This is a genomic window from Paenibacillus sp. GM1FR, assembly GCF_002803315.1.
GTDB lineage: Bacteria > Bacillota > Bacilli > Paenibacillales > Paenibacillaceae > Paenibacillus > Paenibacillus amylolyticus.
The window spans coordinates 346,030-403,700 of record NZ_MKZL01000011.1 but is presented as its reverse complement, the minus strand read 5'-3'; the positions used below and the strand labels follow the sequence as shown (position 1 = coordinate 403,700).

At 47.3% G+C, this 57,671-nt stretch carries 45 protein-coding genes (2 of these 45 only partly in view); 6 read left to right on the top strand and 39 right to left on the bottom strand.

The window, feature by feature from the left end:
* The 10 genes from PAEAM_RS07720 to PAEAM_RS07680 form a co-directional block, all read right to left on the bottom strand.
* Positions 1-2,352, bottom strand: partial view of an RHS repeat domain-containing protein gene (locus PAEAM_RS07720; RefSeq protein WP_100527140.1) — the 5' portion only. Its footprint begins 945 nt before the window's first position; only the first 2,352 of its 3,297 coding nucleotides appear in the window; its start codon is at positions 2,350-2,352; the stop codon falls past the left edge of the window.
* A gap of 314 nt (positions 2,353-2,666) precedes the next feature.
* Positions 2,667-3,419 (bottom strand): peroxide stress protein YaaA, encoded by a 753-nt coding sequence (gene yaaA, locus PAEAM_RS07715; protein ID WP_100527139.1) that lies wholly within the window; start codon positions 3,417-3,419, stop codon positions 2,667-2,669.
* Positions 3,420-3,634: 215 nt separating this feature from the next.
* The gene (locus PAEAM_RS07710) at positions 3,635-4,513 is read right to left on the bottom strand and encodes a prohibitin family protein (RefSeq protein ID WP_100527138.1); all 879 of its coding nucleotides are present in this window, start codon (positions 4,511-4,513) and stop codon (positions 3,635-3,637) included.
* Positions 4,491-4,649 carry a hypothetical protein gene (locus PAEAM_RS31735; RefSeq protein ID WP_165789856.1) on the bottom strand — a complete coding sequence of 53 codons (159 nt, stop codon included), beginning with the start codon at positions 4,647-4,649 and terminating at the stop codon, positions 4,491-4,493. Before PAEAM_RS31735 ends, PAEAM_RS07710 begins: the two co-directional genes overlap by 23 nt.
* A gap of 374 nt (positions 4,650-5,023) precedes the next feature.
* Complete coding sequence (locus PAEAM_RS07705) at positions 5,024-5,911, bottom strand: cell wall hydrolase (RefSeq protein WP_243391282.1); 888 nt, start codon at positions 5,909-5,911, stop codon at positions 5,024-5,026.
* Between the two features lie 278 nt (positions 5,912-6,189).
* Positions 6,190-7,407: an MFS transporter gene (locus PAEAM_RS07700; protein WP_036614537.1), complete on the bottom strand. Its 1,218-nt coding sequence runs from the start codon at positions 7,405-7,407 to the stop codon at positions 6,190-6,192.
* Positions 7,408-7,520: 113 nt separating this feature from the next.
* Positions 7,521-8,336, bottom strand: coding sequence for a carbohydrate ABC transporter permease (locus tag PAEAM_RS07695; RefSeq protein ID WP_036674932.1), 816 nt, complete (start codon positions 8,334-8,336; stop codon positions 7,521-7,523).
* A gap of 49 nt (positions 8,337-8,385) precedes the next feature.
* Positions 8,386-9,258 (bottom strand): carbohydrate ABC transporter permease, encoded by an 873-nt coding sequence (locus tag PAEAM_RS07690; RefSeq protein WP_017687487.1) that lies wholly within the window; start codon positions 9,256-9,258, stop codon positions 8,386-8,388.
* A 3-nt stretch (positions 9,259-9,261) separates the two neighbouring features.
* Positions 9,262-10,536: an ABC transporter substrate-binding protein gene (locus PAEAM_RS07685; protein WP_100527137.1), complete on the bottom strand. Its 1,275-nt coding sequence runs from the start codon at positions 10,534-10,536 to the stop codon at positions 9,262-9,264.
* 214 nt (positions 10,537-10,750) lie between these two features.
* Positions 10,751-11,935, bottom strand: coding sequence for an LLM class flavin-dependent oxidoreductase (locus tag PAEAM_RS07680; protein ID WP_100527640.1), 1,185 nt, complete (start codon positions 11,933-11,935; stop codon positions 10,751-10,753).
* Positions 11,936-12,666: 731 nt separating this feature from the next.
* Between PAEAM_RS07680 and PAEAM_RS07675 the strand changes: the two genes are divergently transcribed.
* Positions 12,667-13,539 (top strand): helix-turn-helix transcriptional regulator, encoded by an 873-nt coding sequence (locus PAEAM_RS07675; protein WP_100527136.1) that lies wholly within the window; start codon positions 12,667-12,669, stop codon positions 13,537-13,539.
* A gap of 258 nt (positions 13,540-13,797) precedes the next feature.
* On the opposite strand, the gene PAEAM_RS07670 is transcribed toward PAEAM_RS07675, so the two are convergent.
* The 6 genes from PAEAM_RS07670 to PAEAM_RS07645 all read right to left on the bottom strand — a co-directional run bounded on the left by PAEAM_RS07670 (position 13,798) and on the right by PAEAM_RS07645 (position 22,211).
* A complete protein-coding gene (locus PAEAM_RS07670; protein ID WP_100527135.1) occupies positions 13,798-14,718 on the bottom strand; it encodes a hypothetical protein in 921 nt (306 codons plus the stop codon).
* 8 nt (positions 14,719-14,726) lie between these two features.
* Positions 14,727-16,094, bottom strand: coding sequence for a nucleotide sugar dehydrogenase (locus PAEAM_RS07665; RefSeq protein ID WP_076318928.1), 1,368 nt, complete (start codon positions 16,092-16,094; stop codon positions 14,727-14,729).
* Between the two features lie 154 nt (positions 16,095-16,248).
* Entirely contained in the window at positions 16,249-17,052 is an 804-nt protein-coding gene (locus tag PAEAM_RS07660; RefSeq protein ID WP_036674925.1) for a response regulator transcription factor, read from the bottom strand.
* A 275-nt stretch (positions 17,053-17,327) separates the two neighbouring features.
* Positions 17,328-18,728: a glycosyltransferase family 2 protein gene (locus PAEAM_RS07655; RefSeq protein ID WP_179088526.1), complete on the bottom strand. Its 1,401-nt coding sequence runs from the start codon at positions 18,726-18,728 to the stop codon at positions 17,328-17,330.
* Positions 18,729-18,750: 22 nt separating this feature from the next.
* The gene (locus PAEAM_RS07650) at positions 18,751-19,959 is read right to left on the bottom strand and encodes a HEAT repeat domain-containing protein (protein ID WP_100527134.1); all 1,209 of its coding nucleotides are present in this window, start codon (positions 19,957-19,959) and stop codon (positions 18,751-18,753) included.
* Between the two features lie 26 nt (positions 19,960-19,985).
* Positions 19,986-22,211 carry a hypothetical protein gene (locus PAEAM_RS07645; protein ID WP_100527133.1) on the bottom strand — a complete coding sequence of 742 codons (2,226 nt, stop codon included), beginning with the start codon at positions 22,209-22,211 and terminating at the stop codon, positions 19,986-19,988.
* An 857-nt stretch (positions 22,212-23,068) separates the two neighbouring features.
* On the opposite strand from PAEAM_RS07645, the gene PAEAM_RS07640 reads away from it, so the two are divergent.
* Together PAEAM_RS07640 and PAEAM_RS07635 are read left to right on the top strand one after the other, a co-directional pair.
* Positions 23,069-24,313, top strand: a complete 1,245-nt coding sequence (locus tag PAEAM_RS07640) for a DNA polymerase IV (RefSeq protein WP_100527132.1) — start codon at positions 23,069-23,071, stop codon at positions 24,311-24,313.
* Entirely contained in the window at positions 24,310-24,651 is a 342-nt protein-coding gene (locus PAEAM_RS07635) for a YolD-like family protein (RefSeq protein ID WP_036614562.1), read from the top strand. Before PAEAM_RS07640 ends, PAEAM_RS07635 begins: the two co-directional genes overlap by 4 nt.
* Positions 24,652-24,866: 215 nt before the next feature.
* On the opposite strand, the gene glsA is transcribed toward PAEAM_RS07635, so the two are convergent.
* From glsA to PAEAM_RS07585, 9 genes are all read right to left on the bottom strand, one after another.
* Positions 24,867-25,808 carry a glutaminase A gene (glsA, locus tag PAEAM_RS07630; RefSeq protein WP_076250906.1) on the bottom strand — a complete coding sequence of 314 codons (942 nt, stop codon included), beginning with the start codon at positions 25,806-25,808 and terminating at the stop codon, positions 24,867-24,869.
* A 141-nt stretch (positions 25,809-25,949) separates the two neighbouring features.
* A complete protein-coding gene (locus PAEAM_RS07625) occupies positions 25,950-26,432 on the bottom strand; it encodes a GNAT family N-acetyltransferase (protein ID WP_100527131.1) in 483 nt (160 codons plus the stop codon).
* A 259-nt stretch (positions 26,433-26,691) separates the two neighbouring features.
* Positions 26,692-27,927 (bottom strand): L-lactate MFS transporter, encoded by a 1,236-nt coding sequence (locus PAEAM_RS07620; protein ID WP_036675050.1) that lies wholly within the window; start codon positions 27,925-27,927, stop codon positions 26,692-26,694.
* Positions 27,928-28,107: 180 nt separating this feature from the next.
* Entirely contained in the window at positions 28,108-28,908 is an 801-nt protein-coding gene (locus PAEAM_RS07615; RefSeq protein ID WP_100527130.1) for a LytR/AlgR family response regulator transcription factor, read from the bottom strand.
* A 10-nt stretch (positions 28,909-28,918) separates the two neighbouring features.
* Positions 28,919-30,571 (bottom strand): sensor histidine kinase, encoded by a 1,653-nt coding sequence (locus PAEAM_RS07610; protein WP_100527639.1) that lies wholly within the window; start codon positions 30,569-30,571, stop codon positions 28,919-28,921.
* Between the two features lie 757 nt (positions 30,572-31,328).
* On the bottom strand, positions 31,329-32,882 hold the full coding sequence (locus tag PAEAM_RS07600) for an alpha-L-rhamnosidase-related protein (RefSeq protein ID WP_100527129.1): 1,554 nt from the start codon (positions 32,880-32,882) through the stop codon (positions 31,329-31,331).
* 13 nt (positions 32,883-32,895) lie between these two features.
* A complete protein-coding gene (locus PAEAM_RS07595; protein WP_100527128.1) occupies positions 32,896-33,732 on the bottom strand; it encodes a carbohydrate ABC transporter permease in 837 nt (278 codons plus the stop codon).
* Positions 33,729-34,607, bottom strand: coding sequence for a carbohydrate ABC transporter permease (locus PAEAM_RS07590; protein ID WP_036614579.1), 879 nt, complete (start codon positions 34,605-34,607; stop codon positions 33,729-33,731). The genes PAEAM_RS07595 and PAEAM_RS07590 overlap by 4 nt, the downstream gene beginning before the upstream one ends.
* Before the next feature lie 84 nt (positions 34,608-34,691).
* A complete protein-coding gene (locus PAEAM_RS07585; protein WP_100527127.1) occupies positions 34,692-36,023 on the bottom strand; it encodes an ABC transporter substrate-binding protein in 1,332 nt (443 codons plus the stop codon).
* Positions 36,024-36,154: 131 nt separating this feature from the next.
* Here PAEAM_RS07585 and PAEAM_RS07580 point away from each other — a divergent pair, with 131 nt between their 5' ends.
* Positions 36,155-37,963: a sensor histidine kinase gene (locus tag PAEAM_RS07580; protein WP_100527126.1), complete on the top strand. Its 1,809-nt coding sequence runs from the start codon at positions 36,155-36,157 to the stop codon at positions 37,961-37,963.
* Positions 37,948-39,552, top strand: a complete 1,605-nt coding sequence (locus tag PAEAM_RS07575; protein WP_165789855.1) for a response regulator transcription factor — start codon at positions 37,948-37,950, stop codon at positions 39,550-39,552. Before PAEAM_RS07580 ends, PAEAM_RS07575 begins: the two co-directional genes overlap by 16 nt.
* Positions 39,553-39,585: 33 nt before the next feature.
* On the opposite strand, the gene PAEAM_RS07570 is transcribed toward PAEAM_RS07575, so the two are convergent.
* The 6 genes from PAEAM_RS07570 to PAEAM_RS31730 form a co-directional block, all read right to left on the bottom strand.
* On the bottom strand, positions 39,586-44,043 hold the full coding sequence (locus PAEAM_RS07570) for a glycoside hydrolase family 3 C-terminal domain-containing protein (protein WP_100527124.1): 4,458 nt from the start codon (positions 44,041-44,043) through the stop codon (positions 39,586-39,588).
* Between the two features lie 617 nt (positions 44,044-44,660).
* Positions 44,661-44,948 carry a stage VI sporulation protein F gene (locus PAEAM_RS07565; protein ID WP_036614589.1) on the bottom strand — a complete coding sequence of 96 codons (288 nt, stop codon included), beginning with the start codon at positions 44,946-44,948 and terminating at the stop codon, positions 44,661-44,663.
* Between the two features lie 115 nt (positions 44,949-45,063).
* Positions 45,064-47,109: an ATP-dependent DNA helicase RecG gene (gene recG, locus PAEAM_RS07560; protein WP_100527123.1), complete on the bottom strand. Its 2,046-nt coding sequence runs from the start codon at positions 47,107-47,109 to the stop codon at positions 45,064-45,066.
* Positions 47,110-47,119: 10 nt separating this feature from the next.
* Positions 47,120-47,983 (bottom strand): DegV family protein, encoded by an 864-nt coding sequence (locus PAEAM_RS07555; protein WP_100527122.1) that lies wholly within the window; start codon positions 47,981-47,983, stop codon positions 47,120-47,122.
* Between the two features lie 76 nt (positions 47,984-48,059).
* Positions 48,060-49,871 carry a DAK2 domain-containing protein gene (locus PAEAM_RS07550; protein WP_100527121.1) on the bottom strand — a complete coding sequence of 604 codons (1,812 nt, stop codon included), beginning with the start codon at positions 49,869-49,871 and terminating at the stop codon, positions 48,060-48,062.
* 62 nt (positions 49,872-49,933) lie between these two features.
* Positions 49,934-50,107, bottom strand: coding sequence for a hypothetical protein (locus tag PAEAM_RS31730; protein ID WP_155985128.1), 174 nt, complete (start codon positions 50,105-50,107; stop codon positions 49,934-49,936).
* A 401-nt stretch (positions 50,108-50,508) separates the two neighbouring features.
* Here PAEAM_RS31730 and rpmB point away from each other — a divergent pair, with 401 nt between their 5' ends.
* Positions 50,509-50,697: a 50S ribosomal protein L28 gene (rpmB, locus tag PAEAM_RS07545; protein WP_017687459.1), complete on the top strand. Its 189-nt coding sequence runs from the start codon at positions 50,509-50,511 to the stop codon at positions 50,695-50,697.
* A 194-nt stretch (positions 50,698-50,891) separates the two neighbouring features.
* On the opposite strand, the gene spoVM is transcribed toward rpmB, so the two are convergent.
* From spoVM to rsmB, 8 genes are all read right to left on the bottom strand, one after another.
* Positions 50,892-50,972 carry a stage V sporulation protein SpoVM gene (gene spoVM / locus PAEAM_RS07540; RefSeq protein WP_017687458.1) on the bottom strand — a complete coding sequence of 27 codons (81 nt, stop codon included), beginning with the start codon at positions 50,970-50,972 and terminating at the stop codon, positions 50,892-50,894.
* Between the two features lie 167 nt (positions 50,973-51,139).
* Positions 51,140-51,391, bottom strand: a complete 252-nt coding sequence (locus PAEAM_RS07535; RefSeq protein ID WP_047843680.1) for a hypothetical protein — start codon at positions 51,389-51,391, stop codon at positions 51,140-51,142.
* A gap of 3 nt (positions 51,392-51,394) precedes the next feature.
* Positions 51,395-52,054 carry a ribulose-phosphate 3-epimerase gene (gene rpe, locus PAEAM_RS07530; RefSeq protein WP_017687456.1) on the bottom strand — a complete coding sequence of 220 codons (660 nt, stop codon included), beginning with the start codon at positions 52,052-52,054 and terminating at the stop codon, positions 51,395-51,397.
* A gap of 1 nt (position 52,055) precedes the next feature.
* On the bottom strand, positions 52,056-52,964 hold the full coding sequence (gene rsgA / locus PAEAM_RS07525; protein ID WP_076328024.1) for a ribosome small subunit-dependent GTPase A: 909 nt from the start codon (positions 52,962-52,964) through the stop codon (positions 52,056-52,058).
* A gap of 61 nt (positions 52,965-53,025) precedes the next feature.
* A complete protein-coding gene (gene pknB, locus PAEAM_RS07520) occupies positions 53,026-55,236 on the bottom strand; it encodes a Stk1 family PASTA domain-containing Ser/Thr kinase (protein ID WP_100527120.1) in 2,211 nt (736 codons plus the stop codon).
* A complete protein-coding gene (locus PAEAM_RS07515; protein ID WP_017687453.1) occupies positions 55,233-56,009 on the bottom strand; it encodes a Stp1/IreP family PP2C-type Ser/Thr phosphatase in 777 nt (258 codons plus the stop codon). Before PAEAM_RS07515 ends, pknB begins: the two co-directional genes overlap by 4 nt.
* A gap of 7 nt (positions 56,010-56,016) precedes the next feature.
* Entirely contained in the window at positions 56,017-57,057 is a 1,041-nt protein-coding gene (rlmN, locus tag PAEAM_RS07510; protein ID WP_036614609.1) for a dual-specificity RNA methyltransferase RlmN, read from the bottom strand.
* 252 nt (positions 57,058-57,309) lie between these two features.
* A protein-coding gene (rsmB, locus tag PAEAM_RS07505) for a 16S rRNA (cytosine(967)-C(5))-methyltransferase RsmB (RefSeq protein ID WP_100527119.1) crosses the window boundary here: on the bottom strand, positions 57,310-57,671 show its final stretch. 1,117 nt of this gene lie beyond the right edge of the window; only the last 362 of its 1,479 coding nucleotides appear in the window; its start codon lies off the right edge, out of view — the gene reads right to left on this strand; the stop codon is at positions 57,310-57,312.

The window sequence follows — 57,671 nt, the reverse complement described above, 5'->3', positions numbered from 1 at the left end:
TTCAATTTGAGCGGGTTTTGAATCCGGATTCGTAAATACTGCACTCTGTCCTTGATTGACAGTGATTTCTGTTTCTGGTGAAGGGACTTGATCATCTTGTCCACGGAAAACGCGGTAAATCCCACCATACGTTATGGGTTGATCCGAGATGTTGGTAACAACAACTTTTTTACCACCCAAGACATACGCCTCGATCGCTGTTGCTGTTCTACTGCTTGACACTGTCCCATCTACGTTGTAAATCGTGTAATCATACACCCGCCCCTCACTGCTGGAAGCATCATTTCGGACCCTTTTCGCATCTGAGCTTATGTTGGTAAAGGCATAGCTCTCGCCTTTGTTCAACGTTACGCGCAGATAAGCTGGTTCCTGGCTATCCACTACAGAGAAATCATCCGTGTATTCAAATGTTACAGGTGTACTTCCCCCTACGGTAACGATGGCTTCACCACCAGAAGGAATGGTAGCGAGACTTACATTGCTATTGAATTTGTCACTATGTGCTCTGCCGTCTGCCTTATACACCACAATATCAAACAGTGCACCTAATTTTTTGGCGTTACTCCGTATTGGGTTGCTGAGTGAGCCTCCATTATGGAATTTGACCGATTGCCCCGGTGATACCGTAATCTTAGTTAGTGCTTCATTTGGTCGATCCTCTACATCAAAAATGGTGTAAATCGCACCTATGGTTACAGGCTCCGCAGATACACCTGTAATTACTGCTTTATTTCCATAGTAAACAACTGGTTCAACCGCTGTTGCTTTTCTTGTACTTCGTTCTGTACCATCTGGATAATAGGTGACGTAATCAAAGATCCGCCCTTGGGTGGTGGACGCATCACTGTCGAGATATTCCCGATCAGTAGTGTTATTCCAAAATGTCACGCTTTCTCCCTGTTTGAGTGTTACGCGATGGTACGCAGGTTCCATGCTTTCTTCAACCGAGAAATCATCCGTATAACTAAACTCAATTGGGACTTGCCCAACTACGGTCACGACTGCGTACCCCTGTGAACGAATGATCGGATTAGTATTTTTGTTGAATCCATCCGAATGAACGACGTTTTCTGCTGTATAAAGAACATAGTCAAAAAGGGCTCCATTGGTACTGCTGGCATTGTTTTTTATCGGATTGGCCAACGAACCATTATTACTGAAAATCATAGATTCTCCAGGATATACAGTGATTCGAGTAATTGCATCGCCACCGGCTTTTTGGACATCAAATGTCCGATAGGGCACACCATATGTTACAGGCGTTGCTGTAACCAAAGTTACAACGGCGGTTCTTCCTGCTGCTACAGTAGGTTTAGTGGTCGTATTCGTCCCTGTAGAACTTTCCGTTCCATCCGGAAGATAAACAACGTAATCATGCTTATCTTTGGTCGTTCCATCCGTTTGGAGTGCATCGGATTTGGAACTGATATTAGTGAACTGGTAGCTATCTCCCTGATATAGCGTTGTACGCGTATAGGCTGGCTCATCGCTCCATTCACCGGTATAGACTTCATAGGGAAAACCAACACTAACAGGCTGTGAGCCCGCTCCAGTAATAATGATTTCGTTCCCTCCCGCAAGTGAAGGTTTCCCAGTCGTTTCGAAATTGGAAGCTACAAGACTACCATCTTCTTTGTATGAAGCGTAATCTATCTTCCTGTCCTGAGCTGTGGAAGTATCGGCACTTAGAACTCTTGACTGTGTCCCTTCATTAAAGTATCGATAGCTCTCTCCTTTGGATAACGTAACCCTAAGCATGGCTGGGTTAGCTGATACACTGTAAGAAAATTCTGAACGGATTGTCACTGTAAACGGATTCTGACCCGTAGAGGTGATTACAGCTGTATAGCCTGAGCCTACTGATAAACTGCTAATAGAGTTCATGTTTTCGCTCATGATGCTGCCATCTGGTCTATAAATAACGTAATCGTATGCACTGCTTCTTGAAGTCGCGGCATTGGTACTTAACGATCTTGCGGCACTTCCGTTATTCGTGAACGTATAGGAATCTCCGGGACTCATGGTCAAAGTTCCATCTGCCATGGCCATAGCTTGAGGAGAGAAAGAGTTTTCCCCGTATGTATCATCAGTTACCGTCGCTTCATCTTCTGCTTCTTCGATAACTTCATCTACACCTTCTGGTTCTTCGTAGACATCCGGATCAATAACATCTAGATTCTCGCCGTCTGTTAAAGCTGATTCCTCCATAGAAACATCAACATTCTCCGCGCTACTTTCACTTGTTATTATGGCATCCGATTGATCCGAAAGCGCATAACCGCTAGTCGGATACATGGTTCCAATCAACAACAAAGCCATCAGAAAAACAATAAAACCTTTTCTTAAACTCATGGAATTCATATTCCTCCTTTATGTTTTTTCTCCATTTCCTCCCTCAACAGATGTATAAATGGAGCCTAATAAATCATTATCGTCATTTTCCTTATTTTAGGACATAGTAAATTAGTCCCTAAATCCAGGGACTTTTTTCCTTTTATATTTCAGATAACAATTTAAAATATAACCTGTCATTATCCTGATACAAAATAGATTCCTATTTTGATTAGGACTTAGATTTAATATCTGAAAAATAAAAAAGCCGCCAGTTGGCGACTTTTAATTGAATCAAATAGTTATCATTCTAGTACATGGTCAGCGCACAGCAGCTACTGTAGCTCTGCTTGTATGAAAACAAACGTGCTCTCGTCAGATCGTTCTTCTGAAAAAGCGAAATTCAACCGATCAAAGTTTCTTACGTCCTTCACATCTGTAATCTTATGCTCTGCCATATAACGTACCATTTCACCTCTGGTCATCTTGGCCCAGGTTGCCTTTTCAACAAGCTTCCCATTGACCATTTGTCCGAATACACATGTAATGAACCGGGTTTCCTCGCTCAGAAAAGGCAAAATATTTTTGCTATACTCTTTGGAAGCCAGATTTAGGATGTAGTTGCTTTCTGATTGAAGCTGATCTGCGAGTTTGCTACCCCAGAATTGATAGAGCGATTTGAAGCCTGGACCTTGCAACTTGCCCTGCATCTCCAACCGATAAGGGGTAACCCCATCCAAAGGCCGTAACATGCCATAAAAACCGGATAATATGCGTAAATGCTGCTGAAGATACGCCAGTTCCTCATTTTGAAAAACACATGGAGCCATATACTGATACTGAATGCCCTCATAGGCATAGATTGCTGGTGTCAGATTTGCTTTAATATTCATATTCCGAATCCGCTCCACGTTCTGTTCGGCGATTGCATCGTTACACTTCCACATCGCTTTGAGTTCGTCATAGGATAACTTTTGAAGCAGACTCAATAACTGTTCCGACTCGTTTATAAACTGTGGCATCTGCGCGATAGCCATAAGATCGGTATCAATCTTCATCTTTTTAGCTGGTGATATGATAATTCTCATCGTGCTGATCCATCCTTAATCTACCGTTGTTTTTGTCGTTATCCATTGTACAGGATTGGACAGGCGAATCCAATGCCATGGCTTAACTAAATCCCTCATAGTACCTCTGAAATGCATCAAAAATAAACAAGCCAGCCCACGATTGGACCGGCTTGTTCATTAGAATTCAACACATTCAATTGGTGAGAAAGCACGGTGTGCATTTCAAACCGCGATTAGGGAGTTACGCTCCCCGCGCCGCTATTTTGCTCTGTTTTTGTAGTCGGCAATTGAATCATTGGCGTATTTGACCCACTTACATATGGAAGGGCTCCATCCCATTTCTTGATGGTTTCATATTCAACGAGTTGACTCGATAAAGATTGTTGAAGCTCTTTGTTTGCTTTAGCTTGACCTTCTGCTTCGATCAATAGTTTGTCTGCATTCCCCTGCGCTTCCACGCGCTTACGATCTGCTTCTTTCTTGGCGATCTCAAGTTCAGTCGTTTTACGTTCCAGTTCTTGAGAAGCTTCGACACGCTTATCGATTGCTTCCTGAGTCTTGGCGTCAGGTTGAGGAACACCTACAGTAACGTTGGATACAATAAAGCCTAATTCTTTAACGTCATCAGAAAAACGTTGTTGCACGTCTACTCCTGCTTCGGATGACTTTTCACCATACACATCAATGACTGTAAACTTGGAAATCCCCTTACGAGCTGCGTCACGGAAACGTGTTTTGAGATATGTATCCTCAATTTCTTGAATGCTAATTGGCCCAAATGTATTAAAGATAGAAGATACTTTACTTGGTTCTACTTGGTAGTTGTAAGCAAAATCGATTGTGATGTTTTTCCCGTCAGAAGTAGCAATCTGAATATCTCTGTATTCCACCGTTTGAATTCGGATAGGATATTTCGTCACTTTATCAAACGCTCCAACGAGTTTCCACCCTTGACTCAGTGTGCTATCTTTTACGCCTCCATTTGGTGAATAAACGACCCCAACATATCCATTAGGAATTCGTGTTAAAAAGAAGGTCACCATTAGCACGCCCACAATAATAACTAATGCAACCGCAATTGCCCCTACCCTAAACGTCTTTGAATTTTTCATCACCATTCTCCTCTTGTTTGAATTTATTGTATTTCTTCAAAATTCTACTACCTATTTTATTGAATAGCGGGAACATTAATGACCATAGAATAAATGCTAGGATAAAAATTAAAATGATTCCCCCAATAAATGGCATATCCGTCCTCCCCTCTATGGATGTAACTAGCAAAACCTCAGTGGGCATGATCTACATCAGTTTAATATTAATTCTCATTCATCCAAATATGTAATTAATATTTTATATCTTCTATATATATACTTTAATATATTCGATTTGGTTTCAAAGATATCCGGTGCCGCTTCTTGTAACGCCTTTTCCCATTAATGCACCGTAAGTATGATTATATGCTGACCATTCCCATTGATGTAGATTATATTGAGATTCTCGTACACCTCGCCTATACGAGCTAACTACAAAAACAAACCCCGGTACACGTCTGCATTCAGCAGCGTACAGCCGAGGTTCATCATTATCATTTCAAATATTACACTACCTATCTCTACTTAAACTCATCTCGTAAAATCATGCTGCCCAATGGTCAGAAGCGTTGGCCTGCTCTTACTCCACACTGAAGTGGCAATCTTCGGATTGTAATAATACAGCGCTCCGTTCGTCGGATCAGCGCCATTCAATGCCTTACGAGCAGCCCTGTAAGAAGTCTGGGTTGGCTTGGTATTAAACTGCCCATCGTCTATAGCCGTGAATTGTCCTTTCTGGAAAATAACCTTCGAAATAGACGACGGGAATTCACTCGAATGTACCCGATTCAACACAACCGCTCCTACAGCGACTTGCCCTTCAAAAGACTCCCCGCGCGCTTCACCGTGGATCAGCTTCGCCAACTGGCGCAGCGTCTCGCCCTCGGCTTTGGCCTTTTTGTTCAGCCTATTCAGCGTCGCTGGACCTGCAACGCCGTCTGCACTCAGTCCCTGCGCCTGCTGGAACTTGCGGACAGCACCTTTGGTGATGGTACCATAATATCCAGTCATTCCGGCGTCAAAGTACCCCAGATCGCTTAATTGCTCCTGCAATTGCAACACATGCTCGCTACGAACGCCCTGTTCCAGCTTCTGTGCTCCCGCAGAAGGAGCTGCCACGGTCAATCCTAGCGTCATCGCGCAGGCACCGAGAAGCATACTGACCCGCCCTGCTCTTTTGCCAGCCATGTTCCCCTTCCCATGAGTGACTTTCCGACTGACAGTGATAGGTTCCATGTTGTCAGCAAACGTTAATGGATTCAGCCCCTCATTCGTGCTATCAACTGTAGTCCGTTCATTACTGTTCATATGGCTTCCCACCTTCATCTCTTTCATCTCACTTACGCTATCTAATTCACTTATCATATTCTTTTCATTGATTTCATTCGGTTGATCCATTCCAATATTATTCTTCATCATTCCATTAACCTCCACTTTTCTGAATCCAGATCCCACATCTTCCTCCTGAATCCTCACGGTTGGACATCCCGAGTGTCATTATAGGATATAGAAAAAATGAAGTCTATCGGACCGATGACGCAGTGAAAAAACGACGCTGAACATAACAAAAAGAGGCATGAGCCCATGGTCACACCATGGTCATACCCCTTCTTCTATCAACCCTACACCGCTTGTCCAACCCGGCATTTTCGTAGGCTGGCAGACCCGTACAAAAGTTGCGTTGTATTTATTGACAATTACTCGGCCAGTTCCTGACCCTTCGTTTCCCGGCCCCAGAACAGTACAGCTGCTGCGCCAATGAGGATTGTCACGAAGAAAATCGTGAAAATCAGGCTGATTGCTACTTCGCGTTGAACCAGCATACCGACCATTAATGGAGCCAGTACGCCACCGATTCGGCCAACCGATGTGGCAAGGCCAACACCTGTCGAACGAACGGAAGTTGGATACAATTCCGGGCTGTAGGCGTACAGACCACCCCAAGCTCCCAGATTGAAGAAGGAAAGACAGATTCCTGCGGTCAGGATCGTGGCTTCCGTTGTAGCCAATCCAAACGCAATCGCACTGAATGCAGTCAAGGTAAGGTACACAACCAGTACGAACTTGCGCCCGTAACGTTCAATGAAGTACGCCGCGGTGAAGTAACCTGGCAACTGTGCGATCGTCATGATCAGCACGTATTGGAAGCTTTTGACCAACGTAAATCCTTTTGCCATTACAACCGAAGGCAGCCACAGGAACATCCCATAATAAGAGAAAATGACGGTAAACCACAAAATCCAGAGCATCAACGTTGTACGGCGATGTGGTGCTGACCAGACGGTAGCCACTTTTTCGCGGAACGTAATTTTATGAAGCTTGGTATGATTCTTGTACCGCGGCGGGTCCTGAATGGCACGACGCAGATACAGTGCATAGAACGCCGGAAGCGCACCAATGGCAAAAGCAATTCTCCATCCGTACTCCGGGATAACAAAGTTCGCAATCAGTGCTGATACAATCCAGCCCCCTGCCCAGAAACTTTCCAATAATACAACGGCACGTCCCCGTTCCGCTGTAGGCATCGACTCCGATACCAGGGTAGATGCCACGGGCAGCTCGCCGCCAAGTCCAATACCCGCAACCAGACGCAGTGCACACAATACCGCAAATCCAGTCGCCAATGCAGACAGACCGCTTGCAATCGTAAAGATTAACAAGGTCCACATCAGTATGGCCTTCCGTCCAAAACGGTCCGCAAGTGCACCTGCAAGCAAAGCACCTAATGCCATACCGATGGAGTTAATACTCGTAAGCACACCGACTTGTCCGGGACTGAGACTCCATTCCTTGGCAAGTGCAGCCACGATAAAGGAGATCATACCAACTTCCATCGCATCAAACAGCCAGCTCATGCCGGCACTAAACAGCAGCTTGCGCTGCTTGGGATTCCGCAATACTTCCAGTTTGCTCATCACTTATAGCTCCCTTGATCTCTATGTAGTCATTCTGACACTAAATCATTATTATGCAAAATGCTCCAGAAATCAATGCAAAATAAGCTTTTCCTTCCGATTTCTGCGATACCTTACCCCTTGAGTGAACCCGCTGTCAGACCTGCTACAAAGTAACGCTGGAGTAGAAGGAACAACGCAATCATCGGAATGGCCGTTACCAGCACACCTGTAAGCATCATCGGGTAGTTCGTCACGTATTCCCCGCGGAACTGCATAAGTGCGAGCGGTAAAGTGAGCTTGGACTTACTGCTGAGCATCAGCATCGGAATAAGCAAGTCATTCCAGACCATGACGAGCAGGAACGTAGCCGTTGCCGCCAGCGAAGGTGCAGCCAGTGGCAGTGCAATCCGCGTATAGAGTCTCCATTCGCTGGCCCCATCCATACTGCCCGCTTCCAGAATCTCCGAATTGAGCATGCGCATGAAACCTGTCAGCATAAATACTGAGACAGGCATCAGCATAGCCGCGGATACGACAATCAATCCCGTGAGACTGTCCGACCACCCAAGTGTACGCGTGAGAGAATAGATCGGCAGCATACTCACCTGGGAAGGAACGATCAGACCGGCTACGAACAGAGCAAACACGATTTTACCTACACTACCGCCCCAGCGGACAATGGCGTAAGCAATCATGCTACTCAGCAATAACTCAATGGCAACCGTACCAAGCGTCACGACCAGACTGTTTCCGAAATATTGCCACATCGGCTGATTGCGGAACATGCCAGTGATGTTATCCCACGTAAACGGGTCCGGCCAGCTGAATGGACTGGTGAAGAAATTGCTGCTTGTTTTGAACGAGGATACAAACACAAAGTACAGCGGCACCAGAATCAGCAGCGCGTACACCAATAAGATCAGGCGATTGAACCATTTTAAAAACATGTGAACTCCCTTCTGCCTCGATTGCAGGATGAATGCTCCAACATCAACCTCAATAACTTACCCGGTCGGCACGCAGTGCCTTGAACTGCAACAGCGTCAAGAGCGCGAGCAACACCAGGAAGATCATGGAACCGGCAGAAGCCAGACCAAATGAATAGCTGCCAAAGGCGGTATGATAGATATATGTTGTCAAAATTTCAGTTGCGTAGTTCGGGCCTCCGTCCGTCATTGTGAAAATGAGGTCAAATGCCTTGAACGACTGAATGGTCGTATAGGCCACAACAATCGTTGCCGAAGGTGCCAGCAGCGGCCAAGTCACGGTACGGAATACCTGCCATTTGCTGCCGCCGTCCATACGAGCCGCTTCATACAGTTCTGCCGGAATGCCTTGCAGACCTGCGATGAATACAATCATCATCTGGCCGGCATGGGCCCATACCTGTACCGCAGCGATGGAATAGATGGCGATTTTCGGATCACCAATCCAGTTGCGAGCTATGCTGCTCATCCCGGCTTCATTCAGTCCATAGTTGATCAATCCAATGGATGGATCATACATAAATGCCCAGATCAGTCCGACCGATACGGAGGACAGAATCGCAGGCAGGAAATACAGTGCCCGAAGCACAATGCGTGTCTTGGTATTGCGTACCAAGAGCAGGGCCAGGACAAGTGAAATAAAGGTTTGTGCAATAACAACCGTTAACATGAACTCCACGTTGTTGCCAAAGGCTTTGCGGAATACGATGCTGCTGAGACTGTCCTTGTAATTATCCAGCCCTACAAATGCATACGACGGGGATACCCCATCCCAGTCCGTAAAGGAATAGAACAGCCCCGTCAATGTAGGAAATACGAACAATCCAACGTACAGCAGCAACCCGGGGATCAGAAACAGGGATAGCTGAAGACGGTTTTTCATCGTTTATTTCCCGATATGCTGATCAATGATCGCTTGTGCCTGCTGTGCTGCTTCTTCTGGAGAAGTGCCGCTTAGTACAGCCTGGATGGAGTTAGTTACTGCTTTTTGATTATCTCCGTTCAGGATGGTGAACCGTGGCTGGAACACGGTCTTTTTGGTTGCCCATTCTCCGGCTACCTGAAGCTCAGGCGTATCGTACTTCACATCATTCACCGTTACATTTTGTCCCGTTTGGTTGGCATAGTTACTCGCTACATCGGGATTGCTAAGGAATTCGAGGAACTTCTTCGCTTCTTCCGGATGTTTTGATTTGCTGTTCACGGCGAGCATGAATGTGGTCGTATGCACTCCTTCATACTTCGCTTGATCGGCACTTACGGTAATCGGTGCAAGCAGTTTTTGCTCCAGATTTGGATTCTGCTGCTTGTTCTGTGCCAATTGATATGATCCGCTCGCCAGCATGGCTGCTTTCTCTTGAATAAACAGCGCTCCAGCCGCAGGGTCTTTCGTACCCAGTGCATCCTGCTGGAAGTAACCTTTATCGTTCAGTTCCTTGATTTGAGTCAATGTTTTCACCCAAAACTCATCCGTCAGTTTGGCTTCGCCAGCTTCCACTTTGGTAAAAATGTCGTCACTTGGTGCATTGTTCATCACCATCGTATTCATGAATTGCCCTGGGCCAATGTCCGCTCCGGCAAAGGCAATCGGAATGATGCCATTGTCTTTTAGCTTCTGGCAAAGTGCCAGGAAACCTTCCCAATCGGTCGGTGGCGTCAGGCCGTATTGTTCAAACAGTTTTACATTATAAATTGGATCGTTATATACGAGTTGATACGGGATCGCATATTGCTTGCCATCGTGCTGTCCTGATTCAATCAGCTTGGAATTGTAGGCCGACAGAAACGATGATCCGGTCAGGTCCGTGAACAAGCCGGCTTTAGTGAAAGCTTCGAACTGTGCACCCGGGAAGGAGGCAAATACATCTCCTACCGAACCGTCACTGATTTTGGATTGTACGGTGGACTGATATTGATCGGAAGGCAGCGTCTGCATCTCCACTTTAATGTTCGGATTTGCTGTCTCAAAAGCGTCAATGGTTTTGTTCAGTGCTTCCACATCTTCTCCACGCCAGTGCATGAAGCTGATTGTAACTTGGCCTGAACCCGAGGAGCCGTTCTCACCAGATGACGCGTTATCCCCGCCGCCGCAAGCTGACAGCAGGATGGACATCACCAGCATACTGACAAGCGGCAGGATTAATTTTTTATTTTTTTTCATGAAAGACGACCTCCTGAGGATGCTTGATATTTTAACTAAAGAATGTTTATACTGACCACTCCGATGACAGAATAACCTTCCGATCGCTGTTATCCCCAGATTTATTTGATTCCTTTTTATAAAAGGAAAAATCCGGGGATAAAGGCGAACGCTTCGCTTCTTCACGTTATTTCTGTCCTCTCCGTTTTCGTATAAAAAGATTAGTTAAACTTACTTAGTTAGTAGTAACTTGATGCTGCTTCTGTCTTGTTTTCCATTTCTCGCGAATGATCGGCATCACGGTCCGTCCGAAGATTTCGGCCTCTTCCAGATGCGGGTAACCGGACAGAATGAAGGTTGTCACGCCCAGATCTCCATATTCCATCAAACGCTCTGCGACCTGTTCGGCTGTACCTACAATGAGGATCGCACCGCCGGAACGAACAACGGACAAGCCTGTCCACAGGTTCGGACCTACGACAAACTGTTGCTTCTCGGACAGCTCCCGTAGCTCGTTCTGTCTGCGTTGGTTGGTTGCATCCGTCTCTGCAAAAGCGGCTTTGGCTTTCTCAATCGCTTCTGGTGGTACTTTGCTAATAATCTCCCAAGCTGCTGCCCATGCTTCTTCCTCCGTATCCCGAATGAGTACCTGAGCACGCATGCCGTAACGGAGCTGACGATCTTGTCCGGTCTCCTCTTTCACCTGCTGTCGGATGACCTCAATCTCTTCAATCTGCTCCTGAATCCAGTCATGAGGCTCACCCCACATGAGGAACGTATCCGCATGTTCTACGGCGACCTTCTTCGCTATCGGAGAACTTCCTCCCAGATAAAATGGTGGATGCGGATTTTGCACCGTCTCCGGCATGCCTACCGGTCCTTTGAAATTATAATACTGGCCGTTGAATTCAGGATTGGGATCACTGGGTGCATCTGCGCCAGATTTTGAACCACTTCCTGCAAACTCCGTCAGATTCAGTCCCGTCGATTGGGTCCATGAACGCTTCATGACCTCCATGTACTCGCTCGCTCGTACATACCGTTCATCATGCGCATGTGCCAGTGGATCGCCGAGTTCCTCCAGATCTCGAACAGAACTGCCTGTCACCACATTGATCATGGCGCGACCACCAGAGAGCTGATCCAGTGCGGCTCCCATTCGTGCAGCGAGTACGGGTGTAACCAATCCCGGGCGAATGGCGACAAGGGGACGCAATGTCTTTGTGTGACTCATCACAGCTGAGCCGACCACCCACGCATCCAGACAGGCCCCACCTGTTGGAATCAGTACAAATTCGAATCCTGCCTTTTCCGCCGTCTGTGCCACATCGACCAGATACTCCAGACTCGGTTCCCGCTCCGGGGCAACCCCTACATACTTACCATCCCCTGCTGTAGGCAAAAACCATCCAAACTTCATATCTTCCTGTTCGCTCACAAAAGTCAATCCCTTCTATGAATAAATAAAGTCTCATGTTAAAAAAAGATCACTGTTCTGCAACTTGGCCGTTCCGGTTACGAATCGTTCTTACGATCACTGTTATCTCCAGATTTTTTGATCCCCTTTTCTAAGGGGAAATCCGGAGATAAAGGTGAACACTATGTTTCTTCAGAATCGATTTCGTCCCCTCCACTACGTTTGCACTGGTTGAAATTGATTTTTAAAGTGTGCCTAATTTATAACTCATTTTCAAAGTAGGCACCCAAATGCCGATTAATTAACTTGGTTTAATAGGTATGGACATCATATCAATTGATTTGTCTGTGAGCAATGTCATTTCGCGGCAATTTTATTTTGTCATTTTGTGGTCTTTTCTCAGATTTAGGTCTTCCTGATCTTGAATATATATAAAACCCACCTGTATAATAGGTTTAAATACATGTTCAAAAAGTCTGGTTTTTAGTACCAAGAAGATGGAATGAAGCTAGAAATGGAGTAGCGGAGCGTAGGAAAACTACGTGAGCAACCACAATGTTTCCAAAGGAAACATACTTCGTAAGCCTCCCGCTTATTTCGGCTGAATTTCAGCTTCGATGTTGATAATGCCACTTGGCATGATTCGTAATCAGAAGTGGACTTTTTGAACTACATCTATAAGTGAAACTTTTAGAATGTACAAACGATACTTATACAATAAAGAGGTGTTCCTGATGACCGAGAGCATGAAGGAGGACCACCATGAGTTTTTGGATATTATTTTCTTCACTCCATCTGAATTCGAGAAAGCTGGTGGCGCCTGGCCGATTCGCATCGGACGAAATATAGCCAAGACCAACTATCATATTGGCCCGCGTACTACGCCTTATTATTATTTGCTGTTTGTACTGGAGGGGGAAGGTACATTCATACAGAACGGACAGCGTCACGCCCTTCGTGCCAGGGATGCGTTCTGTCTGTTTCCACATGTTACCCATGAGTACTGGACAGACCCCGAGGATACGTTGCAGAAAATATTTATTGCTTTTGACGGTGCACATGCAGCCGAGTTACTGTCTCGAATTGGACTTACACCCGACTCACCGTACCGTTCAGGTGTACTTACCCCGGAGACTGCAAGTGCCATGCGCTCGTTCATGGAGGATGTTCGCAAACCGCAGGATGGAGCGAGTGATCTGGGACGACTCACCCGATTTCTAAACCTCTTCGACCGGATCGCCCGGTCTCCCGCAACCAAAGGATTGCAACCGGATTCAGCCACGCCTTGGCTTCAGAAAGGCAAGGAATACATGGACATTCATTTTGCAGGCGGTATCTCCGTGGAAGGTGTGTCCGCTCATGCGGGTGTGGATCGAACCCATTTTGCCAAACAGTTCCGCAAAGCCTATGGTCTGTCCCCTGTGCAATATATCCAGCAGTTGAAAATGAATCAGGCGAAACGTCTACTCGTGCAGACGCCGCTAAGCTTAACTGAAGTGGCTCATTCCGTAGGTTACCCGGACTTGTTCTCCTTCTCCAAAGCGTTCAAAAAGCAAGTTGGTCTGCCGCCCAATCGCTATCGCACAGCGGAGAGCACGAAAGAATGAGGGAGCGACTTTCGCTCCCCAGCCTATACTCCATGGCTCATGCACCACGCCTTGTGTGCTGTGTGTAAGATGTTGCCTCTACCAAAGTACAACGGACTCCTGAGTTTCATATCCTGCACATCATAGTGCTGCCAAACCCATTACGAAATCCACCACCAAAAAAGGCAAGCCCCATCTACCCGGGACTTGCCTTCTTTCTATACTATAGTCTTGACTGCATGTACCAGGAACCAGCAACTTGTTAACACTGACCTAGCGCTATTCCTTCTTTTCATCCTTGCGCGCAAGCGGAATACCGTTCTTCTTGGCATACCATGCTTCATAATGATGCACAGCCACACCTGCAAAAGAAGAATGAGAGGAACCCAGATCGAACACCTTTGCCATCTCTTCATTCATGTTGCTAACCGGTTTACGGAAAAAGGTCAGGTGATCCCCCTCGTGTGTATCCGCGAGTTCCGCTCCGATCCAGACTTTCTTGCCGAGATCATCCGCTTCGTCCAGTTCTTCCTTGGACAGATCATACATCTGCTGCCCACTATCCCGGTAAGCCATAATGGCCACCGCATCAAAGTGGGAGATCACCCAGCGACTGAATGTACCTCCTTCAGCCGACTGACGGGCATCAAGCCAGAACGGAATGGCAGCGCTCATGTACAGTCCGGCATCCTCGCCGGCTTTTGTCCAGGCCTTCATGTTGTTCTGCCACTCTGCAATGACGCTGCTCTCCTCGTTCTCCCAGCGCTTCAACTGATACGGCTCGACATCCAGTTGAATACCTTGGAAGCGTTCATTCTTGGCCGAAGCTGCATTGTATGCTCGTACTCGCTCGATAAAAGCAAGTCCTTCATCCCGCTTCTCCTCATAGGCCCAGTCTGCATGACCGTTAAGTCCATGCACTTCAATCTCAGCCTGTCGGGCAGCCGCAATGAATTTACGGTATGTTGCGTCAGGCAGCTCATCCTGGATTTGCAGGAAGATGGTATCTACGCCCTGTTCTTTGGAAAAGGCAATAATCTCAGGCGTTTGTTCTGCAATAATGGACGCGTCCCACAGCCAGGTCGCTTTGTGTTCCTCTGCCGAGAACCATTTGAACATCCAGGACAGAAGCAGCAGGCACAACACAACAGCCAGAATGGCCCATTTCGCCATACCCACCAGTTTGCCCCGTTGCCTCATATATTTCCTCAGACGAGCAACGCTTCACTTGGCTCAAGCACAGGATGCTGTACCGAGTGACCAATCTTGTAAATATGCGGATGCGTGTATGAACGGAACGCATTACGTGTATCCAGAATTGGTACACCCATCTCCGCAATATCAAAGTAAGGCAAATCGCTGTGGTTGGTGATCAGCACGATGCAATCGTACTTCTTGAACTGTTCCAGATTGAACGCTTCGCTGTGTACGGTCTCGCCATGTTTGTCCTGGAAGGAATCCGCATGTGGATCGTAGTAGCTAACGTTAGCTCCACTTTCCTTGAACAGTTCATATACTTCCAGTCCTGGTGATTCACGCAGGTCGGCAATATTTGGTTTATACGACATACCGAGGAGCAGAATATTGGATTTACGTACGGATTTAGCGTATTCGTTCAGAATCGTTGACGTTTTGTTTAGCACATAATATGGCATGTTGTCATTGGTGGATTGCGCCAGCTCAATGAATTTGCTATAGAAACGGAAGCCTTTGGCCTTCCATGACAGGTACATCGGATCAAGCGGAATGCAGTGTCCACCGATGCCTGGCCCTGGATAGAATGGCATGAAACCAAATGGTTTCGTCGCCGCCGCATCAATAACTTCCCAGATATCAATGCCCATACGGTCGCACATCATCGCCATTTCATTTACAAAGGCAATGTTCACGCTGCGGAATGTGTTCTCCAGCAGTTTGGACATCTCAGCCACTTTTGGTGAAGATACCGGTACTACAGTTTCTACGTATTTGCTATACAGTGCTGTTCCGAGCTTCAAGCAAGCTTCGGTCGTACCCCCGATTACTTTCGGCGTATTAAATGTTGTGAAACGTCCGTTCGACGGGTCCACACGTTCAGGCGAGAAGCAGAGGAAATAGTCTTTACCTGCTTCTTGTCCGATCTTGTCCAGCTGCTGCTGGATCAGTTCTTCGGTTGTACCTGGATAAGTGGTGCTCTCCAGCGTAATCAGCATGCCTGGTTTCATGTGCAGTTTGATCTGATCCACAACAGTCTCGATGTAAGACGTATCCGGGTCCTGATTCTCACTAAGAGGTGTCGGTACGCAGATACTGAGGGCGTCGATCACGCGCAGCATACTGTAATCTGTCGTTGGCTGGAAACGACCGCTTTGCATTACTTTTTTCAACTCATCAGACGAAATATCGTGAATATAGGAATCTCCTTGATAGATACTTTCTACTTTGGACGCATCCAGATCAATTCCGATTACCGTGAAACCTTGATTGACCATTTCCACGGCAAGTGGAAGTCCTACGTAACCGAGCCCGACAACGCCGAGTACAGCTTCTTTATTTTCAATCGCATTCAGTAATGTGTGGAATTGTTGATTCTCCATGATATTCCCTCCGGGCAGTGTATTTGGTGGTGCTTAAAATCCATATAAATAGATGAGTGTCTGTGCTCTAAATGTTGCTCTAATCTATCTGATTCATAGTGTAAAAAAAGCTCTTACTTTGCACTTCACACAATCAGCTTATTCAAGCCGTCTTCTAATGCAGGCAGCGTCTGATTCGGGCATCCAGCTCTACAGGCGAGAACGGTTTAGTCATGTAATCATCGACTCCGCTGCGGAAACATTGACTAATCGTCTGCTCGACACGCTGTTCGGTCAACACGACAATTTTGGGTGGCTGCTCCATCTCCAGATTCTGAATATGATGGATGAACGGCAGACCATCGATGCCATACAAATTCAGTTCGGTGAGCACCAGATCTGGTGTGACTTTCTCGATCAACTCCAGTGCAGCCAGTCCATCAACGGCTTCATAGGTTTCGTATCCCTGCATCTTCAACCGCAATTGCAGGAATTCGCGTACCGTCGGATCGTTGTCCACAATCAAAATTCGTTCCGGCTCGTCCGCCGTATTGTCCAGCGTGTAGATATGAATTTCCGACGAATCTACGAGCTTCGAGGACTCAGCCATATGCTGAATAGTTGCCTTCGAAGGGCGCTCCCCTTCCGGGAAACTGGCCAGTGTAATCTGTGGATCGGCACCGGGTACAGTCTCTTGCAACTCATGTTTGATCCGAAGTCCTTCATAATGAACTTCATCCAGTGACAAACCTGGCAACAGGACGGCAATCGCTTGGGTAGCCCCATCCTTCCAGACCTGGAAGGCAGACTCACTCGTTTGCTCCAGATGTGTCCTGACCTGCTGCTCAGGTTGAGAGTTTCCTGCACAATGGATGAACATTAAGCCGCATGTTTCGGCACCCGTTTCCTTCAATCCCTGTTCTACACTTCGGTACACATTAACGGCAGCCTCACGCTGCAATGTCGCCGTATTTGGCATGTTCTTTTCCACCCTTCTCCTCGATTATCTATATAAGTCCAAAAAATATTATTTACACTGACACTGCGATGACAGAACAGCCCTTCGATCACTGTTATCCCCAGATTTTTTGATTCCTTTATAAAAGGGGAAATCCGGGGATAAGCGTATGCTTTCGATGCAGCTTTCTTTCGGAAAGCTTTTAGGCGCACGCTTCGCTCTTCAGGCTTTTTCTGCCCTCTCCGTTATCGTGTAAATGTCTAGTTGGACATATAATTGCTTTGATTATTCTTTAATCAAGCGGCTTCGCTTGTTTTCTTCTCATCCTCGGACCAGCTTTGACGTGTCATGGTACCCCATGAGTTGTTGTTTTGCATGAACTGCACATGTCCCTGCAATCTCCACAGTACGCCGAGCTGGTGGTAACCCACGAATTTCAGCGCGGAGTAGACGAGCATTTTGACCAGATCGGAGAGTTTGTTGTAACGTTTGAAAGCAATCTCCTCTAGGACAAGTGCGCCTACACTCAGCAGATAACCACTCACAAAGTTCAGCAGTCCGAACAGAACCAGAATGGGCCATTGCGTCATATCCAGAAGGACATATCCAGCGAGAGCCAGAAGTCCGGTAATCCGGAAATACGGGTTGAGCGCTTCAAAAAGGACGTTATATGGCATGGTCACCATACCCATAACCTTATATTTTGGATTGAACAACATGCCACGATTCTCGATCATGTTCTTCAGATTCCCGCGGCCCCAGCGCTTACGCTGACTGGACAAGATCCGGTAGGAATCCGGTGCCTGCGTCCAACATACGGCCTCAGGACAGAAGGCAATGCGGTACTTCAATTTGTTTTCCAGCATGTAACGGTGAAGTTTGATGATGATGTTCATGTCTTCTCCAGGATAACCATCCCGGTATCCACCTACGGCGATAACAGCGTCCTTACGGAACATACCGAAGGCACCGGAGACAATGATCAGACCGTTCATGTGACTCCAGCCAATCCGTCCGCCCAAGAAGGCTTTGAGATATTCAATCGACTGGAACATGGGCCAGATCTTGCGTGGCAGCGATACATCTTGCACTGCCCCGTTTTCAATTTTGCAGCCATTGGCGATCCTTACATCTCCACCGATGGCTACCGTCTCTTCCGGATTCTCCATATACATCCGTGCCATGCGGATGAGGGCATCTTTCTCCAGCAACGAATCAGCATCGATGGAAGAGATCAACGGATAATGGGACAGGTTGATCCCGGCATTGAGGGAATCGGCCTTACCGCCGTTTTCTTTGTCAATGACATACAGATCCGGGAACTCTGGATTATGGTAGATCCCACGAATTTTCTGACAGGCGATCTTGCCCCGAATCTTCGTATTGGGTACTGGCTTCAGACGATATTCTTTCAACAGGATATTCAGTGTCGCATCACTGGAGCCATCATTCACCACAATGACTTCATACGTTGGATAATTCAGCGTCATCAGGCAGTTCACATTTTCAATAATCGTCAGTTCCTCGTTGTATGCCGGTACCAGCAGAGAAACGGAAGGTACCAGTTCCGAGCCTGACAATGTATTGTATTTGGAATAATGCGACCGCCGGAAGATCGTCCAGATGTTACGGAACGATAAGGCCAGAATGGAAAAATAGAGCGTATTTACAAAAACAACATAGTAGATTGCGACCATGCCGTAGATTAATAGTAGATCCCTAAGCAGTGTAATCCCCTCCTACCGTAGCGACACCTGTACGTTTCTTGTTGGTTCTGTTCTCTCGTACAGGGCCAAAATAGCGATCGTACAGCAGTCTTTTTTTGTTATGTGCAATCATCTGCTCTACAGCTCTGTCATCGGTTCTCGTGTGCTGCATGGTACTCTCAATCTGCTGCATCGCAATCTCGCGCTCAGCAACTGTACCTTGCACCGCAGCCTGACACAGCGCTTCGAATCCCGGTTCACCGAGCTTGCTCAGACTCTCCGCACTGTTATATCGAACTCTCCAGTCTTCATCCCGAAGCGCTTTGCGCAGCAATGGAATGCTGCCAGATGCATGCTTGTAACCAAGCGCTTGTACCACTTCGGCGCGAACTTCCGGATCGGGGTCCTGGATCAGCTTCAGGATTGTCTCATCCCGGAGTGCCGGACTTGCGCTAAGATACAGCTTCACCGCCTCGGCACGTACATCCTGATGTTCTGCGCCTACCAGTCTGTCGAGTGCAGGCATCACTTCAGGTACAGCCTGTCCCCACATGGCAACCAGTCCGACTTTGACAAAATCAGGATTCCGGTCTTCCAGCAATTCAATTAGAATTCTGCTCGTATCCAGACTCGTTTCGAGCAGAATATCTGCTGCCAGATGGTGAATGGACTTACCTTTGGTTAACAGCAAAGCGAGCATGTCTTTCAGTTCACCTTGCCGAGTCGTACATCTGGAGATGGATCGACCAATCATAATGGCCATCGGGCCCGGTTTCTCATCCTTCAGTAATTCCATCAAACCCGGAACGGCTTCGGGACAACGCATGCCACCCAAGCGATAAGCTGCATCAATCTGGCGACCATAACGCAGACGGCCCAGTTCCTTCAGATCATGCTCTACGAATCCTGCTTCACGGCACAGTGCGATTAATTTGTCGCGATACTCACCCTTGAACTGGTCGATCCATTCAATCAGTCTGTCCTGAATGACTCTGCGTTCCAGCGGAGCCAGTTTGCCTGGTGGCAATCTGAGTGGACTATTCTCAGTCAAGGCTGTTTGCAGATAGGTGAAATAGTCACGCTGCTTCAATTCATAAAATGCCGTCTTACGTCGTTTGCCATTGTGGGACATTTTCATGGCAAACAATACGATGACGCCTACAACAACAAGTGCGATACAGATGTACAAAAACAGATAGGCCAAAGCCAAACTTGGAAACATGTGAAAAGGTCCTCCTTTATACTCATTTATTCGATCTGAAAACTAGGATTTTTTTCATAACTCTTCTTCATTTTTTCGTAGCTTAGCTTCAGGCGTTCACTATACTGCACCTGCTCCCAAGGCTGCCAGCTATATACCGGCAATGTATTCAGATCCAGGGTCGTCTGTTCACCCCCAGGCCAGGATACGTTCTTCGTGGCGCGGTCCGTTAACCACGGAATGAGGGTAACGCCTTCCACAGCAACTGTGGAGAACTCACGTCCATTCTTGAGCGGTCCATAGTCGATCGCTTGCAGCGAACTCGGATCACCGAACCCAAGCAGCATCCAGGGAATTCGCATCTCCACCTGATTGCCGTTATACTGCCATGACGTTAATGAATCCGTATCAGGCTGACCGGGAGCCGTCGTTCCCCGCTTCAATGTTCCGACCTTTTCATTCATGAACGGTTGAGCAGATCGGGTATCTGGCGGTGTCATCCTCAGGCTAACTGCCAGATTCCATGGGTGGAACGGATCTGCCGATTCTGACTGCTGGTCTGGCAGCATGTCGTATCCTTCTTTGCCGTACAGGCGCTGATTAAAGTCATAATCCTTGGCAATCTCCACCTGTGATTCTTCATCCTGTCCCAGTGTAATCACCGTCTCAAGACCATCACTGAGTGTTCGGCCCGGGAGTAACTTGTCAGGCTGACTGCCTCCAGCAAGTGTATCGGTCCCAATTCGCAGCACTGTCTTAGCCGGGTCAAACGGTTGATCCAAGGTCAGCCCAATATACAGATAGGCTTCATCATGGGTCATCTTCATTTCCTGAATGCCGTCCACTTGGCCCTGCCAGGTCGTGACCTCTTCATCCTTCAGATCATCCCAGTCATCCAGTGATCCGTCGATGGTCAACTGTTCCTGTTTACCCGGGTCCATGGCAAGCAGACCAAACATCTTCTCGTTTGTCAGTACGTTCAGCCAATATGCACGGCGATCAGCCGGGATTTCCAGTGGCATCGTGTTCCATGTTTTTTTGAACCATTCATCCTGCCACATGAACACAATTGCTCCCGAGTATCCTTCATCATAGATATCCTGCGTCAGTGACGCGTCGATATCTCCCTGCTCTACTTCGTTATGTCCACCCTGATTCCGTCCTCCCATACCCAGATGGGAAATACCAAGAGAAGAGGGTACGCCATACTCCGTAATCATTACAGGCATATCGGAAAACTCGGCTTTCAGCTTGCGCAGATAACTTTTGTACGTGTTGTACTCACCGTTCTCATCCTTGATGGTTTGGAGCGTTTTATCGATATGGAACAGATCCGGGTAATACGGGTACACATGGTAGGCTACAAAATAACCTCCCTGCCACGCCTCCGGCTGAATATGTCGGGCATCCACACTGACGAGATCCTCTTCATACAGCGGCTCGCCGGGATGATCCAGCACATCGGTCGTTACCCAGTTGGTGAAGGTCATCGGATGTTCCCACCCATACTTCTTCTCCAGGACCGCCGTATGATCCAGCAGCTCTGCCAGCCAGTTCTCGAACGGTGACGCTTCTGGACTCGCCGAGAAATGAACTCCCTTGTACTGCGGCACGTCCGCATGTTGTGCGTTTGTGTTGTCTACCATTGCCGGGTCCCATTCAGTCCCCACATGCCAGGCCATCAGGTATTTTCCTGCATTCGTTTTGTATTTGCCGCTGGACTCTCCCTGCTTGGCAGGAATGTCCGCATCACCATAGACAGCAGATACGGCCTTTTCAATCTCCTGCTTGAACGTCTGCTCAATATGGGCTGCATAGGCATCCTGTTTCTCAATCAGCTCTTCTTCAGGTGACCATATGCCCTGTATAAAATATAACGGTTGCTCCCGGCCGCGGTTATATTCGACTAATGCGGAGTAGAAAATCGGTTCGTGAACCGTGTATACCCGGATTACATTGGCTCCCAGATCCTCGATCTGCTGGAACCACCGCAAGTAATCCTCTTTGGTCAGCGGGAATTCTCCCGGGTAATGCCCCGGTGAAGTTGCGCCCAGGTTGACACCTTTGACGAACATCTCCCTCCACGTTCCATCTGGCCCGTATTCCATGAACCGGTCTCCATCGGTCTTGAATTTCATCTCCGTGCCGTTCTCCGCTGTGTACGTAACGAGCTTGGGTTGCATATAGTGCCATCCGGCAAATATCCCACCGGTCACCACCACTGCTCCTGTCAACACCGTTAATAACCAGCGTCTTCGTCTTTGTCTGCTCATGTCTTTAGATTGCTCACCTCTCTAATATGCATCCTGCTTCAACATCGAATGGTCCAACATGAAGTTTACGAATCTTTCCGCTTCGGATGTCCGCTTGGTAGAGATGTCAGCGGTGTAGTTCTCACTATAGCGCTAAGACTCTGCATTTGTAACTAGGCTGATGGAAGCAAACATGAAATGGAACATTCTGCCCATAATTCGTAAAAAGAGCCATCAACTAGCACCGGGAAGCCTCTGAGATACGTCTGATTCCCGAACACTAATATCTGCTGGAATCGCATGGTATTGGTGCCCTGCTGATCTTGCAATTCTGGAACCTATATTGTTATGTGCAACGCGGGTACAGGCAACGTTTGCCGTTGGAACACATACCCCATTAAACGCGAGTCATTATTTAAAGTTGCGGACCTTTTTACAGTATTAACCATAAAGATTACAAAATTGATACTATAGTCCGATAACGCATCAGCGATATTCCGCGTCACATCAAGGTTTTCTGAAAAATGCAGAAAATCAAAAAAGGACGTCAGTCCCCCTCTATAGGACTGTGCCCATTTATAACCCTTTTACAAAAACCCAAATGAACGCCCGGTCATCAACCGTAGGTCATGGATCTCTCACATTAAATGTAAAAAAGCACATCTTATTTCCTAATTTCTGCCTCTAATATGGCTAACCCATAATTGTGTCCAATTTGCAAAATAATTCCGGTTGCCGCATTTCGAATTGTCAGATATGCTTATAAAACAAGAACACTTGTTCCATACTGTAAATAAACTGTTAATTATCGATGTTCAAATGAAAATAATTGCTTCTTAACATAAGAGCTTAGCATCACTGATAAGGAGAGAAGTCTTATGCCCCGCCAAGACAGACGTGTCATCATGCTGGCAGACTGCCAGTCATTCTATGCCAGTGTGGAGAAGTCTGCACATCCCGAATACAAGGACCGCCCCCTCGTTGTCGCGGGAGATCCGGCGCGCCGTTCGGGTATTATTCTTGCGGCCTGTCCACTCGCCAAGTCCTATGGAATTACGACAGCAGAACGACTGGGCGAAGCGCTCGCCAAATGTCCAGATGTTGTTGTTGTTCGCCCCCGGATGGCCGAGTACATTCGGGTGTCCCTTCATATTACGCGTATCCTTCAGTCTTACACCGATCTGGTGGAACCCTATAGTATTGATGAACAGTTTCTCGATGTCACCGGAAGCCTGGATCTGTTCGGCAGTCCCGAGACGATTGCACGCAGCATTCAATCGAGGGTGATGGATGAGACGGGTGTGTATATTCGAATCGGTATCAGTGATACCAAGGTCGTTAGCAAGATGGCCTGTGATCTGTATGCCAAAAAAGTCCCGGGAGGCATCTGCACGCTGCCTCGCAAAGATCTGCCTTCAACCATCTGGGAAAAGCCTGTTCGAGACATGTTCATGGTTGGTTCCCGCATGGCGCAGCATCTCTACAAGATGGGCATTCATACCATTGGTGATCTGGCCCAGACCCCACTGTCCCGACTAAGAGAACGTTGGGGGGTGAATGGCGAGGTACTGTGGCGTATCGCTCGCGGTATTGACGATTCCCCGGTCAAACCCGGGACCTATGCTCATCAGCAGCAGGGGATCGGACATCAGATGACGCTACCCCGGGACTATGACTCCTGGGAAGATATCAAAGTGGTACTGCTTGAACTGGCGGAACTCGTCAGTCGACGTTCCCGGGACAAATCACTCATGGGCCATGTGGTCTCGGTTGGATGTCGCGGACAGGATTATGATCGACCAACCGGTTTCTCCCGCCAGATGAAGGTGAATGAACCCACCAACATTACGGATGAAGTATACGATGCGGCAGCAGCTCTGTTCCTGCGCCATTGGGACGGATTACCCATCCGCCGCATCAGCGTGTCATTGACCGGACTTGTCCCCGATTCCGAAGTGCAGCTGTCCTGGTTTGATGACCGCGAACGCAAAAGAGAACTGGAACGTGCCACAGATGATATCAAGCGCAGGTACGGAGAAACCGCCATTATGCGGGCATCTTCCCTCTGCTCGTCCGCGCAAGCCCATGAGCGTTCTCATAAAATTGGAGGTCATTATAAATGAGTAAAAAATTGCAGCAAAACGGTATCTTCGAGTCCTCACGCATGATGCTCCCCGAACACCGGGAAGCCTACATTCTTCATCAGGAACAACTTGCTCCTCGTACCCGCCCATCTCTGGATGCCCAGGCCGCGGAAGAAATGTCCCGTTTGCTCAGCAACTCGATGATGCTTGGAGATAGGGTCATTATTACGTTGTTTCACGAACATGATGATATTCGTTACACGGGGCAAGTGCTTCGACTGGACCGTCCGGCTCGTACCCTCAGACTGCTGATGGAAGATGGGTCCCGGGATATTCAGATGAACCTCATTACAGATGTGGCCCTAGCCGATGACTGAAGGGAGATATACCCACCCCGATGTTGTGGATATTCCATGATAGATGCAGCATAGCCGTTGCCATGCAGGACTGTCTTCCTACACTTCCAGGTGAATACCAAAAGTAGCCGACGAGACATATCCAGACCATTCACTTCGTTCTAAAGAAGCAAAATATCGGATACGTGATTCATCGGCTACATATGAGGGTATAGTTTATTTTTTCAAAAAACTTCTTAGAAAAAGCTCCAGTCGAACTCCTTGGACAGACGCTCGAGCAGATGCACGCCGGCAATACTGTTGCCTTTGCGATTCAGAGCCGGGCCAACAAGACCTATGCCGAATTGTCCCGGTACAAGGGTCAATATCCCTCCGGATACTCCACTTTTGGCGGGCAAGCCAACCTCGATGGCAAATTCGCCTGATGCATTATACATACCACAGGTGGTCATGAAGGTTTTGGCAATCTGAACATAGCGACGAGGGATGAGTTCTTCTCCTGTAATTGGATCTGTTCCATTATAGGCCAGAACGAGTGACATTCGAGACAGATCTGCACACGTCACTTCAATGGAGCAATGACGGAAATACACGGCAAGCACGTCTTCAACGTCATCCTTAATGACCCCGTTGTGCTTCAAAAAGTAGCCAAGTGAACGATTCATATGACCGCTCTCCGATTCGGACTGAAACACCTCTTCGTTATAGCCCAGCTGATCATTATTCGCCAGTTTGCGGAAAAACTCCAGAATGCGCCGTGATTTCTCTTCCTTACAATCTCCTCCAACAAGCGAAGACACCGTAATCGCACCCGCATTGATTAATGGATTAAACGGAATACCGGGTTCGACTAGTTCAAGCTTGATCATCGAATCGTAATCGTCGCCTGTGGGTTCTTTTCCTACATTAAAGAAGACTGCTTCTTCACCATGGTCCATTAAGGCCAGAATAAGGGTAAATACTTTGGAGATACTTTGCATCGTAAATGGGACACCGCAATCCCCTGCCGACACATAGTTCCCATCGGCGTCCATGATATGTATACCAAGCTCATCCTGAGAGGCTTTGACAAGCTCCGGGATATAAGAAGCCACCTTACCCTGCCCGGTGTGCAGACGACTGGTCTCCAGCCACTCCGGCAGCAATGCATTCAGACGTTCCATGGTTGAATTGCTCATATGTCATCTCCTCCACATCTCTATATAAGAAAGCATCTTGCATGAAATGTGCATGGTGAACCCATGTACATGATGATAATGAGTTCTAGCCCTCTCATGCAAGATGCCCTATGTTATCTGATTACCCTCAGAACAGTTCCTTTACCGCTTCGTTTGAAGATTTAACTCCAAAATCTCACCAGGAAGACCATCGTAATCACCTGTCCAGGTGGATACAAAGTTCTGTCTGGTCAAGATCCGGCGGGAAGCAGCGTTACCCGGATCGATAACTGCATAGAGGGATCCAATCCCTGCGGCTTGTGCCTGAATAATCAACCGTGACGCTATGGACGTGCCTTGACCTTTGCCCCAATGTTCAGGCAGGATCATGTAACCTATCTCAGCCTTGGTCGGGTCCTCCTGATCCGGAATCAATTTGGCATATGCCACACCGGCACCATCTTCACTAAATACCCGGTAATGTCCGCAAGTGGAACGCTCATTAAAATCCAGCATGGACTCGAATTGTGATCTCGCCTCTTGCTCCGGTATTGCACGTTCTGTAATCTGTTTCATTACTTCCATATTGGAAACCAATGCATAATAATCATTAAAATCAGGTTGTGTGTATTTAATGAACTTCATGATATGCCTCCTCTGGGGTACATAACTTATCTTGGTCTTGTTGAATTCACCTAGAGTATAACAGATGCGAATGCTGGAATGCACACAAGGCAACACGCTTGCAGCCAGCCAGATGATCCGACAGGCCAACAAGTCAGCAATCTGACAACTGTAGATACCAAAAAGCGGCCTCAACTGGAGACCGCTTTGTTTACTTTGTTTTTAATTTGCTTTTTAAGATGAAGAAATCTCCTCAGTTCCGTACTTCCAGTGCATGTTGTTAGCTTGCCCGTGATGAAGGGTTAAGGTTCATCTGTTTTTCACGTTGACGAGCACGACGACCTTCACCTGGAGGGGTGATGATCAGTGCGAGCAACAGCGAGACAGCGCAGAGTACAGCAATCACGATGAAGGTTAGATGGAAGCCGCCCAGCAAGGCGCTGATGAATGATCCTGCCAAGGCACCAAATCCAAATCCCTGATAGATCACACCATAGTTTTTGCTTTGATTTTTCAGTCCGAAGTAATCGGCCACAATCGCCGGGAATACCGTAATGTTACCGCCAAAGCAGAATGCAACGGCCGCCACACAGGCGAAGAAGATCCCGAAGGTCAGTGGAACCAGACTAAGTGTCATGACAGCTACGGCTGTAACCAGCAACGCACCAGCGATGACTTTCATTCGTCCTACTTTATCCGACAGCGCACCGAGAATAATACGTCCTGCCGTGTTAAAGATTGCAACCATGGCCACTGCGTTTGCAGCGGTAGCTACATCAAGACCTGCAAGCTGTACACCGATATCTTTGACAATACCGATCAGGTACAGACCGCTCATACACGCCGTGAAGAAAATAACAAACAGCATATACGCTTCTTTTGTACGCAGCATCTCTTTTACCGTATAGTCATGACGTGCTACGACTTGTTTGGATCCTTCCTTGCTTGCCGGAGCCTGTTCACGAACAACCGCTTCACGGATCAGGAATGATCCCGCAACCACCAGAACCAGAACGATAATGCCCCAGTACATAAATGCCTGAGCAGGACCAACGGCACCAATCAATGCCGTGTTCACATATTTGAACAATAAACTACCAGTACCAAAGGCGCCGACCGAGATCCCCGAGATTAGACCTTTACGCTCCGGGAACCATTTGATCAGATTAGACAGCGACGTAATGTACGCCGTACCATCTGCAAAACCAACGACAAATCCAGCCAAAATGTACAGCAGTGTTAGCGAAGTGACTTGGGAACTCAGAATAAGACCCAGCCCAAGCACAACCCCGGCTACACGGATCAGACGCTGAAGACCCCAACGTTCCTGCAACCGGCCTGCAAACAATGTGGCAAATGCCAAAGCAAAACTGGTAATTGAAAAAGTTATCGCGACCGAGCTGACGTCCCATCCGAAACGATCAGACAACGGTTGATTAAATAAACTCCAAGTATAGATGGTTCCAAGACCCATTTGTACAATGATGGTCCCCAATACAATAAGCCAGCGGTTCATTTTTGTAGGTGCAGATGTTGATTCAGGTGTTGATGAAACGGATGAAATTGTTGCTTTCATCGTGATCTCCCCTTTGCCGATGTCATATACATGAATGCGTTCACAAGCTAATCATACATGAAAGGGGATTCATCACACCGTTTTGAGCATGAGTTGCATCAGATGCGGAATGAAATGCTTCTAGATGCGCATGAGTTGCCTGAATTCTTTGACCTTCCCGCGACTCACAGGCACTTCAGCTTCCAAATCGCGCAGACGGAGCAGATACGTATTGTTGAACCAAGGTACTATTTCACGGATTTGCGACAGATTTACGACATACGAACGGTGGCAGCGAAAGAACGTATCCTGTGGCAGACGGCTGTGAAAATCCGATATGCTCACTGGCATGGTGAACTCCCCATTTTTGGTATATACCTTCGTCACTTTCTCTTGTGCTTCCGCATAGTAGATATCTGCCGTATCCGTAACAATAATATTGTCATTCCGCAGCAAATTAATTCTTCTGTCTGTATGGGAATTCGTATCTCGTTCTCGTACCAGTTCACCACGCGCAGCAGATCCGTCCGCCGTAGGGGCTGGTCCATCCTCAACATGTTGCTCCACCGGCGCATAATCACGTTTGAATGCAAGTTCCAGCTTATGGAGCATTGCAGCAATTCGTTTTTCGTCATACGGCTTCAGAATATAATCAAACGCCTCCAACTCAAAGGCTTCCGCTGCATGTTCCTTATACGCCGTAGTAAATACAATATAAGGTTTAGTTGCAAACTTCCCAATATGATGGGCCAGCATCATACCGTCCAGCGAGGGAATATTGATATCGAGAAAAATAACATCTACTTCTTGTTCCTGCAAAAATTTCAGTACATCCAGCCCATCTTCAAGGCGATCCACCACTTCAATCCGACTATGTTCCTGGATTAAATAATTCAATTCCTCACTTGCCAGAATCTCGTCTTCCACAATAAGAGCTCTCATTGATCCATCATCACCTTGTTAAGACATCTCCTTTGGGCACATCAAATAAAATATCGGTTCCTTGTTCCAGCCTAGTAATGGTTACACCTTGTCCGTAGATAAGCTTGACCCGGCGATGCACATTGTATAGGCCGATCTGGTTACCAGGCATGCGGTCATGGTAAACACGTTCAATTATATCTGCACTGATTCCTGCTCCTGTATCACTGACACTGATTCGCACAAACTCCGGATAATCCTGTACCCGAATTCGAACAGTCCCAGGTCCTTTGACCTTGAGAATGCCATGAATAATTGCATTTTCGACAAGCGGTTGGATAACAAGACTCGGAATATGCACCGCGACCTCATCAATGTCATAGATCACGTTAAGTCGGCTGCCAAAGCGAGCTTTCTCAATCTCTACATAATTGCGGACCTGCTCCAGTTCCTTATGAATATCGATTAACTCATCCGACAGCTCCAGATTGTAGCGCATGTACCCGGATAGGTTCACAATCAGCTCGCGCGCTCGATCCGGTTTGGTTCGGATGGACGATGCAATCGCATTTAATGCATTAAACAGAAAATGAGGATGAATGGTTGTCTGTAACGCACGTAGCTCTGCTTTGTTGGCAGCAGCCTTGATCTCTTCTACCCGCGAAACCTCCATCTGGGTCGAGATGATCTGCGACAGACCTACAGCCATCGTTTGTAATGGATACGTAATTTTGTACGCTTTGCGATAATAGATTTTGAGCGCACCTGTAATGTCTCCTCGTTCTTTGAGCGGAATGATTAACAGCGAGTGGATATCGGGTGTTTTTTCATCAATCACATCATTACTGATCGTAATCTCCCCGCTAGATATCGTCTTCTTGGTCATCTCACTAATAATTTCATTACCGATATGATATCGTTCTTCACCAAATCCTACATAAGCCAGTACATTCCGGGTATCCGTAATTGCAACCGCATCAGCCTGAATATCCTCCTGAATAATCCGGCAGATTTTGCGCAGAGAATCCTCATCAATCGAACGGAAATACGGCAAGGTTTTGTTTGCAATCTCAAGCGCCAGCTTCGCCTGACGAGCTGCAATCATTTCCTTTTCCCCTTCGACACTCTGTACCAAGAGCACAATCAGCCCAATGTTGACTTCACCCAGAATCATAGGCAGCGCAATCTGTGAGACAATATCGGCACCCAGTGGATCGGGATAGGAAAATAGCAGGATTAATAACATCGTGAGCGCTTCACAGATCATTCCAGCACCAATACCGATGATCCATCGCTTGGGCTTGGGCGTGTACTTATGTATATATCCGGAGACCAGACCCGCCAGGATACTTGTGATCAGACACGGTATAGCTGTGACTCCATCCATATCGATCAAATACCGATGTACCCCGGAGACAATACCCGTAATAATACCCACAGGCGCTCCGAACAAAATACCACCCGATAACACGGCGATGATCCGCACGTTCACCAGTGAACCTTCAACATTAATGCCCGTATATGTCCCGAAAATGGCAAAAGCACAGAATAACAAGGTAACCGCAATAGACTCCTGCCACCTTAATTTCCCCTTTTGCAGAATCTGCCTAAACCTTGGCACCCTCGACAGAAAGAATAAAAATATAATCAACAGCGCCGCCCGTTCAAATAAACCCAGCAGCATCGTAAACATTTCCAATCGTACTTCCTCCACATCTGTTTGAAAAATAAAATGCATACCGACACAGCCACGCCTTTTTGAAAGAACATCCAGACATTAATCCATAAGGCTAGTATGCTCGTATGCTCGTATGCTCGTATGCTCGTATGCTCGTATGCTCGTATGCTCGTATGCTCGTATGCTCGTATGCTCGTATGCTCGTATGCTCGTATGCTCGTATGCTCGTATGCTCGTATGCTCGTATGCTCGTATGCTCGTATGCTCGTATGCTCGTATGCTCGTATGCTCGTATGCTCGTATGCTCGTATGCTCGTATGCTCGTATGCAACAGTTTACCGCTCCCCCCGGAGGAAAGCAAAGTCCATCCTGTGAAAAAACATCAACAAGACAGCACCATGCATGCATATGATAGTTCATCCCTTAACTTCTATGAAAATATCCGACTCCAGAAAAACCTATGTTATAATCAGTTGTCATGTTATTCCAATTATTCCCGATCGCTCATCGGCGATTGTCCTGCGAATAATCTTAAGCATCTCAACTCTGACACTCATCGTTCAAGTCTACAACCTTAAAGGAAACCCATATAACTTTATTTTAATATTCGTATTTATCGCTTCATTAATAACCACTCGTTCTTTTAACGTTACGAACAAAAACAGATAAAAATAAAAACAATAGGCCATGGCAGGCTCTATACGATCTGAAACTAATCCAAAAAGGCCAACCAGACGTACCTGGTTGACCTCAAGTCCAAAATTCATGAAAAATTTCGCCTGATAAAATAACTTGGTGTGCAGCTCCAAGCATGGCAATAACTGTTGACCAAATTGCTACCATAAGGAGAATACGTTTTGTCGTCCGGGTCGTAGAGCTCCCAGAAAGTGTCCGCTCCATCCTTCAGCATACCGCCCCAATACCTTCGGATCTGCTCCAGTGCCTTCTCCTCTTCCCCGCACATTATTAATGCATCAACATAATGATGAACCATGTACGGCGTGGTCATGCCAATAGCTTCTTCGTTACTCATTAACCGATCAAGTAATTGCCGGGAAGCTGGAGCATCCATGGTCTCAGCCAGTACCATCCATACTTGCGATGCCCAGGATACCTGTCTTTTTTCACCACTGACGAAAAAGCCCTTTTCACCATCCCACAGATATGTGTGGGCTGCTTGCTCAGCGTCTTTGATGTGTGCGTTAATCCATTGCTCAGACTCCGGCAACTCTAGTTCTTTGGCAATCGACCTTCCCCTTTTCATACTATAGATGAGAACTGCCTGAGCACCGGCCTGTTTATTTAGTTCTTCATGCCAGTCCAGAAAACAATACCATGTATCGTCATCCCTTACGATGCCCCGCTCATCAAGTCGTTTAAGCCCAATCTCAATCTGTTCTCTAGCCACCGGCCAAAGTTCTTCCAACGTTTCCCTGTCCTTGGTAGCTTCAAAATAGTCCCATAATGTCGCAATAAAGAACAACGCATAGTCATATAGGTAAATGTCGTCCACGTACGGTTCCGGTTGTTCGTACAAACAGGCTCCTACCTGGCCTCCCTCTAATCTCGTTCCGGCAAAGAGATAGAGACAGCGCTTGACGAGATCATTACAGCCGAATGTTTCATAATTGACGAGGGCCTGAAGGCGAAGATCTCCGATCCATAAACGTCGATCGCGCTTCGGTCCATCTTCGAATACCGTCTGCATGCAATCCCGGAGTGTCTTCACGGACAAGCGATCTATTTCCAGCAGCTCCGTGTCGATACCTTCAGGCAATTGAGGTACTGCCCCTGTGTCTGCTGAAGTCACCGTCAAGCAATATATATCGTTAATTCGAATATCGTAACGGATCGACGTTTCTACCACCTCGATTTTCAGATACCGAAAGGCATACCGACGGTCCAGTGTTAGCGTGCCAGGTAACACGTCCACATTCACGATCTCATCTTGAAGCCATGAACGGCTAAGCCAACCCGAATATTCTGCAAAATCCTCACCGACCTCACAGGGCATTTCTCCAAATGTGAGCTTCAACCTGAGAGGTGCATCTGCATTACTGCGCTCGTTAAGAAGCGACAAGGTCAGATAACCGACGAGATGCTCCCCGAAATCCAGCGTAACACTGTCTCCCTTGCACAGCACTTGATCCGATAAGTGTTCTGCTAAGCCTATTGGTTCGATACGCCATCCCTGAAAAGCTGACGCATCCGGAACTGCGCTCACGATATGTTCCGGATAGACCTTTTGCTGGCGAAGCTCCGGCATCAGACCCTGCGCTTTTTCCAGCCAGGCTGTGTTTATCACTTTTTCACTCATTGCAGTGCCCTCCTTATCCTTTGACCGCCCCAACGGTCATACCACCGATAAAATATTTTTGCAGGAACAGAAACGCCAGCAGCAACGGTAGCGCGCACAGAAAGCACGCTGCAAACAGGACATTCCACTGCGTGGGATTTTGCTGATCGCCCAAAAATCCGAGCATGGCCAGTGGTAACGGTGAATCTCCTGCGCTGGAAATAAAGATCATATTGAAGAAATAATCGTTCCAGATCCAGACACCTTGTGTAATAATGACCGAAACCGTTACCGGAATGAGTAAGGGGAACACGACGGTCCAGAACCGTTGGAATAATCCCGCCCCGTCGATGTGCGCCGCTTCTTCTACCTCCTCAGGCACACCGCTTCTAATGAAACCCGTATACAGGAAAGTTGAAAACGGCAGACTGCACGTAATGAACATGAAAATAGGCGTATATTGATTCGTTGGGATATGAAGCGCATTAATCATTTGCACGATCGGTATCAATACCATTTGCGCAGGTACCACAAGTCCGGACAAAAAAAACAAATACATGAACTTACTTAGCTTTGTCTTCAAACGGGCCATCGGGTAGGCCGCCATCGCCGCAAACAGGACAACGAACACGACCGATACACCGGTTAACACCACGCTGTTCCATAGCGCTTCCGGAAAGTGCATGCGGTCGAAGGCAGCCTTGTAACTTGCAAAGGACATCTCCCGGAACAGGATCAGCGGATTGGTGTTGTTGCTTGGATCTCGGAGTGATGTCGAAAAGGCAATAATTAACGGAATCAGGTTTAACGCCATCACCAACAACACAACGACCTGAACGGACCCTTTCCCCAAAACTTTACGAAGCATCATGCCGACACCTCCCGTTTGTTCATTTTCAGGACAAAAACAGCGGTAATGACGATAATTACGGCAAAGGAAATGACGCCAAGAGCCGAAGCTTTACCAAAGAGTTGTTCGGTAAATGCCATCTTGTATATGGTATAAATCAGCGTGTTGGTAGCCGTACCGGGACCGCCATTTGTCATGATAAACGGGAAGTCAAACGCTTTGAGTCCATTGATCAAACTTAACGTCACGTTGATTGTAATCGCTGTTGCCAGTAATGGAATCTTCACATGTCGCAGCAATCTCCATGAGCCGCAGCCATCAATTCGTCCGGCTTCCAAAAGGTCGCTCGGAACAGTCTGTAGTCCTGCAAGGAAGATAATCATTGTCGTTCCGATCGTCTTCCAGATTTCCACGAAGATAATAGAATACAGTGCGGTCGAGTAATCACCCAGGAAATTCAGTTCATTTGCGATACCCAGTTTATCGAGAAAGGAAGAAATCAGCCCGTAATCCGGCATATAGACGTAACTCCACAAAAAGCCGACGACAATAGCACTGAACAATGTGGGAATATACGCCAGGGAACGGTAAATCCCGGTTCCTCTTATTTTCATATTTAACAGCAAAGCCATTGCCAAACCGATGATATTGCCAGCTATGACGGTGACGAACGTATAGATCAGTGTATTTTTTAAAGAAATACCTAGGATGTCGCTCCTGAACAATTCCTTATAGTTGTCGAAACCGATATAGTTATAGGCTTGGGCGTACCCGTTATAGTCCGTTATACTGTACTGGAACAACCGCAGGATCGGGAAGATCCAGAAGGTCAGGTAGAAGATCAATGCCGGCAAAGCAAACCAGTACATGGACTTTTTCATTACAGTAGAGCTCATCCTGCTCCATCCTTTCCAAGGGGCCTGCGGCAAGGGAAGAAGGACAATCATTCTCCCCTTTACAGCAGACAGCATCGTTTTGTTCTAGTTTTTCCACAGCTCTCTAAACTTGGTTTCCATGGCGTTTGCCACATCTTCTGGTGTTGTTTTCTGTCCAGCAATAATCTCGGCAAACTTTGCCTGCATGACGTCCGATACTCCGGCTGGCCACATCTGGTTGCTGAAGTAGACGGAATTACCAGTTTGTTGATAGTTGTCATTCACTTCCTTAAACAATTCGTTTTCAAGTTCTACGTCCTTATAGACGCTGATGGAACTGTTGGCTTCCGCAAATGCTTTGAACAGATCGGATTCACCATCAAACAGGTAGTTCAGTACTTCCTTGGCTGCATCCAGGTTTGCCGATTTGGCGTTCAAAGCGTATCCGGCAGATGTTGCAGCAGATACAAACACCGGCTGTTCCGGCTCGTTACCTGGCAATGAAGCGAATCCGCGAGTAAATTCGGCAGCGCCTTTGGACGTCATGGAGGCATAATCCCATGTTCCCGTAAAGGTCATGGCTGCTTTCCCGTCGATAAACAACTGTGCAGATTGGGCACTGCCAATACCAAGCGAGTTTTTAACAACGTAGTTGTTATCATAGAGCTCTTTGTATTTCGATATCGTTTGAACCCACTTTGGATCAGTCAGCGATTTTTCGCCGTTCTGCAGTTTGACATCAAAATCCATCTCATTTGGATAGACAACATTGGCCGCAATCGGGTACATACCGAATTGGATCATCCAAGGGTCCTTATCCCCCATCGCAATTGGCGTTACGCCCGCAGCCTGCAACTTTTGGCACAACTCCAGAAACGAAGGCCAATCCTTCGGAAACTCGGAATATCCGGCCTGCTGTAACAACTCCTTGTTGTAATAAACGCCGAGGAAGTCTAGTCCTTTGGCCACTCCATAAGGTTTTCCCTCATAGGACATATCTGCCTTCGCACCTTGGCTGATGTTGTCCCAGAACTTCAGATCGGATAGATCAGCAGCAAATCCTGCCTTTGCGAAATCATTGACGCCGCCAGCTGCATTCTTTGGAAAAATCAAGAACATATCCGGCCCCTGTCCAGCCGCAAGCTTGGTACGTACGGATGTATTGTACTGATCATCAGGCAATTTCTGCACTTCAAGGGTAATGTTCGGAAACTTCTCTTTTACCAGACGCGGCAAGATTTCCAACTCGAAATCCTCTCCATCAGACGCCTTGTTTCCCGATAGCATCATCGTCAACGTAATCGGCTTTCCTGATTCATCTGAACTCCCGTTGCTAGTATCCGTACCGCTCCCCTCCTGACTACCGGAGCTGCATGCGCTCAGAAACATCATGAGGAGTACCAAAGTTAAAGGCAACAATCGTTTTCTATTTTTCATCTTGTCATTCCCCCGATTCATGTTTATTCTTGCTTTGTGCACATTCTCATCATACGGTGGGCAAAAGTGCATTTGCTTTGGCTCGTATGGTGCACTATTTTTAGAATTGACAAATGGCGGGAGGAGCACGTATGATTCTGTTCAACATCAAAACTAAACTTTTTCTGGTTCTCGTCCTCGTATCGATCGTGCCAATTATCGTTGTTTCTGTCAGTTCCTATCGCAGTTACACGAAGCTGGTGAATGAGCAGACCTCTCTCGTGACGTCGACAACTATAGGCAATTCGGTCAAGAGCATGGAGGAAATTTTGCAGAACATCGACCGGATCTCCGTCACACTCCTTCAGCAGTCTTCCAATGCAACCGCTTACAGCACTGTGAGTGATGAACTAATCAAGTTGAACGGTACCAACGATCAATATGAAATCTTCATGATCCGCAGCAAATTGAAATTGATCTTTGAAAACATTCTGCTTGGTTACAATTACATCAATGGTTTGTACCTTTTCACACCAGATGGCAAATGGATAAGTTATGGCAGTAGCGGCACAGACCTACGCCTCGATTATGTCGCACTTCGCGATGAGTGGTATCTGGATACGATCCAACGTAAAGGCGATTTGTATATTGGTGAAGTTGGCGTCAAACCTTACATCATTAACGCCAAGGAATCCATTGGCTTCTCCAGAGCCCTCTACGATCCCAACAACAACGAGTTCCTAGGCGTGTTTATGCTGGATTGCAGTATGAACATTTTTGACGGTCTAAAACGTAATCCGGCACCAAGCTTGTCCAATCTATATTTGGCGAACGACGCTGGCGAGATCTTGTACTCCAGCGACGGAAGTAGAGTTAGCACTCCTCTCTCCGATACGCTGGCTGCGGCAACGCATCAAGTCGGCAGCAATTCACAGTACAAATCCATCCAAGATAACATGATGACGGTAATCCAGAAAGTTCCCGGCCGCAATTGGAACGTGATTGCCAACATCTCTATGGATCGGTTGTATGAGGAGTACAACATCTCGCAAAAGTTGCTGTTATACGTGGCCATAAGTTGTGCCGTCATTTTCCTTCTGCTTTCCTTTTTCTTATCCAACCTGATTACCAAACCCATCATCGAATTGACCAAACTGATGCGCAAAACCAAATCTCATCGTTTTGTGACCATCAAGCCTCAAGTAACGAGGCAAGTCGACGAGATTGGGATCCTTTACCATGAGTTTAACAAAATGATGAAAGATATCGATACGCATATCCGAGAAAGTTACCAGAATAAAATCCTCATGCTGGACTCCCAGATGAAAGCATTGGAAGCACAGATCAACTCCCATTTTCTCTACAATACGCTGGAGTCGATTAATAGCATTGCCGAGATCGAAGAAGTCGAGAGTATTGTGGTGATGACCAAGTCACTCGGGGATATGTTCCGCTACAGCATCAAAACGGACAGCGAGCTGGTCGCGGTCAGTGAAGAACTTCAGCATGTAGAAAACTACATGGCCATCCAGCAGATTCGGTACGGTGACAAGTTCGCGTTCAACCTCAATGTGGACCCGGAACTTCGGAGTCGTCGCATGCTGAAACTTCTGTTGCAACCACTCGTGGAAAATGCCATCTATCACGGGTTGGAGAACAAACGTGGGAAGGGTTCCGTTACCATTACCGGTTTGTTTCAGGGGGACAGCATCGTGTTCGAGATCTGGGACGATGGCGTGGGCATGTCCTCAACACAAGCGGAGGAACTTCGACAATTGCTCCAGCAGCCACCTGAATTCGTCGCCGTTGGTCAAAGGCATAAACAAAGCATCGGCATCAAAAACGTGCATTCACGAATTGCTTTGTATTACGGAGAGGGTTACGGCCTTTCGTTTCATACCGATTTGAATACAGGAACTCGAATTACACTCGAAATTCCGTCCAATTGGGAAAAGAGGTGACCAAAGAGATGTACACGTATATCGTTGTGGACGATGAACCCTTGATCCGCAAAGGTTTGTTGAAAAAAATCGGGACTTTTGAGCACTCGCTTGAACTCTTAGGCGAAGCAGATAACGGGGCAGATGCCTTGGCTTTGATTGAATCCTTCAAGCCGGACATTATCTTTACGGACATGCGCATGCCTGAGGTCGACGGCAAGTTGCTGATCAGGACAGTATGCCAGCAATATCCGCGCATCAAGTTAATTGTCATTAGCGGGCATACCGATTTTGATTATATGCAGGAGGCCATCTCTGCGAAAGTTGTAAATTACCTGCTGAAGCCTTTTAGCCGGGACGAGATCCACGGTACGCTTCACCAAGCCATCCAAGCCATCGAACAGGAGCGCACTCTTCAGCGGGAAGTCGTTCTAAGAGAAGTAGAAACAGAGCAGATGAAAAGGGATGCAGACATGCAAGCCTTCCTGAATTATGTGCTTGCTCCCCATTCATCCATCAAAACACCTGTGTTCCGCTCTGCGGAATTTGCCGCTATCATGGCATCTGACCAGTTCATTTTATTGACGATTTATGGTCCTCAACCGCTTACAGCACAGCAACTGCCTACCTTTTCGAATGGCCTGTACATTCCTCATCCACAAACGGATCAGGTACTGTTTTTCCTGATGCATGATCTGGACTGCTCAGGCCAGCTTGATTTGCAGAAAATGGCGGAACAAACTGCGAGTATCATTTTGACCAAATCCGAAACTACGGATTGTTGTGTGGGGATCAGCTTGCCTCATACAGGCATTGGTGGGGTCCGAGAAGCTCATCATCAAACGATCCTTGCGTTGGACGAACGAGCCATTACCGATTTTGGCAAATGTTACGTATTCTCACGTGAGCAAATTCCTTTACATCAACTGAAGTGGGCTCGAATGTATGAACTGTTATTTTTTATAGAGAGCGGGAATGTGCCGAAGGTGGAAGAGCTCATCACCGATTTCTTTGCTTTCTACATACGGCAGCCTGACGCTTTGCTTGCCCACCTGAAAGAGCAGTGCAGAGACATTATCACGGAAACCAAACGGCTGCTGAGTAACTATATCCAGAACGGAGGTAACAGTAGCGCCTCTTCCAGCTTGGAGGCCGTCCTGAACGTCTCGTTCGATATGGAGTGCATTAGGCATTACATGGTAAAGGTGCTGACGGGAACAGCTCTTTTGCTTAAGGAAGACAACCCCTACGCATCAGATCAAGTGATCGACAACGTCAGGACATATATCGATAATCACTATACCAAGGATTTAACACTGGAATGGGTATCGTCCCTGTTCTACCTGAACCCGAGTTACCTCAGTCATTTATTTAAAGAAAAGACATCCGAGAACTTCACTGATTACGTAAACCGACTACGGATCAGGCAAGCCAAGCAGCTCTTAACGAGCACAGACGATAAAATCTACCGGGTTGCCAAACAGTTGGGTTACGACAATCCAAAATATTTTTTTCGGGTGTTTAAAAAATTGACCGGTTGGACTCCAGAGGAATACCGAAAGCAACACAAATCCTTCACCGCAAAAAACAAGGAACCAGGCCATGCATGATGGCCCAGTTCCTTGTTTTCGTTGTTGTGGCTCTTATCGATCCAGCCGTTCTACTATCCGGTCATGAACACGGACAATGACAGTTGCAAGTTGTGCCCGTGTAAGGGTGCTCTGTGGTTGTAACAGTTTATCCGGCGTACCTTGAAATATACCAAGCTGAATGGACGTTGCCATGGCTGCCCGGTTATTTGGTGTCAGCTGGGCCTGGTCCTTAAAATCTTCCAGCCATGATTCCACCTCTGCTTCCGGCAGTTTCGTATCCACTCCAGACAAGTTCAGCGCACGAACGAGCACCATTGCCATGTCCTCACGTGACATTGGGGCATTTGGCAGGTACTGCCCTTCTTCCATCAGGCCATATTCCTGGGAGGCTCGTAAAATCGGATCAAACCATTTCTCGTTTGCTGCCGCTCCCCCCGGCTCAATTCCTAACGCATTCAATGCAGCCATCAACGTTTGGGCTGATGTTGTCGTACCCTGGGGTTGCATGCGGCGTTCCGACACGCCATTGATCAACAGCAAGTTGTTGGCTTTGGCTATATCTTTGGCATACCAAGCTGAAGGTTTAACATCAACAAATTCGCGGAGCGAGTGAATCGCAACGTACGTGCCTCCTTGGTTTAGCAGTACTTTCCATACCTTGTTTCCGTTTGTGTCTTTGGTCAACACGCCAGGCACCGGCGTAAGTTGTCCTCCTTCCCCAACGTATGCGATTGTTGTGGAGTTTGCAGCTACGACATCGTTAACAGGCAGCGCTGCAATGACATACGTGTTCTGCTTATCTTTGATGGATACGTTCCATGGATCACCGATGACCCGGATGCCAGATGAGCGGATACTTGCTGCCTTAGCTTGATCAGCAACATCCCCCGTTTGCACGGTCACGACAGTAGAAACATTGCCCTCCGAATCCGTTTCGCCTTCAGTCTCGGACCCGGATGCTGGTGGCTTAACAGGAGTTCCAACACTACCTGATCCAGGCGTGCTTGGCGAATCAGGATTTGTTCCTGGATTTGTGCCTGGATTTCCTGGATTTGTTCCCGGCTCTTTCAACGTAAATGACAAACTGTCAATCCGAAGATCCGGTTCATGAAACACCAGATACAGATCATGTACGCCGCTCACGGCAGCAGAAATATCCGCCTCTACGCCAATGTACCCTAATTCCTTGACCGTTACGTTAGCATTACTAATCTTGTAGGAGACAGGTTCTGTCATCGGTACGTTCCACACAGCAAGCGGTGCGGTATCGAGCGCATCCGCATGCAACGAGATCGTGCCACCTTGCACATTAGATGCGACAGTTGCCTTCACCTTCTGTGCACCTGTGAGGTCAGCCTTAGGCAACGCAATCCACGATCCATTTTGTTTGGACCGAACTGCGTAATAACCTCCAACAATCGCTTTGGCTTTTAATTGGGCTGCCGTGCGTTCCTTGGATACTTCGTGGTAAATGACTTCGTTCGAAGCAAACGCATGATCAAATACATTTATGGGTTGGATAAGGGGTAAGGTTGCAATCGACTTCCCACCAATGCTTAATGCCTTCGATACTTGCACGTCTGCATCCGATGCCGAGGTCCCAATCATGAATTCATAACTGCCCTGTTCAACGATCCATTCACTCCGATTCACATCCCATAATGCCAGCGTTTGTGGATCAACTTGCAACAGGACTTCTTTTGTTTCACCCGGAGTGAGATGAATCTTCTCAAATGAAACCAGATTCTTTTTAGGTGCATGTGCGCCGTATGCAGAGTTGCTGTTACGGTTGTACAGCTGCACAACCTCGGAAGTGGCTACGTCTCCTGTATTGGTTACGCGGACCGACACCGTGAATGGTTCATCTCCCGTTACAGAAGACGGTACGGTCAGGGAATCGTACGTAAAATCAGCATATGATAACCCGTAACCAAACGGATAGGTCACTGTGGCATCTGTATACATATAAGTCAACTCAGATTCAATGGGGTCTGCATTCGTCATATCAACCGTAAATCGGGGGTCGATGTCGTCAAGACCAGTAGAATTCCCTTCTGGTACGACATAAGAACTAATAGATGGAAAAGCATCCATGCCTGCATACCATGTGGACGTCAGGCGGCCTGTCGGCGCGTAATCTCCGTACAACACCTGAGCCAGAGCATACGAATCGTATTGACCCCCATATGGCTGGTAAACGATCGCCGAGACGTTAGGGTTGTTCTGAATGCGCTCCATGTTTACAGGGAAGCTCGATTTAACCACGACAATGGTTTTCTTACCCTGGGTTGCAAAGGCAGCAGATACTTTGTCGACCAGTTCATAATCTGCCTCGCCCATATCGAGGGTAGACCGGTCGTTACCTTCTCCTGCGCTATGTCGTGGAATTGCGCCGACAAAGACGATGGCATAATCGTCTTCCGTGGCTCTTGCTGCTGCCTCTTCGCCCACGTTCTTCACAACAGTCTTCTCAAACTTCGCCTCGTCCGGGCGATTCGCAGCGTTATCCTTGCTTCCCAGTGGAGATGATGTTGTCACGAGCTTACCAGCATCATCTACCTTGATAAAGCGTCCGTTAGCATAATACCAATTTGTAAAGTCACCAGAGAATCCTGTACGGTACCCATTGGTAACAATAGACGTTGATCCGTCCTCATTGCTTTCCATTCTCAGCGTTGGCGGTATGGCACTCGTGTCACCCATCATCTCAGGAAGGTTCCAATCATTGTTCGTCAGATTGAGGCTGGTACTATCCGTATTGCCAACTGCTGCATGATTTGTCGCAGGGGAAGTCACCCAACGCTGGTTGTACAGCGACAATAAACTTGAACCCGCCTGACCCCAATCGTACACTCGGAACAAGTGGGAGTAACTGGACTCATCTGGGGCATCCGACGTTGTGATGAGCCGCGCTCCCTCCGTGCCTGCATTTGGACTATACACGTCCGCTGTGACCGTTTGTTGATTCGCTTTAGAGGTTAGTGAAATGACTTCATTTCCTGGGGCATAGTTTACGTTACTGCTGCCATTCATTTTAATGATTGAGAGCAGTGGAGATTCACCGGAGTTTTCCAGCGCAGGTGTCGCGCCAACTGAATACGTCGTCTTGAAGCGTGCGTCGGCATACACCCCAGAAACAGCAGCGTCATTTCCTTTTTCCAGCGGAAGTGTGCCGTCATTTTTCAACAAAACAACGCTCTCCTGTGCCGCTTGAAGTGCTATTTCCTGATGGTTCACTTGGTTATAATCGGAAGGCGGAGACGTCCTGACATCCCTTGCTTCCTGGGCAAAAGGATAGTTTTTCGGTATGCCCTGCTCATCAGTTTCATTAAAAATCCCCAAACGTACCAGCTGGTTTACATGTGGTCTGGCTGCTTCTATAAGTTCTTCCTCGGTGATTCCATATTCCCCTTGCTCTACAAGCGCCACCAGATCGGTCACATCCGCAGGTGTCGTCCCTGACGGCCGACCCGCATTCGCCTGAGCAAGCGCCATGAGAACGGTTGCATGACCGCGGTCCACGGCATAGCGGTCGTCATATCCATTTCCGAGTTGGTTCGCGTTGGATACAATTGCATCTCCATTGAAATCGGGCGAGCTGTATACGCCATATTTGGCGTCCAAATTGGCTAATAATTGTAGCGGGGAAAGGATGTTTGGAATGCCGTTAGTCCGGCCATAAGATGTCATTGTGCCCGCCAGCGCACCTGATTCAAATCCAGGGAGCGCAGCTCTGGTTTGGTACTCAAACAATGAACGCGCGCTTGCACTGTTATTCGCTGTCTGCCTGAACCACTGCGCGTTATATACGGAGTAATGCTTTGTCCCCACCGCAGCCCTCATCCAGAATCCATCTTCGCTGGTGGACTGATCAATTCCGCTAAGACCCGAAGCCATCTTGTCGATCAAGACTCCGGCCATATTGGGATCTTCAGAGAATCCTTCATCGAAGCGACCGCTAAGCGGATTGATACGCATATCACTGACCACACTGAACGCCACGCTAAGGGAAGGATCATTGCCCCCATGAATGTTGGATTCGCCCTGCTTGACCTTTAATTTGCTGATTTTCTCGTTCCCCATCACTTCACCGATATCGGACAAAAGTTCTTTGTTCCAGCTCTGTCCCATGCCAATCAGAGCAGGAAAATCGGTCGAGACACCCTGAACATTATCTGCAGCAGATAACGCACCGGGAATGACTTTGCCCGCATGTTTCCCCTGCTTCAATGTGTAATGGTTTCGCGAACCCGTCACATAAACGGCTGGACCTTCGAGGCCAGTGTATTCGAAATAGGTGTCTACGTATGCATCCAGATGCGCTGGCACGCCATCAAATAATGGCATCCCGTCAAAGACACCTCCCTGCTGAGTTTGGAACTTTAAAGTACTTGTCGTAGATGCTGATAGTGGCGTCGCTCCCCAGGACCCCCATGTCAGACTGACCACGGTGATGACCACAATCACTTTACCGCCAATCTTCTGCTTGAAACCTCTAGTCAAAGTCAATGTTAACCCTCCTCTATTTGTAATCGCTTACAATTGGGTACTCACTCATTATAGTTGGAGGAATGGTACATTTTGTTTATGGGTTGAGGTACAGTATTTTTAGATATTACGGTTATGTATCGTTAAAGGATAAATTTGGATTCATATTAAATATAAGATTTATACTCCACCCATCACTGTACTAAGATGGTCGATTTAACCAACATAACATACTCAATGAAAATTTTGTTTTTGCGGTAACACAAGCCAGGTCATGGGTCATTTCGATAACTACAACCAATATCCAACCGAGTAATTACCACAAGGCTTGTCCCTGGTTATTCAATCAAAAGGGCGTTCTATAAGTCATCTTCCTGACTTATAGAACGCCCCACCCACTAAAATTACTTCATAAACATTCGATGTAATTTGGTTTTGTAAAATAAATCAATTTACACAACAACGGAGAGGACAGAAATAACCTAAAGAAGCGAAGCGTGCGCCTTTATCACCGGATTTTACCCTTGGGAAGGGTCAATCAGAAAATCCGGGGATAACAGCGCTCGGAAGGTTATTCTGTCATCGTAGTGCCCTCGTGTAAACGATTGTTTTTTTCCACCCAACATTACATCGAATCCCTACCTAAACATCCCCCACAGCTTAATCAAATGAAACGTATTGTTCGGATCAATCTTCTGTGCGAGCACAAAAGCAACAAACTGCTCCTCCTGCGCCGGAGAGAAATTCTCATTCATAATGACTGCCGAAGACTTGACCAACCTTCTGACCTTGGCCTTATCTTGCAGATCAGACTTGGTCACGCCATCAATCAACTTTTTGATACGCTCTTTGACAGCGGGATTTTTCATCTTTAATTTGATCCGCTCCACCAGCTGCGGACTAATTCCATATTGTTGGTAACCCAAAACGTATAGCACCTCCCAAAAGAATGAACTCACTTCTTATTCATATGTCGGGAGGGCTTGTACACTTGTCTTTTTTTACAAAGGTAATACGAAAAACCAGCTATCAAGGCAAGCTTTAGTCAATCAGATCACCCTTGAATACTTGCTGTTGCTGTAGAAAATCACGCAGAGGTGCATAGTCCATGGAGGTCCAGAAAGTCGCATCCTCAATTAAGTGGGTCACGTCATCTCTGGCCTGTTCCAGCACAGCAAAATCGGCAACCATATCGGCAAGACGGAACTCGGGTAGTCCGCTCTGTTTGGTACCAAAGAAATCACCCGGACCCCGGAGATCGAGGTCACGCCGGGATACCTCGAATCCATCCTCCGTTTCTGTCATGACCTTCATGCGTTCCTGTCCAACCTCCGTCTTCGGATCAGCAATGAGTACACAATAGGAAGCATGCGCACCACGACCGACCCGACCACGAAGCTGATGCAGCTGGGAGAGACCGAAGCGGTCCGCGTCCATAATGACCATCAACGTTGCATTTGGCACATCGACCCCAACCTCGACAACGGTGGTGGAGACAAGCAACTGAATATCATTGCTGTAGAAGTCGCGCATCATCTCTTCTTTCTCCGCAGCCGTCATCCGTCCATGCAGCAGACCTACACGATATTTCGGAAAGTTCTGCTGCATCTGCACATGCAGATCAATGGCATTCTGCACATCCAGCTTCTCCGACTCTTCAATGAGTGGACAGATTAGATAGGCCTGACGGCCCTGATCCACTTCTCTGGAGATAAAACCGAGCACCCGCTCCATCATATCGTGTTTGACCCAATACGTAGAGATGGGAATCCGTCCCTTCGGACGTTCCGAGATCGTGGATACTTCAATATCCCCAAAAGCCGTAATCGCCAGTGTCCGCGGAATAGGCGTTGCCGTCATCGTTAACACATCCGGGTTATATCCTTTGCGTCGTAAAACGCTGCGCTGATTCACCCCGAAGCGATGCTGCTCGTCCGTCACCACAAGACCCAGATCACGGAAGAAAACATCTTCCTGAATCAGGGCGTGTGTACCCACCACGATATCAATCATGCCCATTTGCAATGAGGCGATCAGATCTTTACGTTTGCGTCCATTTACACTGCCCGTTAACAGCCCTACGGTTACCCCAAACGGTTCAAACAGCTTTTGCAGTGAGCGCATATGCTGCTCCGCCAGAATCTCCGTAGGCACCATCAGAGCCCCTTGGAAACCGGATCGAACAGTCGTGTATAGCGCAATTGCCGCAATAACCGTTTTACCCGATCCGACATCACCCTGTAATAACCGATTCATTGCATAGGGCGAACGCATATCATGCAGAATTTCAAGCTCCACCTTTTTCTGAGCATCTGTCAGTTCAAAAGGTAAACTGCGTACAAACTCACGAATCGTCGTATTGTCCGTGGTATGCACTACACCATCCATGCGATTCCGGTTGAGCGCGCGATACGCCTGCATTTTCAACTGGAACAGAAACAGCTCTTCATACACCATCCGGTGTCTGGCCTGTTGACCTTCCCGGTTGTCCTGTGGACGATGAATTCCCGCAATCGCTTGTTTACGAGGCATCAAGCTGTATTTCTTCATCAAGGACTGAGGCAGAATCTCAGGAATCATATCTCCGAATTGAATTAATCCCTGATTGATCGTTTTCCGCATCCATTGTTGTGTCAGTTTGCCGGTTACCGAATATACAGGTTGCAGTGTACCTGAACGCCCATCGCCTTTATCAGGGAACTCCGAGTCAGTCACGGTCATCTGCATGCGTTTTTGTTCCCATTTTCCCGTAATCACAATCTCCCGATTGGGGGTAAGTTGTTCTTTGAGGAAATGGCGATTGAACCAGGTGGCTGTAATCATCCACTCTTCCGTCATGATCTTACAGGTTAGACGGGACTTTTTACCGTATCGTTGTAATACAGGAATACCCATTACCTGTCCCTGGACCGTAATCTTGTCCCCATCCTTCACTTCACTAAGTGAACGCAGACGATAATCCTCGTAACGGAACGGATAATATTCAAGCAGGTCTTTAACAGTAGAGATGCCAAAGGCGTGAAGCTCTCCCTCTTTGAGAGCACTCACGCCGTTAATTTGCTTAACTGATATTTCTTCCAATTTCATGTCTAATCCCTCATTCCGGAACAGGCCACATAAAGATCGCAATGACACCAGGTCCAACATGGCTGCCTATTACGGCTCCAATATTGGTATAGATCACTTCATTCAGTGTAAAATGACCCCGCAGCTGCTCTGCACAAGCGATCGCTGATCCCGGGTCAGCGGTATGACCTACCGCCAGGTTCACCCGTTTGCCTGTAAGATCCTTCTGAAACAGCTCAATAATGCGTGCCATTGCTTTTTTATGACCTCTGACTTTCTCAACTGCGTAGATAACGCCTTCTTCATCAATAGACAGGATCGGCTTAATGTTAAGCAACGTTCCCAAGATGGCTGAAGCTTTGCCAATCCGACCGCCCTTTTGCAGATACTCCAAAGTATCTACAAGAAAGAACAACTTGCGAGATTGTTGCATCCCTTCAATAGCCGCAGCGATTTCGACTGCTGACTTGCCCTGTTCGGCAAGTTCAGCAGCCTGTACCACCATTAGACCGTATCCATAAGATGCTGACTTCGAATCCAGCACGGTGATGTCACCCTCAGTCTCAAGCAAAGACTTGCCAAGCATGGCCGATTGATAGGTACCACTCATGCCGGATGACAGGTGGATCGATACAATCGGGCGTTCCGGGTTCTCATCAAGAAGTGATTGGTACACATCCATGAAATCGGTTGGAGATGGCTGTGAAGTTGTAGGCAACACAGATACCTTCTTCAACTTTTCGTAGAACTGTTCCGAAGTCAGATCAACGCCATCTGCATAGGTCTCTTCACCGAACAGAACACGTAGCGGAACAATATGAATCCCGTATTTGCGAATGAGTTCTTCGGGAATATCTGCCGTACTGTCTGTTACTATCGTAACCTTGTGGCTCATGACTCTCCTCCTCTTCGCTAGAGTGCTATAAGTACATGTTCAAAAAGTCAACTAGAGACTTTTTGAACAACCTTTATTAGGACTCTACGGAGAACAAATAATAATACACAGGCTGTCCTCCAAGATGTACCTCTACCTCAGCATCAGGATACTGTACTTCAAGCCATGCAGCGAGGGCAGCAGTAACCTCAGGGTCAGCTTCTTCCCCTTCAAGGATCGTCACCACTTCATCTCCACTCTCCATCATCTGTTTGAGCAGACCTTCACATGCTTGAAGCATGGTTTCATCCGTCGCTACAATTTTGGAGTTATGAATACCGATATAGTGCCCCGCCTTAATATCTAATTCATCATATTGCGTATCACGAACCGCATGAGTCACTTGACCGGACTGTACCCGGCTGATGGCCTCCAACATTTGGTCACGGTTTGTTTCCGCAGACTCATCTTCTTGGAAAGCAAAAGCAGCAGCCATTCCCTGTGGAATGGTCTTGCTTGGAATAACCGTAATCCGGCGCTCATCTTCAAGCAATTCACGAGCCTGCTCGGCAGCCAGTACAATATTCGAGTTATTCGGGAGTATAAATACCTGCTCCGCAGCAATGGAACGAACGGCTTTTACAAAATCCTCAGTACTCGGATTCATCGTCTGTCCACCGGACAGAACAACATCAACGCCAAGACTTTGGAAAATCTCTGCAATACCGTCACCGGAGGATACCGCAATAAAACCATACGGTGCCATCTCATCTGCAGGAAGCACAGCCTCTTCCATACTGCGCGCTGCCTCAGGTGGAATCTCTGCAAACAATTCAGGTGATGGAGCAATGTCCATGCCTGCTGTGAGGAGATCCCGATGCTGTTCACGCATATTGAGAATATGAATCTGTGTAATCTCACCATAATGCAGCGCCAGGTTTAATACATCGCCTGGTGTCTTGGAATGGACATGAACTTTGATGACTTCATCATCGGCAATGATGATGATCGAATCCCCATTAACTGACAACGCTTTCCGGAATGCTTCGTCATCAAATGCCACTCCTGCGTTCTCTCCAAGCTCACGATTAATGAAGAATTCCATATCATACAGGAATTCAATATCTTCCGTTTCCAGTCTCGCCTGAGCAGACAATGGCATCTCCGGTGCAATCACCTGCTGCTGTGCAGGCTTCTTGATATCCACTTCTGTTGGTGCAGCCGGTTTCAAAGCAGATGCTGCCACGGATGGGGTTACTTCTTTGTTCAGTGAAGTACGACTCCCTCCGTCACTTTGCAGCAATACTTCCATAAAGCCCTCGTAGATATATACAAGCCCCTGACCACCTGAATCCACAACACCAACCTGTTTCAGTACAGGCAGTAATTCCGGAGTCATTGCCAGTGCTTCTTTTGCTTTTAACAAAACTTCATTCATTAATTCAGTAATATCATTCGTCCGTCTTGCGTAGTAGTTGGCATGTTTCGCCGCTTCCTTGGCTACGGTAAGAATGGTCCCTTCAACGGGCTTTACGACTGCTTTGTAAGCTGCGTCAACACCGTTCTGCATGGCTGCTGCAAATTGGAGCGTATTCAGTTCCTCATAGGGAGCAGCTGAACGACTAAAACCACGGAACAATTGCGACAGAATAACTCCTGAATTCCCCCGTGCGCCCATAAGCAGGCCTTTCGATAGAATACCGGCAGCTTCGCCGATGGAGGCAGAACTTTTTCTTTTAATCTCTGCGACTCCTGCACTCATTGTCAAATTCATGTTCGTTCCCGTGTCACCATCCGGCACAGGGAAAACATTCAGGGAATTGACGTGCTCTGCATGCTGTCCAAGTTGTTCCGCTCCGGCAAGTACCATTGCGGTGAAATCTGTTCCATTTAAAGAACGTATACTCAAGTGAGAATTCCCCTTCCTAGCTTGATACACGAACACCTTGCACCAAGATGTGTCTGGTCTGTTCATGCGCTAACGCGGACTGCGTTATTCTTCGTCCATACCTTGTCCGGCACAGGCATACAATACAACATGTCAGCCGGATTAACGGTCTGGGCGGCCGGGCTACCAATATCCTGCACTCTCTGCACCCCTAACTTCGGGGCATACGGATATGCACCGGTATCAAGAGCCGGCATGAATGCCGCATGGAGACTGGTGCCAATGATGGAATGCCGCAGCTCACAGCGTTGCCAAAAAGCAGACCACCGACCTCTAAGTACGGTTTATTCTCCGACTTCCTCGCGGCAACAGCCTGTTCACCACTGTATTATGGACTACTCAACATTGTACTATATTAGACAGGAGAAATAAATAAAGTTTTTGGATCAGTTGACGAAGCTTTTTTAATTATGATATTATATTCAAGTATTGTTTTATGCAGGTTAAGTAATGGAAATGATCCGGTTCATGCCGGCTTAAACAACGCCATTAGCTACTGAAACCTGATCTTTATGATCAGGAAGAACAATTTAGTCCTTATGGAATGACTTTTCGTTTCTGAAGGCAACTGGTTATTTTAGGATAGGAGGTGTAATCTATGTCTCGCAAATGTTATGTGACAGGTAAGAAACCGGGCACCGGTAACCACGTATCCCACGCTAACAACCGTAACCGTCGTACTTGGGGCGTAAACGTTCAGAAGGTCCGCATTCTCGTTGACGGCAAACCAAAACGTGTATACGTAAGCACCCGTGCACTGAAAGCCGGTAAAGTGACTCGCGTATAATCACGCAAAGCTACTATAAATCGGGTAAGCAAAAAGCACCTTGTTCCTTGCAGGTGCTTTTTTGGTATTCAAAAAAGGGATTCTTGAATACGCTCATTAACATGTGAATGGCCGCCGCATGGCGCTTCGCAGGTACGAATTCCAGATAAGCCTGAGCCAAAGCGGCGGTATTCCCTGTTACCTTATCAATCGGATCAGTGCTTTTGAAACGTATTAAGAATCGCCTTTACAAACCCTCCCAAAAACTTCGGCAGTTTGAATGTGTAAAATTTCATAATTCACCCTCCCCATCATGCTCATGCGTCCGCCGTATCCTATGCTTCAGGCCTTCTTTACCTCAAACACGACAAAAAAGGCTACATGAGAAACCTGCTCATGTAACCATATTTATGCGGAACCTTCGATCCCTATTCCACAATGACAAGCCCGAAGATCAGGTCATTTACGTTTGGGCAGGAATATATTGATAGGCAGCGATCATGAAAACACTCAGTAAATAATACAGTATGCCGAAAATGACAAAAGTAACCCGATGTCCCGTACGATCAAATTTGCGGAAATACATAATAACAACGCCTACCCCGATTAATGACGTAATAGCATTAAACGGGGATTGAATAACCGCAAACAAAGCAAGCACAAGTCCCGTCACGAGACTCGCAGCCATCGTCCACAGTGTCTCCTTGAGGGTCATAGATCAGCCTCCGTAGCTACGGCGAATTTCAGTAATCGCGGCAGCACGATCCTCACGTCCAAATACGGCACTTCCGGCAACGAGCACATCTGCTCCGGCTTCCACCACAAGCGGGGCTGTATCGGCAGCAATTCCGCCATCTACTTCGATATGTACATCATGGCGTCCCTTTTCGTTCAACCATGTACGAATCTGCTTGATTTTGTTCATCGTACCCGAGATAAATGCCTGTCCGCCAAAGCCAGGATTGACCGTCATGACAAGAACCATGTCCACATCATCCAGAACTTCGAGAATGGCAGACGCTGGCGTTCCCGGATTAAGGGCAACTCCTGCCTTCACTCCTTGCTCCTTAATTAAATGAATAACGCGGTGCAAATGCACACAAGCCTCAGCATGAACGGTAATTACCGCTGCACCCGCTTTGGCAAATTCCTCAACATAACGCTCCGGATTCTCAATCATCAAATGCACATCGAGCGGCAAGCTTGTATGTGGAGCGATTGCCTTCACAATCGCAGGTCCAAGCGTAATATTAGGGACGAAATGACCGTCCATAACGTCAACATGAATCCAGTCTCCTCCTGCAGCTTGAGCTTCTGCAACTTCCGCACCAAGGCGGGCAAAATCAGCTGATAATATCGATGGGGCAATTTTAATCATGTTAATACCTCCGCTTCTTATCTTTCATTTCGTTCAGGAACAGCACATAGTGCTGATATCGGCTTTCGGAGATCAGACCTTCCTCCTTGGCCGCAAGCACACGACAGCCTGGTTCATGTGTATGGGTACAACCTCGGAATTTGCACTGATCTGCAAACTGGGCGAATTCGCGGAAACAAGTGGAGAGTTCCTCCACACCGATCTCCAGAAAGTCCAGTTGGCTGAATCCTGGCGTATCTGCAACAAACCCACCATTATCCAACGGAATAAGCTCCACGTGCCTGGTGGTGTGTTTCCCTCGTCCTAGACGCATGCTGATCGCATTTGTCTCCAGCGTCAGGCCCGGCATCAATGCATTTAACATCGAAGACTTGCCTACACCGGATTGTCCGGAGAATACGCTGATCTTACCAGCCAGTCGGTCTCTGAGCAATTCACTGCCTTCACCGGTACGTGAACTTGTGGAGATCACTTCATAACCAACCTGCTCATACAATGCTTTCACTTCAGCAACAGTGTCTTTGGCTGGATCAGCCAAATCCAGTTTAGTCAACACAATGAGTGCATCCAGCCCCGCCTGCTCGATGTGAACAAGGAACTTGTCCAACAGGTTCAGGTTCATATCCGGTTCCTTCACAGAAAACACGAGAACAGCCAGACTTACATTGGCTACAGGAGGACGGATAAGTTCCGTCTCACGCTTCCGGATTTCATCTACCGTTCCTTCTCCGTTCTCTGTCAACATGTAGCTGACGCGGTCACCTACAAGCGGTGACGTTCCCCGCTTTCTGAAGATACCTCTGGCTCGACATTGAACGGCGGAACCTTCAACCGAAGGAACCCCGTTGTCTTCCACTGGCATGACATAATAGTAACCGCTTAGCGCTTTAACGATGATACCTTCTGGCATAGCTCCGACGCCCTCCTTTAGATGGTGGTACATTTACTCCAGACGCCAGCATAAGCCGCCCTTATGGACGGCTTGATGCGTTAATGACTTCCTTTTTCTTCTCTTTTTCCTTGCTGTGCCCCTTACCATTATTCATGGCAGAAGTGTCCTCATCTACGCTGTCACCCTCACCGTCTGCCGGTGTGGACTCAGGTTCACCTTCCTGATTGGGATCAACACTTCCCTCATCAACGCTACCTTCACCTGGATCAGGCTCATTTTCTGGCGGCGTCTCAGTGCTTTGTTCCGGGTCAATGGAAGGTACGTTTACTGTTCCATTTTTGGCTTCACTGTAGGAGACAAGATACGTATCCAGGAACTGTCCATCACGATATACGGACACAGCCCCATTTTCATTTGGAGCGAGCACAAGTGGAATGGTCAAGGTCTGGGTTGAGTTCACGGTGCGTGTTCCCCATTCCTGATTCTTGCCACGTGCGTCTTCATATGTGATACGGATTTTACTGTTTTTGCCCTCTTCTTTGGGTGAGACATTGATATTAAAAGGATATTCCAGCGCTTCTGGCGGATACCCTGTACTGATAAAGATTGTAATCTTATCGCCAGGACTAACCTCTGCGCCAGCTTCCACAGGCCATTGCTGCGTAACTTTGCCCTGGTCCACCGTATAACTTGATTCTTCCTGCACCTGAGCAAGCACAAGTCCAACTGATTTAAGTTTTTCTTCGGCTTCACTGCGGGTATGATTTTTCAGATCAGGCATTTTGACCGTTTCAGTGCCTTTACTTACGGTTAACTCAATCTGAACTGTCACAGGATCGAATTCCTCATTCACACCCGGTGTCTGGGAAATAACAGAACCTGAAGCCACATCATTGGAGAACTCGTCTTTCCGCTGAATCTGATCTTCCTTAATGCCAAGCGCAGTCAACTTCTTGACAGCCTCATCATAAGTTACTTGTTTGACATCAATCATCTTTAAAAGTTCTTTTTCTGCACCAACACTGATCTGGACCTCGGAACCTTCTTTGACAACATCGCCTTCTTTTCTGCTCTGTTCATAGACGATACCGGGTTCGACACCTTCCTGATACAAACGGATGACCTCATCACTGACGACGAGTCCTTTCTCCTCAAGCATTTCCCGAGCTTTTTCTTCCGTCTGGGTGATCACGTTAGGCACGGTTACTTCAGGTACAACCAGCATACCCTTGACATACCATACAACGCCCACCATGGCGATTAGAATAAGAACGGTTAATGAGATGAGTAGAGCTGGCTTCTTCCAACTCTTCGATTTTGCCTTACCCTTGCCAGTTTCTTCGTTAGACTCCATCACTGGCACCGCACCCGTCGATGTAACTCCGCGCGGTTCAGGCTTGATGGCTGGCATAACGCGAGTCTGATCTATATCATCCTCATCCGGAAAATCAATCTTCGTTTCATTACGTCTCTCCGGCATCAGGCAAGTTTCCAGATCGGTCTGCATTTCTTTGGCCGACTGATAACGTTCCTGCGGATTTTTACGCATGGATTTTAAGATGACATTTTCTACACTTTGCGGAATCAATGGATTGAATTTGCGTGGTTCATCGAACTCTTCCTGCAAATGCTTCAATGCCACACTGATTGGACTTTCACCCAGAAACGGAAGTTGCCCGGTAAGCATCTGGTAAAGTACGATCCCAAGAGAATATAAGTCCGATTTTTCACCAGTAACGATGCCTTTGGCATGCTCCGGTGAGAAATAATGTACAGAACCAACTACAGAACCCGTCTGCGTAATCGTTGTAGATGTAACGGCACGGGCAATCCCGAAATCCGTTACTTTCACGCGGCCATTCCGGCCAATTAATATATTGTGGGGTTTGATATCCCGATGAATGATTTGATTATGATGTGCATGATCAAGAGCATCTGCAATCTGGGAAGCGATTCGCACCGATTCGTCCACCTGCAGAGGGGCGCGTTCTTTAATAATTTCATTCAAGTTTTTGCCTTCCACGTACTCCATGACAATATAATGAACGTCATCTTCCTGCCCCACGTCATAAATGCTAACTACATTCGGATGAGACAGCGATGCTGCCGACTGTGCTTCCCTGCGGAAACGGCGAATAAACTCTTCGTCATGCACAAACTGTTGTCTAAGGACTTTGATCGCTACATTCCGGTTCAACAGAAGATCCTGGGCTTTGTACACAAGAGCCATGCCGCCACCGCCGACACGCTCAATCACTTCATAGCGTCCGCCTAGTTGGTGCCCAATCATGACTCACACCCCGTTTCCGTATCCACGGAACCTTCCCTCTGCAACTCGAACAAAGCAAGCGTGATGTTGTCGTCTCCCCCAGCAAGTAAAGCCAACTGAAGCAGTCGGTCTGCACGATCTTCCAATGCCAGTTCCAGATTGCCGGCAACCTGAATAATCTGCTCATTGCTGACCAGGTTACTGAGACCATCACTGCACAGTAGAAGAACTTCGCCTTCCTCCAGCTTGACGGTATCCAGATCTACCTTCACCTCGGCATCTGTTCCAAGCGCACGAGTTAGTACGTTGCGACGTGGATGATGGGACACATCCTCTTTGCTAATCTGACCATTTTTGAACAATTCATTCACCAGTGTATGGTCCTCGGTTAGCTGGATCACAGCTTTGTTCGCAATTTTGTAGGCTCTGCTATCACCGATGTGTCCAATAACACCTTCCGTATCGTTCAATAAAGCCGCAACCACCGTTGTTCCCATGTTGTGATACTTGTCATCTGTTGATGCCGTGCGGAAGATAACTTCGTTGGCATGCAAAATAGCATCGCTGAGAGCCGCAGACAGAGACGCATGTGACAGACCTGGTTCCAGTGTTCCCAGATCTTTCACCAACGTCTCTACTGCCAAGCGGCTTGCCGTATCCCCTGCAAGATGTCCACCCATGCCATCGGCAACAATACCCAGAATATATCCTGTATCGAGATTACGAATCCAGGCTGAATCTTCATTCACCGAACGCACTCGTCCGATATGGCTCACATGAACTGTTTTGATCAAAACGTTCTCACCTCAACTCCATATGCTTTGCACGAAGCTGACCGCAAGCGGCAGCAATATCATGTCCCTGTTCACGACGAATGGTTACATTAACACCCTGTTCCGAGAGAATCTTCTGAAAATTGAAAATGTCGCTTCTCGATGTTCTTACATATTTGCGTTCAGGTACATGGTTAACCGGAATCAGATTCACGTGGCACAACATGTTCTTAAGCACACTTGCCAGTTCTGCTGCATGCTCTGGCTGGTCGTTTACCCCACCAATAAGTGCATACTCGAACGTAATTCTCCGACCTGTTTTGGCCAGATAATAACGAAGGGACTCCATCACGTCTTCAAAAGGAAAACGACGGTTAACCGGCATCAATTTCGAGCGCAGTGCATCATTTGGTGCATGGATCGAAATAGCGAGGTTAATCTGTGTATCTTCATCTGCAAACTTGTAGATGTTCGGAACGATTCCGCTCGTGGATACCGTGATATGACGCTGACCGATGTTCAGCCCTTTTTCATGAATCATAATGCGCAGGAAAGTCATCGTAGCTTCATAGTTTTCGAAAGGTTCACCCGAACCCATGATTACAATGCTGCTGACACGCTCGCCGCGTTCATCCAGAATTTTCTGAGCCTGCACAACCTGGGCAACAATCTCACCAGCCGTAAGGTTACGCTTGAGACCACCCAATGTGGATGCACAGAACGTACAACCAATACGACAACCAACCTGTGTGGTTACACAGATGCTGTTCCCGTAGTTATGCTTCATAATTACTGTCTCAATGGCATGATCATCATGAAGACCAAAGAGGAATTTAACCGTTCCATCCTTGGATTCAAACTTGGTAATTTCCTTAAGCGTTACGAATTCAAATTGCTCTGTCAGTTTTTCACGCAATGGCTTGGACAGATTGGTCATTTCACTGAAATCATTCACGCGTTTTACATAAATCCAGTCAAAGATTTGGCCACCGCGAAACGCCGGCTCCCCATTCTCAACAGCCCATTGTTGCAGTTGTTCCAGAGAATAATCATATATAAAAGGTTTCATTTTGTTGTCAACACCTATTCCTTCTTTTCTTTTCGTTGGCTTCCTTCTTTTCGTTCCATTCGTCCTATTCTATCACAAAGACCACGTTACATCCATGTATACCCTTGATATCTGTACTTCATGCATTATAACATCTCAATGCCGCCATCGCACCCTGTCATCACATTCTCTGACAATTATATCGAAGTCCCATCACAAAGAAATCCGCCGAAGTTCCCCTCGGCGGTCATACTTCCGTGCTCTATTAAACTGTTATTCCACTGTTTTTGTCAACCGTGCGATGAAAAATCCGTCACTGTGAGCGTATTGTGGCAAAATCTGAATACAACCGTTCACAACCTTCAAGTTCGCTGTCTCCGATTCAGACCAGACGGATGCTTCTGCTGGGCTGTATTCCGGATGTCGATTCAAGAAGTCTGCAACCATATCCTCATTCTCAGCAGGCTCAATCGTACACGTGCTATACACCAGAATACCACCTGGTTTTAACAACGGCGCAACATGATCAAGCAATTCACGCTGCAAGCCTGCGATATCTTCGATATCTTTTACGGTTTTGGTCCATTTCACATCAGGCTTGCGGCGAATAACACCCAGACCTGAACATGGTGCAT

Coding starts and splice junctions, on each gene's coding strand:
- pknB (WP_100527120.1), bottom strand. CDS start 55,236: ATGATTGGGCACCAACTAGGCGGACGCTATGAAGTGATTGAGCGTGTC.
- PAEAM_RS31730 (WP_155985128.1), bottom strand. CDS start 50,107: ATGCCGGCTCTTGATACCGGTGCATATCCGTATGCCCCGAAGTTAGGG.
- PAEAM_RS07590 (WP_036614579.1), bottom strand. CDS start 34,607: ATGAGCTCTACTGTAATGAAAAAGTCCATGTACTGGTTTGCTTTGCCG.
- PAEAM_RS07585 (WP_100527127.1), bottom strand. CDS start 36,023: ATGAAAAATAGAAAACGATTGTTGCCTTTAACTTTGGTACTCCTCATG.
- PAEAM_RS07675 (WP_100527136.1), top strand. CDS start 12,667: ATGACCGAGAGCATGAAGGAGGACCACCATGAGTTTTTGGATATTATT.
- PAEAM_RS07650 (WP_100527134.1), bottom strand. CDS start 19,959: ATGTTTCCAAGTTTGGCTTTGGCCTATCTGTTTTTGTACATCTGTATC.
- PAEAM_RS07625 (WP_100527131.1), bottom strand. CDS start 26,432: ATGAAGTTCATTAAATACACACAACCTGATTTTAATGATTATTATGCA.
- rpe (WP_017687456.1), bottom strand. CDS start 52,054: ATGATTAAAATTGCCCCATCGATATTATCAGCTGATTTTGCCCGCCTT.
- PAEAM_RS07655 (WP_179088526.1), bottom strand. CDS start 18,728: ATGGTCGCAATCTACTATGTTGTTTTTGTAAATACGCTCTATTTTTCC.
- PAEAM_RS31735 (WP_165789856.1), bottom strand. CDS start 4,649: ATGCCATTTATTGGGGGAATCATTTTAATTTTTATCCTAGCATTTATT.
- PAEAM_RS07555 (WP_100527122.1), bottom strand. CDS start 47,983: ATGAGCCACAAGGTTACGATAGTAACAGACAGTACGGCAGATATTCCC.
- PAEAM_RS07610 (WP_100527639.1), bottom strand. CDS start 30,571: ATGCTGCTGGGTTTATTTGAACGGGCGGCGCTGTTGATTATATTTTTA.
- PAEAM_RS07600 (WP_100527129.1), bottom strand. CDS start 32,882: ATGAGTGAAAAAGTGATAAACACAGCCTGGCTGGAAAAAGCGCAGGGT.
- spoVM (WP_017687458.1), bottom strand. CDS start 50,972: ATGAAATTTTACACATTCAAACTGCCGAAGTTTTTGGGAGGGTTTGTA.
- rpmB (WP_017687459.1), top strand. CDS start 50,509: ATGTCTCGCAAATGTTATGTGACAGGTAAGAAACCGGGCACCGGTAAC.
- PAEAM_RS07700 (WP_036614537.1), bottom strand. CDS start 7,407: ATGAGCAAACTGGAAGTATTGCGGAATCCCAAGCAGCGCAAGCTGCTG.
- rsgA (WP_076328024.1), bottom strand. CDS start 52,964: ATGCCAGAAGGTATCATCGTTAAAGCGCTAAGCGGTTACTATTATGTC.
- PAEAM_RS07620 (WP_036675050.1), bottom strand. CDS start 27,927: ATGAACCGCTGGCTTATTGTATTGGGGACCATCATTGTACAAATGGGT.
- PAEAM_RS07580 (WP_100527126.1), top strand. CDS start 36,155: ATGATTCTGTTCAACATCAAAACTAAACTTTTTCTGGTTCTCGTCCTC.
- PAEAM_RS07705 (WP_243391282.1), bottom strand. CDS start 5,911: ATGATGAAGAATAATATTGGAATGGATCAACCGAATGAAATCAATGAA.
- rlmN (WP_036614609.1), bottom strand. CDS start 57,057: ATGAAACCTTTTATATATGATTATTCTCTGGAACAACTGCAACAATGG.
- PAEAM_RS07660 (WP_036674925.1), bottom strand. CDS start 17,052: ATGCCAAATACGGCGACATTGCAGCGTGAGGCTGCCGTTAATGTGTAC.
- PAEAM_RS07670 (WP_100527135.1), bottom strand. CDS start 14,718: ATGAGGCAACGGGGCAAACTGGTGGGTATGGCGAAATGGGCCATTCTG.
- PAEAM_RS07665 (WP_076318928.1), bottom strand. CDS start 16,094: ATGGAGAATCAACAATTCCACACATTACTGAATGCGATTGAAAATAAA.
- PAEAM_RS07695 (WP_036674932.1), bottom strand. CDS start 8,336: ATGTTTTTAAAATGGTTCAATCGCCTGATCTTATTGGTGTACGCGCTG.
- yaaA (WP_100527139.1), bottom strand. CDS start 3,419: ATGAGAATTATCATATCACCAGCTAAAAAGATGAAGATTGATACCGAT.
- PAEAM_RS07535 (WP_047843680.1), bottom strand. CDS start 51,391: ATGACCCTCAAGGAGACACTGTGGACGATGGCTGCGAGTCTCGTGACG.
- PAEAM_RS07690 (WP_017687487.1), bottom strand. CDS start 9,258: ATGAAAAACCGTCTTCAGCTATCCCTGTTTCTGATCCCCGGGTTGCTG.
- PAEAM_RS07595 (WP_100527128.1), bottom strand. CDS start 33,732: ATGATGCTTCGTAAAGTTTTGGGGAAAGGGTCCGTTCAGGTCGTTGTG.
- PAEAM_RS07615 (WP_100527130.1), bottom strand. CDS start 28,908: ATGAGAGCTCTTATTGTGGAAGACGAGATTCTGGCAAGTGAGGAATTG.
- PAEAM_RS07685 (WP_100527137.1), bottom strand. CDS start 10,536: ATGAAAAAAAATAAAAAATTAATCCTGCCGCTTGTCAGTATGCTGGTG.
- PAEAM_RS07640 (WP_100527132.1), top strand. CDS start 23,069: ATGCCCCGCCAAGACAGACGTGTCATCATGCTGGCAGACTGCCAGTCA.
- PAEAM_RS07645 (WP_100527133.1), bottom strand. CDS start 22,211: ATGAGCAGACAAAGACGAAGACGCTGGTTATTAACGGTGTTGACAGGA.
- recG (WP_100527123.1), bottom strand. CDS start 47,109: ATGAAATTGGAAGAAATATCAGTTAAGCAAATTAACGGCGTGAGTGCT.
- PAEAM_RS07635 (WP_036614562.1), top strand. CDS start 24,310: ATGAGTAAAAAATTGCAGCAAAACGGTATCTTCGAGTCCTCACGCATG.
- glsA (WP_076250906.1), bottom strand. CDS start 25,808: ATGAGCAATTCAACCATGGAACGTCTGAATGCATTGCTGCCGGAGTGG.
- PAEAM_RS07710 (WP_100527138.1), bottom strand. CDS start 4,513: ATGAAAAATTCAAAGACGTTTAGGGTAGGGGCAATTGCGGTTGCATTA.
- PAEAM_RS07680 (WP_100527640.1), bottom strand. CDS start 11,935: ATGAAGTTTGGATGGTTTTTGCCTACAGCAGGGGATGGTAAGTATGTA.